General features: G+C 29.6%; 58 protein-coding genes, 1 tRNA gene, 1 other RNA gene and 1 other annotated feature (2 of these 61 only partly in view). Of the genes, 47 read left to right on the top strand and 13 right to left on the bottom strand.

The genetic code is table 11. From position 1 onward, the window contains the following. The 4 genes from AB8B23_RS01690 to AB8B23_RS01705 all read left to right on the top strand — a co-directional run. Nucleotides 1–413, top strand: partial view of a DUF4153 domain-containing protein gene (locus AB8B23_RS01690; RefSeq protein ID WP_369713141.1) — the end only. Its footprint begins 1,450 nt before the window's first position; 413 of the gene's 1,863 nt are visible here — the last part of the coding sequence; its start codon lies off the left edge, out of view; the stop codon is at nt 411–413. A 104-nt stretch (nt 414–517) separates the two neighbouring features. Beyond that, nucleotides 518–1,315, top strand: coding sequence for a hypothetical protein (locus tag AB8B23_RS01695; RefSeq protein WP_369713142.1), 798 nt, complete (start codon nt 518–520; stop codon nt 1,313–1,315). A 23-nt stretch (nt 1,316–1,338) separates the two neighbouring features. After that, nucleotides 1,339–1,569: a hypothetical protein gene (locus AB8B23_RS01700; protein WP_369713143.1), complete on the top strand. Its 231-nt coding sequence runs from the start codon at nt 1,339–1,341 to the stop codon at nt 1,567–1,569. Then, nucleotides 1,545–1,748: a hypothetical protein gene (locus tag AB8B23_RS01705; protein WP_369713144.1), complete on the top strand. Its 204-nt coding sequence runs from the start codon at nt 1,545–1,547 to the stop codon at nt 1,746–1,748. The genes AB8B23_RS01700 and AB8B23_RS01705 overlap by 25 nt, the downstream gene beginning before the upstream one ends. A 37-nt stretch (nt 1,749–1,785) precedes the next feature. On the opposite strand, the gene AB8B23_RS01710 is transcribed toward AB8B23_RS01705, so the two are convergent. From AB8B23_RS01710 to AB8B23_RS01735, 6 genes are all read right to left on the bottom strand, one after another. Beyond that, nucleotides 1,786–2,886 (bottom strand): metal ABC transporter permease, encoded by a 1,101-nt coding sequence (locus tag AB8B23_RS01710; protein WP_369713145.1) that lies wholly within the window; start codon nt 2,884–2,886, stop codon nt 1,786–1,788. 3 nt (nt 2,887–2,889) lie between these two features. Next, nucleotides 2,890–3,846, bottom strand: a complete 957-nt coding sequence (locus tag AB8B23_RS01715; protein WP_369713147.1) for a metal ABC transporter permease — start codon at nt 3,844–3,846, stop codon at nt 2,890–2,892. A 3-nt stretch (nt 3,847–3,849) separates the two neighbouring features. After that, nucleotides 3,850–4,608, bottom strand: coding sequence for a metal ABC transporter ATP-binding protein (locus tag AB8B23_RS01720; RefSeq protein ID WP_369713148.1), 759 nt, complete (start codon nt 4,606–4,608; stop codon nt 3,850–3,852). Between the two features lie 309 nt (nt 4,609–4,917). Beyond that, nucleotides 4,918–5,853, bottom strand: a complete 936-nt coding sequence (locus AB8B23_RS01725; protein ID WP_369713149.1) for a metal ABC transporter solute-binding protein, Zn/Mn family — start codon at nt 5,851–5,853, stop codon at nt 4,918–4,920. Beyond that, nucleotides 5,846–6,520, bottom strand: a complete 675-nt coding sequence (locus AB8B23_RS01730; protein WP_369713150.1) for an iron dependent repressor, metal binding and dimerization domain protein — start codon at nt 6,518–6,520, stop codon at nt 5,846–5,848. Before AB8B23_RS01730 ends, AB8B23_RS01725 begins: the two co-directional genes overlap by 8 nt. A 437-nt stretch (nt 6,521–6,957) precedes the next feature. After that, entirely contained in the window at nt 6,958–7,530 is a 573-nt protein-coding gene (locus tag AB8B23_RS01735; protein ID WP_369713151.1) for a biotin transporter BioY, read from the bottom strand. Between the two features lie 535 nt (nt 7,531–8,065). Here AB8B23_RS01735 and AB8B23_RS01740 point away from each other — a divergent pair. The 3 genes from AB8B23_RS01740 (at nt 8,066) to AB8B23_RS01750 (ending at nt 11,197) form a co-directional block, all read left to right on the top strand. Continuing rightward, nucleotides 8,066–10,258: an anaerobic ribonucleoside triphosphate reductase gene (locus AB8B23_RS01740; protein ID WP_369713152.1), complete on the top strand. Its 2,193-nt coding sequence runs from the start codon at nt 8,066–8,068 to the stop codon at nt 10,256–10,258. Nucleotides 10,259–10,281: 23 nt separating this feature from the next. Continuing rightward, entirely contained in the window at nt 10,282–10,815 is a 534-nt protein-coding gene (gene nrdG, locus AB8B23_RS01745) for an anaerobic ribonucleoside-triphosphate reductase activating protein (protein ID WP_021745321.1), read from the top strand. Between the two features lie 142 nt (nt 10,816–10,957). Further along, complete coding sequence (locus tag AB8B23_RS01750; protein ID WP_006806019.1) at nt 10,958–11,197, top strand: type B 50S ribosomal protein L31; 240 nt, start codon at nt 10,958–10,960, stop codon at nt 11,195–11,197. 108 nt (nt 11,198–11,305) lie between these two features. Here AB8B23_RS01750 and AB8B23_RS01755 read toward each other — a convergent pair whose 3' ends face one another. Further along, the gene (locus tag AB8B23_RS01755) at nt 11,306–12,829 is read right to left on the bottom strand and encodes a coproporphyrinogen III oxidase (RefSeq protein WP_369713153.1); all 1,524 of its coding nucleotides are present in this window, start codon (nt 12,827–12,829) and stop codon (nt 11,306–11,308) included. Continuing rightward, complete coding sequence (locus AB8B23_RS01760; RefSeq protein WP_369713154.1) at nt 12,830–13,654, bottom strand: undecaprenyl-diphosphate phosphatase; 825 nt, start codon at nt 13,652–13,654, stop codon at nt 12,830–12,832. 152 nt (nt 13,655–13,806) lie between these two features. On the opposite strand from AB8B23_RS01760, the gene sfsA reads away from it, so the two are divergent. The 5 genes from sfsA (at nt 13,807) to pflA (ending at nt 20,463) form a co-directional block, all read left to right on the top strand. Beyond that, complete coding sequence (gene sfsA / locus AB8B23_RS01765; protein ID WP_369713155.1) at nt 13,807–14,547, top strand: DNA/RNA nuclease SfsA; 741 nt, start codon at nt 13,807–13,809, stop codon at nt 14,545–14,547. 775 nt (nt 14,548–15,322) lie between these two features. Then, the gene (locus AB8B23_RS01770; RefSeq protein ID WP_021745325.1) at nt 15,323–16,756 is read left to right on the top strand and encodes a hypothetical protein; all 1,434 of its coding nucleotides are present in this window, start codon (nt 15,323–15,325) and stop codon (nt 16,754–16,756) included. 212 nt (nt 16,757–16,968) lie between these two features. Then, nucleotides 16,969–19,200: a formate C-acetyltransferase gene (gene pflB / locus AB8B23_RS01775; protein ID WP_369713156.1), complete on the top strand. Its 2,232-nt coding sequence runs from the start codon at nt 16,969–16,971 to the stop codon at nt 19,198–19,200. 275 nt (nt 19,201–19,475) lie between these two features. After that, a complete protein-coding gene (locus AB8B23_RS01780) occupies nt 19,476–19,601 on the top strand; it encodes a hypothetical protein (RefSeq protein ID WP_369713157.1) in 126 nt (41 codons plus the stop codon). 127 nt (nt 19,602–19,728) lie between these two features. After that, nucleotides 19,729–20,463, top strand: coding sequence for a pyruvate formate-lyase-activating protein (gene pflA, locus AB8B23_RS01785; protein WP_039901658.1), 735 nt, complete (start codon nt 19,729–19,731; stop codon nt 20,461–20,463). 143 nt (nt 20,464–20,606) lie between these two features. On the opposite strand, the gene AB8B23_RS01790 is transcribed toward pflA, so the two are convergent. From AB8B23_RS01790 to AB8B23_RS01805, 4 genes are all read right to left on the bottom strand, one after another. Beyond that, on the bottom strand, nt 20,607–21,398 hold the full coding sequence (locus AB8B23_RS01790; protein ID WP_021745328.1) for a DUF1045 domain-containing protein: 792 nt from the start codon (nt 21,396–21,398) through the stop codon (nt 20,607–20,609). A 112-nt stretch (nt 21,399–21,510) separates the two neighbouring features. After that, nucleotides 21,511–21,819, bottom strand: a complete 309-nt coding sequence (locus AB8B23_RS01795; RefSeq protein ID WP_369713158.1) for a thioredoxin family protein — start codon at nt 21,817–21,819, stop codon at nt 21,511–21,513. A gap of 16 nt (nt 21,820–21,835) precedes the next feature. Further along, nucleotides 21,836–22,489: a 2'-5' RNA ligase family protein gene (locus AB8B23_RS01800; RefSeq protein ID WP_369713159.1), complete on the bottom strand. Its 654-nt coding sequence runs from the start codon at nt 22,487–22,489 to the stop codon at nt 21,836–21,838. A 122-nt stretch (nt 22,490–22,611) separates the two neighbouring features. Continuing rightward, entirely contained in the window at nt 22,612–23,319 is a 708-nt protein-coding gene (locus AB8B23_RS01805) for a type 1 glutamine amidotransferase (RefSeq protein ID WP_369713161.1), read from the bottom strand. Between the two features lie 177 nt (nt 23,320–23,496). Between AB8B23_RS01805 and AB8B23_RS01810 the strand changes: the two genes are divergently transcribed. The 11 genes from AB8B23_RS01810 to AB8B23_RS01860 all read left to right on the top strand — a co-directional run bounded on the left by AB8B23_RS01810 (nt 23,497) and on the right by AB8B23_RS01860 (nt 34,842). Continuing rightward, the gene (locus AB8B23_RS01810) at nt 23,497–24,987 is read left to right on the top strand and encodes a nucleotidyltransferase family protein (RefSeq protein WP_369713162.1); all 1,491 of its coding nucleotides are present in this window, start codon (nt 23,497–23,499) and stop codon (nt 24,985–24,987) included. 161 nt (nt 24,988–25,148) lie between these two features. After that, nucleotides 25,149–26,102, top strand: coding sequence for an alpha/beta hydrolase (locus AB8B23_RS01815; protein ID WP_314113417.1), 954 nt, complete (start codon nt 25,149–25,151; stop codon nt 26,100–26,102). 381 nt (nt 26,103–26,483) lie between these two features. Next, nucleotides 26,484–27,812 carry an MFS transporter gene (locus AB8B23_RS01820; protein ID WP_369713163.1) on the top strand — a complete coding sequence of 443 codons (1,329 nt, stop codon included), beginning with the start codon at nt 26,484–26,486 and terminating at the stop codon, nt 27,810–27,812. 45 nt (nt 27,813–27,857) lie between these two features. Then, nucleotides 27,858–28,676, top strand: coding sequence for a transketolase (locus tag AB8B23_RS01825; RefSeq protein WP_369713164.1), 819 nt, complete (start codon nt 27,858–27,860; stop codon nt 28,674–28,676). 193 nt (nt 28,677–28,869) lie between these two features. Beyond that, nucleotides 28,870–29,796 carry a transketolase family protein gene (locus AB8B23_RS01830; RefSeq protein ID WP_369713165.1) on the top strand — a complete coding sequence of 309 codons (927 nt, stop codon included), beginning with the start codon at nt 28,870–28,872 and terminating at the stop codon, nt 29,794–29,796. A gap of 41 nt (nt 29,797–29,837) precedes the next feature. Continuing rightward, an RNA gene (gene rnpB, locus AB8B23_RS01835) (RNase P RNA component class A) lies at nt 29,838–30,186 on the top strand. Between the two features lie 379 nt (nt 30,187–30,565). Then, a complete protein-coding gene (locus tag AB8B23_RS01840; protein WP_369713166.1) occupies nt 30,566–31,252 on the top strand; it encodes a DUF2628 domain-containing protein in 687 nt (228 codons plus the stop codon). 187 nt (nt 31,253–31,439) lie between these two features. Beyond that, entirely contained in the window at nt 31,440–32,123 is a 684-nt protein-coding gene (locus tag AB8B23_RS01845) for a response regulator transcription factor (protein ID WP_369713167.1), read from the top strand. Beyond that, the gene (locus AB8B23_RS01850; protein WP_369713168.1) at nt 32,110–33,474 is read left to right on the top strand and encodes a sensor histidine kinase; all 1,365 of its coding nucleotides are present in this window, start codon (nt 32,110–32,112) and stop codon (nt 33,472–33,474) included. The genes AB8B23_RS01845 and AB8B23_RS01850 overlap by 14 nt, the downstream gene beginning before the upstream one ends. Beyond that, complete coding sequence (locus AB8B23_RS01855; protein ID WP_369713169.1) at nt 33,471–34,082, top strand: PepSY domain-containing protein; 612 nt, start codon at nt 33,471–33,473, stop codon at nt 34,080–34,082. Before AB8B23_RS01850 ends, AB8B23_RS01855 begins: the two co-directional genes overlap by 4 nt. 244 nt (nt 34,083–34,326) lie before the next feature. Further along, nucleotides 34,327–34,842: a hypothetical protein gene (locus tag AB8B23_RS01860; RefSeq protein WP_039901620.1), complete on the top strand. Its 516-nt coding sequence runs from the start codon at nt 34,327–34,329 to the stop codon at nt 34,840–34,842. Between the two features lie 110 nt (nt 34,843–34,952). Here AB8B23_RS01860 and AB8B23_RS01865 read toward each other — a convergent pair whose 3' ends face one another. After that, nucleotides 34,953–35,249, bottom strand: a complete 297-nt coding sequence (locus AB8B23_RS01865) for a hypothetical protein (RefSeq protein WP_369713170.1) — start codon at nt 35,247–35,249, stop codon at nt 34,953–34,955. A 313-nt stretch (nt 35,250–35,562) separates the two neighbouring features. Between AB8B23_RS01865 and AB8B23_RS01870 the strand changes: the two genes are divergently transcribed. From AB8B23_RS01870 to rpoC, 24 genes are all read left to right on the top strand, one after another. Then, on the top strand, nt 35,563–35,976 hold the full coding sequence (locus AB8B23_RS01870; RefSeq protein WP_369713171.1) for a flagellar biosynthesis protein FliQ: 414 nt from the start codon (nt 35,563–35,565) through the stop codon (nt 35,974–35,976). Next, nucleotides 35,963–36,793, top strand: coding sequence for an amino acid decarboxylase (locus AB8B23_RS01875; RefSeq protein ID WP_369713172.1), 831 nt, complete (start codon nt 35,963–35,965; stop codon nt 36,791–36,793). Before AB8B23_RS01870 ends, AB8B23_RS01875 begins: the two co-directional genes overlap by 14 nt. Nucleotides 36,794–36,890: 97 nt before the next feature. Continuing rightward, nucleotides 36,891–37,667 (top strand): DUF6683 family protein, encoded by a 777-nt coding sequence (locus AB8B23_RS01880; protein WP_369713173.1) that lies wholly within the window; start codon nt 36,891–36,893, stop codon nt 37,665–37,667. Nucleotides 37,668–37,768: 101 nt separating this feature from the next. Beyond that, nucleotides 37,769–38,539, top strand: a complete 771-nt coding sequence (locus tag AB8B23_RS01885) for a DUF6683 family protein (RefSeq protein WP_369713174.1) — start codon at nt 37,769–37,771, stop codon at nt 38,537–38,539. Nucleotides 38,540–38,647: 108 nt separating this feature from the next. After that, nucleotides 38,648–39,427 (top strand): DUF6683 family protein, encoded by a 780-nt coding sequence (locus AB8B23_RS01890; RefSeq protein ID WP_369713175.1) that lies wholly within the window; start codon nt 38,648–38,650, stop codon nt 39,425–39,427. A gap of 21 nt (nt 39,428–39,448) precedes the next feature. Continuing rightward, the gene (locus tag AB8B23_RS01895) at nt 39,449–40,261 is read left to right on the top strand and encodes a TraX family protein (protein WP_369713176.1); all 813 of its coding nucleotides are present in this window, start codon (nt 39,449–39,451) and stop codon (nt 40,259–40,261) included. Beyond that, nucleotides 40,251–41,081, top strand: coding sequence for a hypothetical protein (locus AB8B23_RS01900; protein WP_369713177.1), 831 nt, complete (start codon nt 40,251–40,253; stop codon nt 41,079–41,081). Before AB8B23_RS01895 ends, AB8B23_RS01900 begins: the two co-directional genes overlap by 11 nt. A gap of 33 nt (nt 41,082–41,114) precedes the next feature. After that, a complete protein-coding gene (locus AB8B23_RS01905; RefSeq protein ID WP_026746950.1) occupies nt 41,115–41,777 on the top strand; it encodes a DUF6683 family protein in 663 nt (220 codons plus the stop codon). Between the two features lie 16 nt (nt 41,778–41,793). Further along, nucleotides 41,794–42,561, top strand: coding sequence for a hypothetical protein (locus AB8B23_RS01910; RefSeq protein WP_369713178.1), 768 nt, complete (start codon nt 41,794–41,796; stop codon nt 42,559–42,561). Nucleotides 42,562–42,698: 137 nt separating this feature from the next. Continuing rightward, nucleotides 42,699–43,478, top strand: coding sequence for a hypothetical protein (locus AB8B23_RS01915; RefSeq protein WP_369713179.1), 780 nt, complete (start codon nt 42,699–42,701; stop codon nt 43,476–43,478). 59 nt (nt 43,479–43,537) lie between these two features. Next, a complete protein-coding gene (locus AB8B23_RS01920; RefSeq protein WP_369713180.1) occupies nt 43,538–44,623 on the top strand; it encodes a lipocalin family protein in 1,086 nt (361 codons plus the stop codon). A 69-nt stretch (nt 44,624–44,692) separates the two neighbouring features. Then, complete coding sequence (locus AB8B23_RS01925; protein ID WP_369713181.1) at nt 44,693–45,811, top strand: hypothetical protein; 1,119 nt, start codon at nt 44,693–44,695, stop codon at nt 45,809–45,811. Nucleotides 45,812–45,872: 61 nt separating this feature from the next. After that, a complete protein-coding gene (locus AB8B23_RS01930) occupies nt 45,873–46,163 on the top strand; it encodes a ubiquinol-cytochrome C reductase (protein WP_369713182.1) in 291 nt (96 codons plus the stop codon). 395 nt (nt 46,164–46,558) lie between these two features. Continuing rightward, on the top strand, nt 46,559–48,823 hold the full coding sequence (glgP, locus tag AB8B23_RS01935; protein ID WP_369713183.1) for a glycogen/starch/alpha-glucan family phosphorylase: 2,265 nt from the start codon (nt 46,559–46,561) through the stop codon (nt 48,821–48,823). Nucleotides 48,824–49,663: 840 nt separating this feature from the next. After that, on the top strand, nt 49,664–49,813 hold the full coding sequence (gene rpmG, locus AB8B23_RS01940) for a 50S ribosomal protein L33 (protein WP_021745196.1): 150 nt from the start codon (nt 49,664–49,666) through the stop codon (nt 49,811–49,813). A 16-nt stretch (nt 49,814–49,829) separates the two neighbouring features. Beyond that, nucleotides 49,830–49,905 (top strand) — tRNA-Trp (locus AB8B23_RS01945). Nucleotides 49,906–50,037: 132 nt separating this feature from the next. Further along, nucleotides 50,038–50,253 (top strand): preprotein translocase subunit SecE, encoded by a 216-nt coding sequence (secE, locus tag AB8B23_RS01950; protein ID WP_147004879.1) that lies wholly within the window; start codon nt 50,038–50,040, stop codon nt 50,251–50,253. A gap of 1 nt (nt 50,254) precedes the next feature. After that, the gene (gene nusG, locus AB8B23_RS01955; RefSeq protein ID WP_369713184.1) at nt 50,255–50,881 is read left to right on the top strand and encodes a transcription termination/antitermination protein NusG; all 627 of its coding nucleotides are present in this window, start codon (nt 50,255–50,257) and stop codon (nt 50,879–50,881) included. Nucleotides 50,882–50,998: 117 nt separating this feature from the next. Then, the gene (gene rplK, locus AB8B23_RS01960; RefSeq protein ID WP_021745199.1) at nt 50,999–51,424 is read left to right on the top strand and encodes a 50S ribosomal protein L11; all 426 of its coding nucleotides are present in this window, start codon (nt 50,999–51,001) and stop codon (nt 51,422–51,424) included. Between the two features lie 116 nt (nt 51,425–51,540). Further along, nucleotides 51,541–52,248, top strand: coding sequence for a 50S ribosomal protein L1 (gene rplA / locus AB8B23_RS01965; protein WP_021745200.1), 708 nt, complete (start codon nt 51,541–51,543; stop codon nt 52,246–52,248). Between the two features lie 121 nt (nt 52,249–52,369). Beyond that, nucleotides 52,370–52,530, top strand: a sequence feature (ribosomal protein L10 leader region). Between the two features lie 12 nt (nt 52,531–52,542). After that, the gene (rplJ, locus tag AB8B23_RS01970; RefSeq protein WP_021745201.1) at nt 52,543–53,049 is read left to right on the top strand and encodes a 50S ribosomal protein L10; all 507 of its coding nucleotides are present in this window, start codon (nt 52,543–52,545) and stop codon (nt 53,047–53,049) included. Nucleotides 53,050–53,112: 63 nt separating this feature from the next. After that, entirely contained in the window at nt 53,113–53,484 is a 372-nt protein-coding gene (gene rplL, locus AB8B23_RS01975; RefSeq protein WP_021745202.1) for a 50S ribosomal protein L7/L12, read from the top strand. A 477-nt stretch (nt 53,485–53,961) separates the two neighbouring features. Further along, nucleotides 53,962–57,408 carry a DNA-directed RNA polymerase subunit beta gene (gene rpoB / locus AB8B23_RS01980; RefSeq protein ID WP_369713185.1) on the top strand — a complete coding sequence of 1,149 codons (3,447 nt, stop codon included), beginning with the start codon at nt 53,962–53,964 and terminating at the stop codon, nt 57,406–57,408. A 112-nt stretch (nt 57,409–57,520) separates the two neighbouring features. Beyond that, nucleotides 57,521–57,671: the beginning of a DNA-directed RNA polymerase subunit beta' gene (gene rpoC, locus AB8B23_RS01985; RefSeq protein WP_369713186.1), read on the top strand. It continues 3,923 nt past the right edge of the window; the window shows 151 of its 4,074 coding nt (coding positions 1–151); its start codon is at nt 57,521–57,523; its stop codon lies beyond the right edge, outside the window.

Consider the following 57,671-nt stretch of genomic DNA (forward strand, 5'->3'; position numbering starts at 1 on the left):
AGACAAATGAAAATACTTCAGCTATTTTGGAAACAAATGGCTATGATAATGTCATTCATTACCGAAAAGATTGGGGAGAACCATCTACTCAGACAAATGAATCTGATAAATACAAAGTTGTCATTCTAAATAAAATAATAACAATAAGTGCTAAAAATGGTACAGAACTTGCGAAATTTAATTATGAAGACATAATAAAGCAAGTCTCAGCAAAATTAAAAACTTTGAAATTCGAAAATCTAGGAAGTCAAGATGAAGAATACAAAGTTCCTCAAAAAGACTTTGAATACATCGGAACAGCAGGAAATATAAATTACAAAATTTCATTACAAAGTATTTATGAAGAAATAAAGGATGGGAAAATGACGGATATGAATTATGAATTTGATTTCATGTTTTCTGAGAAAAAATAATTACTAAAGAATGAGAAATAAAAAATCTGAATCTTTCTTAAAATAAAGACGGAGTTGATTTAAAAGTTATAAGTTTGATTTCAGTTTTTTGTGAAAGGAGAAAAATGACAATAAGAAAAAAATATATATTAATAAATTTTTCTGTTACGATATTTGTATTACTAATTATATTCGTTTTGTGGTTACGAATGCAACACTCAATTTTTAATTATATATTGATTATTTCGTTAATCTTGGTGTTTGAATTTCTGAAAATAGATAAAAGAATGTATATGTACTTTTATCAAAAATATATGAATATATTAAATGAAGAACTTGATCCTGAAAAATTTATAGAAATTACGCAAAATGAATACGACAGAAATAAAAATAAGCGATATAGAAATTATATGAAACTGAATCTTTGTGCGGGATATTCTTCATTGGGAAAAGTAAAGGAAGCGTATCAAAATTTAAAGGATATAGATTTATCCAAAAAATCATTATTCAGGGAACAGGATAAAATCCTGTATTACTATAACGAAGCGCTGTTATTGCATGGACTCGAAAGAAAAGAAGAGGCAATAGTGATTTACAAAGAAAAAGTTTTAAAAATGATGGAGAAATTTAAAACTAAAAAAGGAATTGATGAAACAAATGCTATGATTGAATTTTTAAATGGAATTTTATTTTATGAAAATGATAGCACAAAAATGATAGAAATTTTATCAGAAACATTAAAAAAGCTAAGTGTTAAACGTCAGGTTTTGGTAATTAAGCATTTATTGGCAAACTATAAGTCAAAAGCAAGAGAGATAGAAGAAGCAAGAAAATTATACGAAGAAGTTATTGAAAACGGGAATAAGTTATACATTGTAGAAGAGGCAAAAGAAAAGTTAAAAAATTTGATAGAAACAAACTGATGAAAAGGCAGGGTAAAATTGTAATGGATAAGAAAATTAGCAAATATGAGATTGCAAATTGTATCAATGTATTAGGAAATTTTTGTGGAAAGAGAGATATTGATGAATTAACAGCTTTTGAACTGATAAAAAAATATGAGGTTGAAAAAGCGAATATCATGGTACTTTTTGGCGGTTCTATTTTGGCAAATGCTATGAAAAATTATGCTTTGAAAATGATATATTTGGAATGTGGGACATTGACAGATATATAACTTTGCTAATGGGTGAAATTCCGAAGCTCACGGATGATGAAAATGGATATGGGCCTAATGGAACAAGCTATATAGCTCACATTGATATTCTGGAAGATATTAAAAATGCTTTTTTGAGTTTAAAGCAAATTTATGGTGATAAAGTTAGAAAGGCTAATCCTTTGTATGCTTCTAAATAAAAAAATCAGCCTTAATATAAAGACTGATAATTAATTATTATTTATTATTTAACTGTAAATATTTTTCTCCTTTTTCAGAAAGTTTATAAACTGTACCATCAACATAAATATATTTTTCCTTTTTAGCTTTTTCAATAACTTTATTCAAGAAGACTTTATTCCAACGTAAGTGATTATCAATAGTGTCAATTCCGCATTCATCTTTTTCCTGTTTTGTGTTAGTATGATTGGATAGATGAATTAGAAGTATTCTTACAGAAAAAGTCATTTTTTGGCTTTTTTTACGTCTTATTGTGAAAATTAGCCCTTTTTTAGGCGAGAAAATCAAGGTTATTAGAAAAATGATACCTATCATTACTGCAATGCTTCCAGCGATTGAAATATCAAAGAATCGTGCAAAATGGAATCCTATAATACTTGCAATTGCTCCTAGAAGAATACTTAACCCAATCATTACTTTTAGCTTGTCAGTCAATAAATATGCTGTAATTGGAGGTCCTATCATAAATGCAACTACCAGTATTGAACCTACTGCCTCAAATGAGGATACTGCTGTCATTGACACAAGCGACATCAGCATATAGTGAATTAATATCGGCTTCATTCCAAGCGTTATTGCAAGAGCCTTATCAAATACCGAAATTTTTAATTCCTTGAAAAAAATAATAACAAAAGATAAATTTATTAAAAATATTACAAAAGTCGTAACCAATCCTTTAGCAACACTAAAACCAAATATTTCTACCCTATTAAATGGAGCAAATGCCAGTTCTCCCAACAATACCGAATCAACATCCAAATGCACATTTCCAGCATATTTTGAAATTAAAATTACAGCGATACTGAATAACAGCGGAAAAACTACCCCAATTGCTGAATCCTCCTTAACAAGTCTTGTCGAATTAAGAAGTTCCACAAGGTAAACTGTTAAAACGCCAACTATTCCCGCACCAACAATTAACAAAGGGGAGTTCAAATCATGAACTGCAAAAAATGCCACTACAATTCCAAGTAAGATAGTGTGCGTAATCGCATCTGAAACCATTGCCATACTTTTTAAAACCAGAAATGTTCCTAAAATAGAGCAGGCACTTGCCACCATTATTGCGATAAGCTGTATTTCCAGCGAAAAACCCATAATTTATTTCCCCCTTTCCAAGTTATTTATTTTTAAATTATTTAATTCAGTTTTTTTACTTTCAAGTTTTTCTCTAAATTCTTTTTTTCTTTTCTGATTTCTTATAATTTTAAATACAATCCCTCTTTTGTTTGAGAAAAGAATGCTAATAACTACGATTATACTTATAATTATAACGATAACAGGTCCAGTTGGCAAATTACTTTCACTTATACTTATCAAAGTTCCAAGCAGACCTGATATTCCTCCAAAAAATGCTGCCAAAATTACCATAATTGAAAGTTTGTCTGTCCATTGCCGTGCTGCAACTGCTGGAGAAATAAGCATTGCACTTATTAATATTACTCCTGCCGCCTGAATACCTATTATTACAGTAGTTACAATCAATATGGAAATTAATATTTCGATTTTCTTGCTTGGAAATCCTAATGTTTTAGCAAAATCAGAGTCAAATGAAACAATTTTAAATTCCTTCCAGAAAAGAATAATTATAATTAGAAGAACAATCCCTGTAATGAGAATAATATTTACATCTCTTTTAATAAATGTCGATGCTTGCCCAAAAATAAATTTATTTAATCCCGATTTATTTGCACCTGGCAATTTATTCAGATAAGAAAGCAAAACTAACCCTAATCCAAAAAATACCGATAAAATCAATGCCAAAGCACTATCAAATTTTATTTTTGTATAATTTTGAATCAGTTGAATCAAACCAATACATACAATTCCTGTTATTAAAGCACCTAGTAGCAAAACTTCTGTATTTTTCACGTTTGTAAATAAAAAGGCCAAACAAACTCCAGGAAGTGAAGCATGGGAAACTGCATCTCCCAATAAACTTTGCTTTCGTAAAACGGCAAAACATCCAAGTATTCCAGAAACTATTCCAAGTAACGAACATCCAAGTGCAACTGTTCTAAAGGTATGGTCAGTTATAAGAAGATTTAACATATTCATTTATTAACCCTCCTTTACACTATTTTGAACTGTTTTTTTACTTTTATATGTTTTTTCAATGTTTTCTGGAGTAAAAATTTCTTCTACAGGTCCGGAAGCTACAACAGAAACATTTATAAATGTTACATAGTCAAAATAATCCTTTACTGTCTGTAAATCGTGGTGAACAACAATCACTGTCTTTTTTTCATCACGTAATTTTTTTAAAATATTTATAATAGATTTTTCGGTTTTGCTATCAACTCCTTGAAATGGTTCATCCATAAAGTATATTTCTGCATCCTGTACCAATGCCCGTGCTAGAAATACCCTTTGCTGCTGTCCACCAGATAACTGGCTTATCTGTCTATCTGAAAACTCATCCATTTCGACTTTATGAATAGCTTCCTTAGTCTTTTCCTTATCAATTTTTCTAACTTTCTTTAACCATCCAACTTTCCCATAACGCCCCATTTCTACAACATCAAACACAGTAGTAGGAAAATCCCAGTCAACACTACCTCTTTGAGGCACATACGCTATTTTATCACGCACTTTGCTGTATTTTTCGTTATAAAACCTAACCTCTCCAGTAATAGGCTTTATCAAATCAAGCATAGCCTTAATCAATGTAGATTTTCCCGCTCCATTTGGGCCAACAATAGCCATAAGAATTCCTTTTTTTATTCCCAGTTCAATATCCCATAAAACAGGTTTATCCTCGTAGGCTATTGTCAAATCTTCAACTTTTATAATAATATCATCAGAAACATTTTGATTCATTTTTTCTCCTAAATTCTATTTATATTAATTTTTTTAACGCAGAGGTATCAGACGCCATACCTCTGCACTCCCGCTTACGCAAAACTTTCTTATAAAGAAAAAAGAAAACTCGCTTTTGAATATAGGTTATTTTTATATCAAATAAATTAATTTTATTTAAAATATTTTTCAAAAGCTCAAACAGTTCTTTTTTCTTTAACGAAATTTTGCTTAATATTTATTTTTATTAAATTAATTATTGTAATTAAATCAAAAATATCTTGATTTTTGAAAATAAAAATTATGGTCTGAGAAAAGCGAGTTTAATTTTTATTTTAAAGCATTTACGATGGTATCGGCGTTTGCTTTAACTGTTTTAATATAAGTTTCAGAGTTGTGTGCTTCGTCTCCTAATGAGTCTGAATACAATTCTCCACCTATTTTAACTTCTTTTCCTCTAGCTTTTACAGCTTCCTGCAGAGCTTCTATACTTTTTTTCGGAACAGAAGATTCTACAAATATTGCTTTTATATTTCTTTGAACAATGAAATTAGCTAAGTCGCTTATGTTTTTTGTACCAGTTTCAGAATCTGTAGAAACCCCTTGTATTGCTTTTACTTCTAGTCCAAATTGTTCTCCAAAGTAGTTAAATGCATCGTGAGCTGTTACAAGGACTCTGCTTTTTTCAGGAATTTCCTTGATTCTTGTTTTTACATAAGTTGTAAGTTCATTTAGTTCAGCTTTATATTTTTTTAGGTTTTCTTTGTAGTAGTCGCTATTTTTAGGGTCAAATTTACTTAATTCAGCTTCTACAGCTTCAGCTTCCTTTTCCCATAATTCTGTATTGAACCATACATGCGGGTCAGGAGTATTTTGGTCAACTAGATGAATTTTACTTTTATCCAGTTTGTCCCCAACATTTAATATATTTTTATTTTGAGAAGTTAATTTTTCAAAAATTTCTGTCATTTTACCTTCCAGATGTAATCCACCATACACTATAATATCTGCATTTCCAAGTTTTTCAATATCTCCTGCACTAGCACTGTATAAATGTGGATCTACTCCTTCTCCCATGAGACCAGTAACTTCGACTTTATCTCCACCGATTGTTCTTACAAGGTCAGAAAGCATTGTCGTTGTTGTTGTAACTTTTATTTTTTTTCTTGATGAAGCGCCATCTTTTCCACAGGATACAAGTAGCATCATTACCACACATATTGCAATTAATAAATTTAATTTTTTAAGAATATTGTTTTTACTCATAGTCAATCTCCTCCAAGTCTTTATTTTTTTTATAAACTTCAATCATTGCTGCTGCATTAAAAGCCACTATTTTTTTATTATTTTCTTCGCTTTTCAAATATATTGGACCATCAAAAGGGTCTTTTTTTTCGACTATATACTGTTCTTTTAAATTTATGTTCAAATCCCGCAGATAGTCATATAAGTCGATATTATCCTCTACACTTAATATAACAATTTCATCATCTTCTTCAACCTCCGACAATCTTATGACATTTGCTTCATCAAAATTTTCCAGGTCATAAAAAATTGGACTTCCATGCGGACATTCTTTCGGATAAAATAAAAATTTTTCCAATTTTTGTAGAAGTCTATTGCTTGTTACATGTTCGAGAATTTCAGCCTCTTTATGAACTTCTTCCTTATCGTATCCCAGTTTTTCAAATAGAAAAACTTCCCAAACTCTATGTTTACGAATAATATCTAATGCAAAATTATTTCCTTTTTCAGTAAGCTTCACTTTCTTTTTTTCAATGATTAAATAGCCTTCATTTACTAGCTTTTTTATCATTTCGCTAACTGATGCTGGAGATATATTTAAATATTCTGCAAGGTTTTTGTTGGAGTATTCTTTTTTCTTTTTCAAAGTGTATATCCCTTTTAAATAATCTTCAATACTTTTACTCATTTCAACTCCTTTCTTTATATTTAGTTTAACCTAATGATAAAATTAGGTAAACCTAATGATATTATATTACCACCATATAATTAAATTGTCAATACCAATTAATAAAACTTTTAAAGAATTAGTAAGATTGATTTAAAAATCATAATTGTTTTACTCAAAAAATTTTTAAAATTTGGTAAATAAAAAAGTACACTTTGTAATACAGATTTAACTGATGTTAAAGTGCACTTAATGAAAGATAGAGAAGACATAGCTGACCAAGCAAATAGAATTACTCAGTTTCATATATAACTTCCTAAATCAATTTCAAATTTAATTTTTTCTCCATTTTTATTGTACAACATTTTTTTAGAATTATAGCGTGATTTTAGTTACATAAAAAAAATCCCCATCTAGATTTTTCATAAAAATGGGAATTTATAATATTTAAAATTTTATTATTTATCATTTTTAGGAACGAATTTCCATAATGTTGGAACTAAAGAGGCAACTACCAACATTTTTAGAGTATCTCCTATTAAGAAAGGATAAACCCCTAATTTAAATACGTCTTTGTTAGGTACAAATAACGATAATTGCAATACTCCTAATGTATAAATAATTACATTGGCAATTATTAATGCTAAAATTGTTTTTGCATAAGATTTTGTAAATCCTTTATCAGCCAAATACCCTAGAAATATTGCAGCAACAATATATCCAAAAATATATCCGCCACTTGGTGAAAATAGTACGCCTGTCTTAAAGTTAGCAAAAACAGGGATTCCAGCTGTACCAGCCACTACATATGAAAGAATAGTTGCTGTTGCTAATTTTCTACCGTATAACAGTCCCATTAATGTAACTGCAAATGATCCAAGAGTAATTGGTACAGGCTTTAATGGAATTAAGATTTGTGCCAGTATAGATAAAAATACAGTTCCACCAAATACTAAAAGAACATTTTTTAAAATTTCTTTTTCTTTTGTTTCGATTTTAATGATATTGTTAATTAAAGCATTTTGTTTCATAAGTAAAACCTCCATTTTTTATTTATATATAGTATTATAACACTTGTAATATAAAAAGTCAATGAAAGCTTTTTTTTATTTTTTGAAATAAATAAATTTTAAATTGAAGAGAGAATAAATAATCTATGTAATATATGATTAAGGAAAATAAATAAATTTTTTTTATCTAAAACGAGAGGGATGAAAAGGAAAAATTTATAAAAAAAGCTAGTTTATGGAATTATATATTTTTTTTATGAAACTTGAAAAACACAAAATATTGTGTTATCATTGTATTACAAAAACTATATATAGTGTTTTATCTTTTAAATAAGAGTTATTACAATTCATGGGGAAGGTTAATTGGAATTTAGAAAAATAAGAAAAAAATTTTAAAATTGAATCTAAAAAATTAAATTCAGAAAATTTAAGTTTTTAAATAAATTTTGAAAAATATCACAATTAATATTGCAATCTATGTGAAAAAATCAAACCTTTTGTTCAATTCTAAAATATTTTACTTTAATTTTGTTAGAAAAAATAGGGAGGAATGGAAATGCAAGCACAATTAACAGAGAATTTAAAAAATATAATAGCAGGAATAGTGAATGTCGAATCTAATGATACGAATAATGAAAATGCCAATATGTCAGCAATGACACCAGCTGGACAAATGATGAAATTTGCAAGTGAAGTTTCTAAAATTTACGCTTTGGAAAATTTGATTTCACCACGATTCAAAGACGCTCATGAAAAAGGCCTTATCCATATTCATGATTTAGACTTTTATTCCAGCAAGACCACAACTTGCCTGCAGTATGACCTTGAAGATATGTTTGAAAAAGGATTTTATACAAAACATGGATACATTCGTGAAGCACAGAGCATTTCTACTTATGCTACGCTTGCAACCATTATTTTTCAGACAAATCAGAATGAGCAGCATGGCGGACAGGCTATTCCAGCATTTGATTTTTATATGGCAAAAGGAGTATTAAAATCATTTAGAAAGCACTTAAAAAAAAGAATTTTAAGTTTTATAAAAATAAAAAATGAAATTGAAATTACAAAGGAGCAGAAAGAAAATACGTATAATTTTCTAAAAGCAAATGTTTCTTCAATAAACTGCTCTGAAAATGAAATAAAATTAATGGAAAATTTTTTTGAAATAAAAAAAGATGATTTAATTAAACTTTTGACAGAAGCTTATGAAGACACTGAAAATGAAACTTATCAAGCAATGGAAGGATTTTTGCACAATCTGAACACGATGCACTCACGTGGTGGAAATCAAGTTGTTTTTTCTTCAATAAATTATGGAACAGATACTTCAGAAGAAGGAAGAATGGTTATCCGTGAACTTCTAAAAGCGACATCAAACGGACTTGGTAAACATGAAACACCAATTTTCCCAATACAAATTTTTAAAGTGAAAGAAGGTCTTAATTATTCTGAAAATGACTACAATCTAGCTAGAAGCGATTTTGATGGAATTTTAGAAACTGTGAAAAAACAAAAAATTTCTTATGAAAATAATTCAGAAAATAAAAAAAATATTTTTGAAACACCAAATTTTGATTTACTACTGCTATCCTGCGAAACTTCAAGCAGAAGACTATTTCCAAATTTTGTTTTTTTAGATTCAGAATTTAATAAACACGAAAAATGGAAAATGGATGATCCGAAAAAATATAAATACGAAATTGCTACAATGGGCTGCCGTACACGAGTATTTGAGAATATTAATGGGGAAAAAGGCAGTCTTGGACGTGGAAATCTATCATTTACAAGCATTAATTTCCCTAGAATTGCAATATTGACAAGAAAAAAAGTAGAAAAAGAAATTTTAGAAATGGAAAAAGCTGGTAAATTTTTAAATGAAAAAGAAAAAAATAATAAAAAAATCAAACTTCTAACAGAAGAATTTCAGAAAAAAGTCCTAGAAACAACATATCTAGCTGGAGAACAGCTTTATGAGCGTTACAATTTCCAAAAAACTGCTCTTGCAAAGCAATTTCCATTTATGAGAAGCAATAATTTGTGGAAAGGGCTTGGAGTAAAGGATGGAAATGAAGAAGTAGGAGAAGCCATAAATTCAGGTTCACTTTCGATAGGATTTGTTGGTGGAGCAAACGCAATGTACGCCTTATTTGATGTAGAACACGGAACAAGCGAAGTTGCCTATAAAGTGCTTTATGACACAATTGAGAAAATGGGCGTAATCGCAGATGAATTTAGAGATAAATACCATTTAAACTATTCGATTCTGGCAACTCCAGCTGAAAGTCTGGCAGGAAGATTTTTGCGTATCGATAGAAATGAGTTTGGAATAATTAAAAATGTTACAGACAGAGATTATTACGTAAATTCATTCCATATTGACGTAAAAAAAGAAATCAGTCTTTTTGACAAAATTAGAAAAGAAGCACCGTTTCATAAACTAACAAGAGGAGGGCATATCACTTATGTTGAACTGGATGGAGAAGCTCGTAAGAATATAGGTGTTATGCTAAAAATTGTAAAAGTAATGAAAGATACAGGAATTGGCTATGGTTCAATAAATCACCCTGTTGACAGATGTAGAGATTGTGGAACAGAAGCGATAATTTATGATAAATGTCCAATTTGCGGAAGTCACAATATTTCTAGAATTAGAAGAATAACAGGTTACTTGACAGGAGACTTGGACAGCTGGAACAGTGCAAAACAGGCTGAAGAACAGGATAGGGTAAAACACGGCGTAAAATAAGGCAATAAGTGAGGTAATTTAAAGTGAACGAAGAACAAGAAATAAAAGAAAAAAATTCAGAAAATTTAAAAAATGATTTTACATTAAGGCTTTTAATGACTTACAAGGAAACCATTGTTGATGGTATCGGTCTTCGTTATTCACTTTATTTTGCAGGTTGCTCACACGCCTGTCCTGGCTGCCACAACGAATATTCATGGAACCCCAATCATGGAAATGTACTCACATATGAAAAATTAGAAGAAATTGCTAAGGAAATAAATGAGAATACCTTGCTTGATGGAATCACAATAAGTGGTGGCGATCCTCTTTTTAATCCCACAGATATGTTAAAGGTACTAAAATTTCTAAAGGTAAAGACAGGGAAAAATATATGGCTTTACACGGGCTATACAATCGAACAGTTACGTGAGGATGAATTACGAAAAAAATGCCTTAAATATGTAGATGTACTAGTTGATGGACGATTTGTAAAAGAACTTTATGATCCAAATATAAAATTTAGGGGGAGTAGTAATCAGAGGATTATTAAAAAAGAAGATTTTTTTATAAAATGAAAAATATTTATGGAATAAAAAAGCGGCTATTAAAAATTCCAATCCAAGACACTTGAAAATTAAAGAAAAATATGATATTATTATATGAAATATTGAAAATAATTATAGTTTATAGTTATAAATAGAAAGGAGCATAAATATCATGAAGAAAGATTTACATCCATCATACGGATTCGTAGTGTTTGAAGATACAAGTAACGGAGAAAAATTCTTAGGAAAATCCACAAAAACTTCTAAAGAAACAACAACTTTCGAAGGACAAGAATATCCAGTAATAAAAGTTGCAACAAGTTCAACTTCTCACCCATTCTACACTGGAAAATCTAAATTTGTTGATGAAACTGGAAGAGTTGATAAATTTAAGAAAAAATACAACTTATAATTTAAAAATATTAGAAACAGGGAGCAGTTCATTCTCTGTTTTTTATTTTTTCAATTTTATTTTGAAGAAAAAAGGAGAAAAACTTTCGTAGCTATCTCCTTATTAAAATTATTTATTAAACAATGTCTTAATTTCAGATTTTTTCTGTTCCAGCCGATCTTCCAGCTCATTCATCCACACCAGCGGATCTTTAGGATTTACAAGCCTTTTTATATTATCTCGATTTTTTTCTTCATCAAACCAGATAAGTTTTGTAATTGCTCCCGCTCCAATTCCAATAATTGTCTTATTTTCCTCAATCATTTCTATATTGTAAATCGACTCGCCTCCATTTAGTGAATATCCTAGATTTTCTCCCCATTGAAAGCTATTTTTCTGGCGATACATATAATATGGAAAAAGGCCCTTATTTTGAGTTACATTTTCAATTTTCTTATAAATTTTTTCATAATCCAGTATGTCTTCATGAGCATAATTTTCTTTGTTAAGACGGCTGGCATTTTTTATTGCCAAATTGTGAATTGTCAGATTTTCCATATCGTATTTGGAAATTTCGTCCATTGTGTACAAAATATCTTCTGTAGTTTCACGTGGCAAGCCTAAAATCAAGTCCATATTTATTTCTAATCCAAGATTTTTAGCAAGTTTATAGACATTATCAAACTGTTCCCTGTCGTGATAACGATTTACAAGTTTTAAAGTTTTTTCATTAAAAGACTGCGGATTTATACTAATTTTATTTATTCCATAGCTTTTGATAATAGCTAATTTTTCCTGATCCAGCGTATCAATCCTTCCAGCTTCAAATGTAAATTCCTTTAAATAATCTAAATTATAGTTTTCTTTTACTGTTTTTAGTAATTTGTCAATTTCTTCTGCTGTCAAGATTGAAGGTGTTCCTCCACCGATATAAATTGTGTTGATTTTTAAATCAAGTTCCTGCGTTAATTGTCCGATTTCACGGATTTCGTGGTAAATTGACTCTATGTATTCATCATATCGCTCTGCATATTTTCCACGTAGCAGATAGGCTGGGAATGAACAATATGAACATTTTGTAGGACAAAAGGCGATTCCGATATAAATTCCAATTGTTTCTTTGTCCAGATATGGCTCTTGACGTTTTACAATGTCTAGCAGAAGATTTCTTTTTTCATTGCTTACAAGATATATTTTTTCCAATATTTCGTTAATTTCATTATAAGATAACCCCATCTTTAAAAAACGCCCTACAATCTTTGTAGGACGTACTCCTATTAAAATACCCCATTTATATTCATTTTTTTTATCAAAAAGTCTCATCAAGGAACTTTTTGCCATAACTTCTGCCTGATCAAAATATTCTTCATTGACTTTCTTATGTGAAAATGTTACTTCTTTTAAAATTTTCCCATTTTTATTATCAATTAATACTGTATTTACAGTAATTATTTCTGTGTTATCACTTTCTGAATCTTTTAGTTTTCCACAATCATTGTCAAAGTTTTCCACATCTTGATTTTTTCTAAAATTAACACTAATTTCCACATCATTTTCACTATTTTCCGAAAGAACATCATAATGCTCAGGTAAAAGCACACGTATAAATTCCTCAAGTTTATTCTGATTAATCTCAATATTCGCTCTTATCATCTATTTTATAGCTCCCATAAAGTATAATAACAGCACAACTATCCCAAGAACAATCCGATAATATCCAAATATCTTGAAATCATGCTTTTTAATGTAATTCATAAATACTTTTATCACAGCATACGCAAATACAAACGACAGCACAAAACCTAATGCAATTAAAAACCATTCATATCCGCTTAAAGCTGTACCAAGTTTCACTAGTTTTAAAAGTGTCGCCCCAAGCATTGTCGGAATTGCCAGAAAAAATGAAAATTCCGTTGCTAAAACTCTATTTAATCCAAGCAAAACTCCACCAATAATTGTAGCAGCCGATCTCGAAGTTCCAGGAATCATCGCAAGACATTGAAACAGCCCTACTCCAATTGCAGTTTTTACTGACATCTGAGTAATTGAAGCAATTCCGCCTTCCTTTTTCTCTCTTGACTCAAGCCAAATAAGTATAACTCCATAAATAACAAGCATTATTGCCACAACTACCGAATTAAACAGTACTTTGTCAATAATATCATCAAAAAGAAGTCCTAGCACAACTGCAGGAAGCACTGCAATTACTATTTTTATCCACATTTGAATAATATCTGCTCTTTGACTCTTGCTAAGCCCTTTTGCAAATGGAAAAATTCTTTTCCAATAATACACAACTACGGATAAAATGGCCCCTAACTGTATAATTATCTTGAATGCGTTGGCAAACTCCTCATTTTGTGAAAGCTGCAAAAACTGATCTACAATAATCATATGCCCTGTACTGCTGACAGGTATAAATTCTGTAAGCCCTTCCACAAGGCTTAAAATAAATACTTTAATAATATCTGCAAACATAATATTTTCCTTTCTTTTTATTAAACCTATTTTTTAAATTATCATTTATTATATCACATATTTTTTACTTTATTAATAGTCATAAAATTTTCTTGTTTATTTATTTTAAATATGATATTCTAAAATCATAACTACTTAAAGAGGAAAGACAAATGAAAAAAAATAAAATTCTTTATACAATAAATTACGATAAAATCGTAAATTTCAAAGAAAGGGTTACTCGATTTACAGTCAGATTTGAATTTAAAAGCAACTGTAAAAATGAAGATTATTCTGGGGAAGAATTTGCACATTTGCATGATACGGGCAGACTGACGGAATTATTGATTGATGGGGCTGAATTGCTTATAAAAAAGGCTAATAATGAGAATCGAAAAACTAGATGGGATGTAATCGCAGTAAAGGTTCATGGAGAAATTATACTTATTAATACAGCTTTTCATCGCTACATTACAGAATCTATATTTAACAATGCACAAATTTCCCCATTTGGAAAGCCTTTGTATATAAAGCCTGAAATTAAGCATAATAATAGTAAACTCGATTTTTACCTGGAAACTGAAAAAGATAAAATTTATGTTGAGGTAAAAGGCTGTACTTTGGTAAATGGAAAAACTGCTCAATTTCCTGGCTCTCCTTCCGCGCGTGCCTTAAAACATCTGAAGGAACTGATAGAACTTAAAAAAGAGGGATTTAGAACAGCTGTTTTTATTTTAATTTTTAGAAAATCAGAAATTTTTGCACCTGAACATATTATTGACAGGGACTTTTCAGAAACTTTTTATGAAGCGATAAAAAATGGAGTGAAAATTTATCCAATGCTTTTGGAATATAAAGAAGATGGAAAGGTGTATTTTGTGAAAAATATAGAGATAGCTGAAAAGATGTTTTAGAGATATTCTTGATACTAATAAATTAAATAGTAACAGGAGTTAAGAAAAGTTATTTTGGATTTAAGTATGCATGGAATGATATAAATTTAAATCCAAGATTTAAGGTAATTTTTTAGAAATAGAATTTTAAGTTTTGTAAATAAAGATATTTTTAGAAGGGAGAGAACAGAAAACGTTTTCTCCCTTTATTTTATAGTAAAACCCATTCAAAACAGAACTATCTTATCAAATAAAACAGAAGTAACTGCTTCCTCAAGCATATTAAAATTATGAGCTATGTTTTTTAATTTCTTCTTAAGCTTTATCTATCCATACAATGTGTTGGAACTTATGTTGAATTGAAATAACATTTTTATTTTTCAGTTTTCATAATAAAAATTTAAAATTCTTTTTCTATAAAATCTTTTTTATATGCCGTAATATTATTATACCGTATTTTTAGGTCGTTTTTGTATGAGTTTTACTATATTTTCACATTGAAACACTTCTTAAAGACATTTTCTTCAAAAAAATCGATATTACTTTAGTTAAAAAAATCTAGTTTTACCTATAAAAATCATAATAAGTCAAGACATTTTATATTATATACAATTTTTGATTTAATTTTAAATTAATTTTCTATAATTGTTAGAAACTCAGTATTTATGGGATATTTTTGTTAATTCAGAAAATCAGAAATGTAATCTAAAAAAATAAACTCATAATTGTTATTATGAAAACGCTTGTAATAATCACTATTACAGGGCAAATAATAATTATGGGGTGAAAATGGGTAGTGAAAATTGATTTTAATGAAAGTGATTTATTACGTGAAATATTGAATTTTAAAATTATTGACAGAAGATATATTGAAGAGAAATATAGCTTTAAAAACTTGGACTACACGCTTGATAACTTAAATAATTTTTTGCTAGAGAATGATAACAGCATAATACATAAGGATAAAAATCACTTCTTCTATTTTGGAAAATATAATGAAGACATATTTAAGATAGAAGATAGAGAAATAAATACAAAAATGACATTCAGAAGAGAACTTATAACACTAATTTTACTCTTTGGAAATGAAAAACTGAATATTTACAAGTTCAACAAAAACATAAGAAGAATTCAAGAAAACAACAGGAATATACAAAATGATCTAAGACAGGTGCTGAAGATATTTGGGATAAATTATTCTGAATATGAAAAATCAAGAAGTATAGAAAGATTGTTTGAAGAAAGAGGATACGATTTTAAAAGGTTAAAGGAAAACTATTTAAAAGAAATACTTTCCAGAAGAATTGAAAAGAATCATTTAGGAAAAAGTACATATCAGGAAAATCTTTATTTTAAAATTATTGAAGAAATATTAGAAGTAAAAAATATAAGATATATAAAAAAGATAATTTTTTCATACATTGAAAAATTTACAGGTATAGTTTCAGTAAATGAAAAATATGTAATGCTCACTTATTTTCTTTTGAACATACAGAATAGAGAAATAAAAAGTAGATACAATGTAAAGAGAAGTATTGAAAATGAAGAATTTTTCATAATGATGGATAAAATTTTTAAAAAGGAGAAAATAAAAGAAAATTCCAAATTTGTAACAATGTTTTATAAAAAACTGCACAAAAATAGAAAAAATGTGGATGACCTGATAAATACAATAAATGCTCAACTATTGCTTGAAAAGAATACAAAACCTACAGGATTAGAAAAACTCAAGTTGGAAAAATTTAAACAGGAAGGCAGAGTAAAAGTTTACGATATTGCTGAAACATCTGTAAATTTTGAAGATGAAAATCTTTTTGGAAAACAGATTGTAAAAAGATATGTTCATGTGGATAAAGTTCCAAAAATTCCAACATTGATACTATTTGACTTGGAAGAGAATGAAATTATGAAGGTATTTGGAAAAATCAGAAAAATATTTAATTTTGTGAAAATAGTGAAAGTGGAGCATCTAAAGAATTTTAAAAAGTTTCTTCCAAAAGGAAGCAGACGCTATGAACAAATTTTACTGATTTCTAGTTCAAAATTTATAAATGTAATAAAAAATTTTTCAGATACTCCAATATATCATTTTGAAGTGGAAAAAGAAAGAGGAGCCTTGAAGAGCAGAGCAAATTTTTTAGTACAGATGATATACATGAGGACAGCAATGATAAAGTATCTGGAATTTAAGCAGGAACGTAAAATTTTTTCTAAAAAAATAAGAAAATAAGCATAAATTATAAATAATATTAGAAAATTATAATTTTCAAGATTGCTTTTAAAGCAATTTTTTTTAATAGAAATTTTCATAAAAAAATTTTAAAAAAATATTTGCTTTTAAAAATTTTTTGGGGTATAATTACCGTAGAGTGAAGATAATATTATAATAATTACAAAATTATGGTAAATATAATATAAATTGAAAGGATGTGTTTTTAAATAATGGACGCATGGAGAGGATTTAAAGAAGGAAATTGGAAAGACAACATCGATGTTACAGAATTTATCAGATTAAATTATACTGAGTATTTAGGAGATGACAGCTTTTTAGAAGGGCCAACAGAAGCTACTACTGAATTGTGGAAAAGCCTTTCAGAAAAATTCAAGGTAGAAAGAGAAAAAGGTATTTATGACGCTGAAACTAAAATACCTTCACAAATTGACGCTTATGGAGCAGGGTATATTAATAAAGATTTGGAAAAGATAGTAGGATTACAAACTGATGCACCTTTAAAAAGAGCGATTTTTCCAAATGGTGGATTGAGAATGGTAAAAAACAGTTTGGAAGCATTTGGATATGAACTAGATCCTCAAACTGAAGAAATTTTTACTAAATATAGAAAAACTCATAATGATGGAGTTTTCTCAGCATATACTGATCAAATCAGAAAAGCAAGAAAAACAGGAATTATAACTGGACTTCCAGATGCTTACGGACGTGGAAGAATTATTGGAGATTATAGAAGAGTTGCACTTTACGGAGTAGACAGATTAATTGCTGACAGACAAAATCAATTGAAAAATATGGATCCAGCTGAAATGACAGAAGATGTAATAAGACTTAGAGAAGAAGTTTTTGAACAAATTAAAGCATTGCATGCTTTAAAGAGAATGGCTGAATCTTATGGCTTTGACATTTCTGGACCAGCTACTAACGGTAAAGAAGCAGTACAATGGCTATATTTTGCATACTTAGCCGCTACAAAAGATCAAAATGGAGCTGCAATGAGTATTGGAAGAACTTCTACATTCTTAGACATTTTCTTGGAAAGAGATTTGCAAGAAGGTACTTTGACTGAAAAAGAAGCTCAGGAAATAATGGATCACTTTGTTATGAAATTAAGAATAATCAGATTCTTAAGAACACCAGAATATGATGCATTATTCTCAGGAGATCCAGTTTGGGTAACTGAATCAATCGGTGGTATTGGAGAAGATGGAAGATCATTAGTTACTAAAAACTCATTCAGAATTTTACATACATTGTACAACATGGGAACTTCGCCTGAACCAAACCTAACAGTTCTATGGAGCGAACAATTACCTGAAACTTGGAAAAAATTCTGTGCAAAAGTATCAATTGATACATCATCAGTACAATATGAAAATGATGACATTATGAGACCACAATTTGGTAATGACTATGGAATTGCATGTTGTGTATCTCCAATGACTATCGGACACCAAATGCAATTCTTTGGAGCAAGAGTAAACTTGCCAAAAGCATTATTATATGCAATTAATGGTGGAAAAGATGAAAAATTAAAAATACAAGTAACTCCAGAAGGGCAATTTGAGCCAATTAAGAGCGAATATCTTGAATTTGATGAAGTATGGGAAAAACTGGATAAAGTATTAGACTGGTTAGCTTCAACTTATGTTAAATCATTAAACATTATTCACTATATGCATGATAAATATTCTTATGAAGCATTAGAAATGGCATTGCATGATGTTCATATTAGAAGAACAGAAGCATTTGGAATTGCAGGATTATCAATTATTGCAGATTCATTGGCAGCTATTAAATACGGTAAAGTAAAAGTTGTAAGAGATGAAGAAGGGGATGCAGTTGACTATATCAATGAAAAAGACTATGTTCCATTTGGAAATAATGACGATGCTACAGATCAGTTTGCAGTAGACATTACAAGAAGATTTATGAATAAATTAAGAACTCATAAAATGTATAGAGATGCCACTCCTACACAATCTGTATTGACAATTACTTCAAATGTTGTATATGGTAAGAAAACAGGAAATACTCCTGATGGAAGAAGAGCTGGAGCACCATTTGGGCCAGGAGCAAATCCTATGCATGGAAGAGATACAAGAGGAGCTGTTGCTTCACTTGCCTCAGTAGCTAAAATTCCGTTTGAAGATGCAAACGATGGAATTTCTTACACATTTGCAATTACACCAGAAACATTAGGTAAAAATTCAAATGAAAAACAAACTAACCTAGTTGGATTAATGGATGGATACTTCAATCAAACAGGACATCACTTGAATGTAAACGTATTCGGAAGAGAATTGTTAGAAGATGCAATGGAACATCCTGAAAATTATCCTCAATTAACAATCAGAGTTTCTGGATATGCAGTAAACTTTGTTAAATTGACTAAAGAACAACAATTAGATGTAATTAACAGAACAATATCAAATAAAATGTAATTTAAAATTGATAAAAAGTCTGAAAATTAACCGATAATTTTCAACTAATATGAGAAATGTCGCATAGTTTCATAAAATATGAGTTATGCGGCATTCTTTTCTATTATATGATAATTTAAACTAAACTCTGTTTAATACCAAAACCCATTTAAATAACGAATTTATTATACATTTTTCTAATAAAGGATATAAATTTAGTATTTTCAAATAATTTTAGATATAATTTTCGTTTTTTAAATAGAATCTGGCTCGAAAATCTGTCGGAGCATTTTTCTGTGCTGGCAAAACTGTTTGAGCATAGCGAGTTTTTTGTCAGTGCAGAAAAATGTCGTAGACTAGCCATAGGTTATAGGATTTGCGGCAATGAGCAATCCTACGAACATAAGAAAAAAGTTGAATAGTTATGAATTAGCTATTGGAGAACCCTGTTATAAAAATTTATTCTCATTTTTAAACGAGGTTTAGTATAAAATAAAGTTTAAGTTATCGAATAATTTATTGAATAAAAAAGAAAGAGAGAAAACTAATATGAAAGTAAAAGGGTACATACATTCATTCGAATCATTTGGGACTAAGGATGGGCCTGGAATTAGATTTGTGCTGTTCTTGCAAGGATGCCCTCTTAGATGTCTGTACTGTCATAATGTGGATACTTGGGAAATTAAGGACAATAAGATGATTATGACGGCTCAGGAAGTTATGAATGAAATTTTAAAAGTAAAGGGATTTATAAAAACTGGTGGGGTTACTGTATCTGGCGGTGAGCCTTTGATGCAGCCTGAATTTTTGATGGAGCTGTTTAAGCTTTGTCGTGAAAATGGGATTCAAACGGCACTTGATACATCCGGGTATATTTTCTCTGATAAGGCAAAACAGGTGCTTGAGCTTGTTGATATGGTTCTGCTTGATATTAAGCACATAAATCCTGAAAAATATAAAATATTGACTTCAGTGGAGCTTGATAATACATTAAAATTTGCAAAATATTTGAATGAGATTAATAAGCCGACTTGGTTAAGATATGTGTTAGTTCCTGGATATTCTGATGATGAAAATGATTTGCATGAGTGGGCAAAGTTTACTTCCCAGTTAAAAAATGTGGAAAGAGTGGATGTTTTGCCATTTCACCAAATGGGGCAGTATAAGTGGGAAAAAGTTGGGAAAGAATATAAATTAAAGGATACGCCAACACCAACGAGAGAATTAGTTGAAAAAGCTGAAGAAATTTTTAGATCTTATGGGTTGAAATTATTGGATAAATAAAATAAAGGGAATTAGTTCTAGTTTTTGGTTAAAATTTAGAAATGACTCCCTTTTGATTTATTTCAATTATATTTTCATGCGACTCTTTTATTAGGCAACTTACATTAAATTTTATTTAAAAAAGGAGTTTGAGCATATTTCAATTAGCTAATTAAACTTTGTGAATAAATTATCTCTTTTATCTGTCCTAAGTTATTTGCCTTGCCAATTCCTATACTAATTGCTTTAGTTTTGAAGGGGGTAAAATTGTAATTTAAGATAAATGAATTTATTTTGGATGAATTTTCCTGAGTGAGCAAGGTTATATGCGGATCAAAGTTCATAAATACATCTGGAGAGCCATATAAATTGAACAATTTTTCTTTTTCAGGAAAGTACCTTACCCACTCAGGAGTTTCTATGTCTTTCTTACGGTACTTAGTTAGGTTGACTGTAATTTCATCTGCAAGCTGCTGAATATTTTGATTATTTTTGGCATAAACTGCAAGCGTTTTTCTTTCTGTTTTTTCTAACTTGTAAAATTCCATATCAAAAGATTTTGTCTGGTTTGCAATTTTTTCGACAGTTTCCTTGATTTTATATAGAGAATTTTTTTCATATTTTGTAAGATATAATGTCACATGTATAACATATCCTTGTGTATAAAGGTTTTCAATTTGATTTTCCTCTAATTTCTTTGAAATATTTTTAATATTTTTAGTTGCACTATTATCCATAATTATGAAAACGTTATAATTTTCATTTGTACTGGAATCGGAACTAAAAAAATTAAATAAAATCGCTCCTCCAATAATAATGAAGAATATTTCTGCATCACTAAAACTTTGATCTGAAGCAGAAACGTTAGAATTGTCATTAGAAGTACTGTAATCTGCATTGGAAAAAATATTAAAACAAAATAGTATAAAAGCTAAAAAAAATATTTTTTTTATCATAATAAAGCCTCCTAGAATTTCTATTTTAGATTACTTTTATTTATTATCATTATACCTTAAAAAAATCTAAAAACAATGTTTAATAAATATTTTAGTTAGCTTTGATTATTTTTTATATAATCTGTTCAATTCTATAATTTAATTCGCCAAAATCAATAATTTTAGCTTGTCTGTGTATCTCTCTGCCTTCATAAAATAGAATAACTACTGGGACTGAAAATAGACTTAATTGCCCAACAGCTTCAGGAATTTCAGATGCTTTGATATAATAAGCGGGGAAATTTTGTTCATTAACAATTTTCTCAACTTTTGGCATATCAACCTGACAAACGCTGCAATTATTCATTGAAACGTATAATAAAAAATATTCTTCTTCTTTTATTTTATTAAGTATTTGTTCATAATTTTCAAGTTTTTTCATAGAATTTTTTCCTTTTTTATTTTTTAAATTTTACCGAATAAATTATATTTTTTGCTTGCCCCAAATCGTCAACTTGAGCGATTCCTATACCAATGACTTTAGATTTGAAAGGTTTAAAATCATATTTTGAAGTAAATGCATCTATTTTTGCTGAATCCTCTGGAGTAAGTAAAGTTATGTGCGGATCAAAACTTGTAAATACGTTTGGAGAGCCGTACAAATTAAAGGATTTTACTTTTTCAGGAATAGATTTTGCCCAGTCGGGAACTTTTGCGTCCTTTGCACGATATTTGTTTAAGCTAACTGTTATTTCGTCTGCAAGCTGTTGTATAGCTTCATTGTTTTGAGCATCAAGCATAAACCAGTTTCCGCCAGTTTTTCTTAATCTGTAAAACTCTATATCAAAAGACTTTGTCTGATTTGCAATCTTATTGACAGTATCTTTTATTGTTTTTAGTGCTTCAGGATTATATTCTGTAAGATAAAGTGTCAGATGAACTGCATATCCTTTGGAATAAAGGCTTTCGATTCCTGCATCTTTAAGCCCTTTTGAAATGTTCTCCACATTTTTAGTTGCATTGTTATCCATAATTACAAAAACATTATAATTTACATTGGAAAAAACGTTGATACAAAACATTAAAAAAATCGAAAAAAATAATTTTTTCATAATAAAACCTCCTAAATTTTTTGTTTCAAATTACTTTTACTACAATTATACCTTAAAATATTTTAAAAACAAGATTTAAACAATATTTTAGTCTAAATTTGACTGATTTCAATACGTTTATTTTATTTTTTTGTAAGTTTATATAAAAATTCATAAAGAAGATTATTCATTTCATCGTAGCTATTGCTACGTATAGTTTGAGGAGATTGAACAAAAGGTAAAGTTTGGCTATCCTGCTCAAGAGTTTTATCTGAATCTATTAACAATTCAGTTAGAGCTTTTGTAAATTCGAGATGACATTGAAAGCCATAATGTTTTTCACTATATTTTATAATCTGTCGTGGACACCCTTTACTTGCTGCCAAGACTTTTGCAGTATCTGTTAATCCTGGCATATCGCTATGCCAATGCCCTACAGTAGCTTGTTTTTCAAAATGTTTTATGTTGTCATCTTCCAGTCCATCTTTTGTTAGTTCAATTGGAAAATTTCCTATTTCACGGAAAGGGCTTTTTTCTGTTTTGCCACCAAATGCTTCTCCTAGCAATTGAGCACCAAGACATACTCCGACTACAAATTTATCTGCCTTTACAGCTTTTCTGATTAATTCAATTTCAGCTTTTGCATCAAAATATGGAAATTCGTTGTTATCTCCAATAGGACTCTGCGGTCCGCCCATCACAATTAAAAAATCAAATGAATCTGCATTTTCAGGTAACTTTTCATATTGATATACTTTTGTTGTGGAAATATCGTGTCCAGAAAGTGCTGCCCAAGCAAGATAAGCTCCTGGCGCTTCAAATGCTTCGTGTAATATAAAGTGTATTTTCATTGGTGTTCTCCTTTAGTTTTTGAGTTTATTATATAATTTTCCATAAGATATTTCAATAGAGTAATTTTAAAGTGTAAATTTAAAGAAATTTTATAATAAAATTGAAAAAACTTATAAAAATCATCTTGATATATGGTATAATACTTGTAATGTGAGAAAAGTTTTTAGGAGAGAAAATTGTTAAAAATAGGAATTGTAGCTGAATATAATCCATTTCACAACGGACATTTGTATCAAATCAGGAAAATTAAAGAGATATTTGGTGAAGATGTCTTGATTGTGGTAGTGATAAGTGGAGATTTTGTTCAACGGGGAGAAATTTCGTTTTTGGATAAGTGGGAGAAAACACAGGTTAGCTTAGGATGCGGAGTTGATTTGGTTGTGGAGTTGCCACTTTATTATTCGATTCAGAATGCTGAGATTTTTTCAAGAATGGCAACAAAAATTTTGGATTATTTGGGAATAGATATTCAGGTTTTTGGAGCGGAAGAGGAAAATATTGAGATTTTGCAAAAGGTGCTTGAACTGCAGAAAAGGCAGGATTATAAGGACAAGCTTATGGAATATATGAAAAAAGGCAACAGTTACAGCACTTCTCAAAGACTGGCATTAAAGGAATATAATTTAGATGGAATTGTGAAGTCAAATAATATTTTGGCTCTGGAATATATGCGTGAGATAGAAAATAGCAATCTTAAAATAAAACCGTATATTATAAAAAGAGAAATTTCAGAATATAATGAAGAGAACGTTTCTGAGGATAGGGAAGAGTTTGCTAGTGCTTCGTTTTTGAGAAATGAGCTGGAAAAGATTTTGGATAAATTTTCTGAAGAAAAATTTGATTTTGAAAAAATAAAAAATTCTATTATTGAAAAAAAATGTAGTTTTTTAAAAAATAGAGGAGTAGAAAATTCAAAAGAAATTGAAAAAAAAAATTATAATTTTGAGAAAAAGCAAAATATTAGGGAAAAAATAGATTTAGAAAGTTTGAAAAATGTAAAAACAGAAGAAAGAATCTTTTGGAAACTAGAAGAGATTCAGAAATTTTTACCAGAAAAATCATTTGACATTATTTTTAAAAATTTGGAATGGAAGATAAATAACAGATTTAGTGGAGATAAAATAAAGGAAGAAATCTTTAAAATTGTGAAATATAAGATTTTGACAGAAAAAAAAGAAAAAATAATGGAAATATATGATATAACTGAAGAAATTTATGCTAGAATATACGGAACAATGTTGAATTCGCAAAAATATATAGAATTTTTGAAAAATACAAAATCTAGAAATTTATCGAATAAACGTGTAGAACGGATTATTTTGAATATTTTACTAAATATAAAAGCTGATATGATGGATTTTGAAATAAATTATGTAAGAATTTTAGGTTTTAATAAAAAGGGTCAGGAATATTTGAAAAAGATTCGTGAAAATAATAAAATTGAAAACTTTGATACGGAAAATGATTTTCAGAAAAAAGATGTCTTTGTAAATTGGAAGGATATTGAAAAATTTAGAAATTTTGATAAAAATAATCAAAATTTAGAAAATTTTGAGATTCAAGAAAACTTTTTGGAAAAAATACAAGTTGAAAAGAATGGATTTCTGATAAAGGAATTAATTTTAGGCAAAAAAGAGAAGTTAAATCCGATTGTTTGTTTAGATTGAATTGTTTTAACAAATAAAATATAAAAAATTATAAAAGTGAATAACCATAATTTTTGTATAACGAAGATTTAATACAGTTTGTTAGAAAGAAAACTGAAATTAAAAAAATTGTATTAATGAATTTTATAAATAAATAAAAAGAATAGGAGAGGATTATAGGAATGGGATTGTTAATAACAATTAATGTGCTGTTTATGATATTTTTCTTTGTGATAGCATATATGTCGATACGGTATTTTATTAATCAGATTGAAAAATATCCGAGAGTTACATTTGAAGAGGTGTATAACAGTAAAAAATTGAGACAGAAGTATAATATTGAGGATAATAAGGCAAATCCTTATGATTATGGGTATAATTTTAAGGAAATTGAGTATAAGTCAGGGAAAATACAGCTTTATGGATGGCTTATTGAGAATAAGGAAGCTACAAAAACGATGATTATTTCGCATGGTCGTGGTGTAAATAGGCTCGCTTCGTTACAATATTTGGAAATGTTTAAAAATATTGGACTTGACAAGGAGTATAATTTTTTTATTCCAGATTTGAGAAACTCTGGAAAGTCTGATGTGGCTAAAACTAAGATGGGGTACTGCTTTGGACAGGATATTTTTCATACAATGGAAATGCTGAATGAAAGATTTGGAAAGAACAATTTTACACTTTACGGGTTTTCACAAGGAGGAATGGGTTCTGCGATTGCTTCTAAAATGTACGTGAAGGCACTTAGAAAAAAAGGGATTGTGATTGATAAGCTGATTTTGGACAGTTCGATTTCGAATATAAGAAAGAGAATTAAGGAAGATGCAAAAAAACGTCGTGTTCCAAAATTTATTGTAAGTGTTATTGTAAGAATTTTTAATTTAAGAGTTGGAAGCCATCTTGATAAGCTTAGATTATCGTATTTGCTAAAAAGAATACCTACTTTGATAATTCAGTCTAAAAATGACAAGGCTACAACTTATGGAATGCTTATGGAAGAATATAACGAACTTGCACAGAATGAAAATATCAAGCTAAAAGTTTTTGAAAAAGGTTCACACACAAGAATTTATGCTGATCCTGAATGTAAAGATGAATATGTTGAGGCAGTAAAAGAGTTTTTAACAAATTAAAGTTATAAAAAAAATGTTTCTAAATAATTAAAATGTATTTTATAAATCGACGGAGCTTTTATTTGTTCAACTACGATTGTCTGACGACTGGAAGGAGGAGTTTCGGAGTTGGATAAATAAAATTCGAAGTCTAGTCATAGGTATTGCGTAGCAATCTTGCAACAATTTTAATTATCAGGATAAACTTTTACTGCAAGATAAGGATTTGCGGTAATGAGCAATCCTGCGAAAAATAAACAAAATAATTTAATATTGGAAATTAGAAATTATGTTAAATATAAGAAGTTCTAATTTAGCATATAATTCAAAATTTATTAAATAATTGATATTTAAATGGAGAATAATATAAACAATATAAAAAACAGAAAGGTAGAAAATTTAATGAGTTCAAGATTAACGAAAAAAAGTTACATAATTTACGGGCTTGGGGTTTCATATTTTATGATTGACCAGATTTATAATCAATGGCTGTCGTATTACTATTTACCGCCCGAAACGGAGAAAAATTTAGTTCCGCTGTTAAAGCCGCAATATTTAGTTCTAGCGTTTATTTTTGCGAGGATTATTGATGCAATATCAGATCCTGTTGTAGGATTTTTATCTGATAATTCAAAATCACGGTTTGGAAAAAGATCAATATTTATGCTAGTTGGAGGATTACCGCTTGGGATTCTTACGGTTATGTATTTTTATCCAATTAAAAGTTCGCAGATGACAACACTTATTTATTTATCGGTCGTTGGAGGACTGTATTTTACGGCATATACTTTAGTCGCAGCACCGTATAACGCTCTAATTCCAGATTTGGCTTCAAATAAGGAAGAAAGGCTTAACCTTTCTACAATGCAGTCAACTTTTAGGCTCATATTTACTGGGGTTGCGATGGTTCTGCCGGGTATTTTGATTTCAAAATTGGGGGTAGTAAATGGAGTGCTGAATACAGAAGTTGGAATACGTAAAACAGTAATTTTGATTACAATATTGTCAGTTTTAGGGATTTATGCGTGTATATTTTTCCTAAAGGAAAAGCAGCTTACACAAAATCGTCCTAAGACTGAATCGCTTGGGTTTATGAAATCAATTTCACATTTGAAGGATAAGGAAATTATTTTGTATTTTTTAGGATACTTCTTTTTCTTTTGCGGATTTAACATACTTCGTGGAGATTTGACATATTATTTGAGCGCTGTAATGCAAAAGGATATTAAATATTTGACTGTGATATCAGTTGTGCTATTTGGAATGGCGGGGCTATTTTTTCCAATTACAAACAAGTTTGGGAAAAAGTATTCGTATAAGAAAATATTGATTGTGGATATGCTGCTTTTAATAATCGGTACTTTTGGTCTATTGTTTATTAATAAAAATAATTCAATTTTTGCATATTTACTTTTTGTAATTTGTGGAACAGGATTAAGTGGTGCAGCGTTTATTTTCCCACAGGCAATGCTTAGTGAAATTTCTGCAAAACTGTCAGAAACTAAAAAAGTAAGTTTGGAAGGCTTTATGTTTGGAATACAGGGAATGTTTCTAAAATTGGCATTTCTAGTGCAGCAAGTTGTTCAGTCAACTTTACTTGTTGTTGGAAATCAGAATGTTCAGAATGGCGTGAAAGGTGCAACTGAAGTTGGAGTTAAAGTGACACTTGTCGTAGCATTAGCGCTGTTTGGCGTTTCGCTGTTTTTCTATAATCTGAAAAAAGAGGATTAATTTTAGTTAATTATTGATATTTATAAATAAAAAATGGAGGTTTTTATGAAAATTGAAGATTTGCAAAAAAAGGCAAAAACATTGAGAAAAGATATTATTGAAATGATTTACAGGGCAAAATCAGGACATCCAGGAGGTTCACTTTCGATTGCTGATATTTTAGCTGTGCTTTACTGGAAAGAAATGAACATTGACCCAAAAAATCCAAAAATGGAAAACAGGGATAGATTGGTTCTTAGTAAAGGGCATGCTGCTCCTGCACTGTATGCGGCTTTGATAGAAAAAGGATTTTTAGGGGATGAAGGGAAAAATCTTATTCCAACACTTAGAAAATGGCATTCTCCGCTTCAAGGGCATCCTGACATGAAAAAACTGGCTGGAGTTGAAATGTCAACAGGTTCTTTGGGACAAGGACTGTCTGCAGCAAACGGAATGGCTTTGAGTGCAAAAATTTACAATAATGATTATAGAGTTTACGCAATTCTAGGAGATGGAGAATTGCAGGAAGGTCAAGTTTGGGAAGCGGCTATGACAGCAGCACATTACAAGCTTGACAATTTAGTTGCGATAGTTGACTATAATAACTTGCAAATTGATGGAAAAGTTTCGGATGTAATGGATGTCGCTCCAGTTGGGGAAAAGTTCAAGGCTTTCAAATGGAATGTAATCGAGATTGACGGACACAATTATGAAGAAATCATAAATGCTCTTGACACAGCAAGAACAGTAAAAGGACAGCCAACAGTAATAGTTGCAAACACTGTAAAAGGAAAAGGTGTTTCATTCATGGAAAATAACGCTGGATTCCACGGGGCTGCTCCAAATGATGAAGAATACAAGAAGGCAATGGAAGAATTGAGCTAAGATTGAAATTACTAGGCTTGCTCGGAAACTATACGTATTTAAGATTTGATAAAATAAAGGTTCTGAAGCAAGGGATCTTGACCCCTTGTGTAAATAAAAGAACTCATGTTATCGAGCAGGTCTACTGTGTAAACAGGAATTATAAACTTTTAGAAAAGACCAAATATCAATATAAAAATAGGAGAATATGAGAATGGAAAAAAAATCAACTAGAGTGGCTTATGGAGAAGCGTTAGTCAAATTGGGAAAAGTAAATAAAGATGTGGTAGTGCTGGAAGCAGACTTGTCAAAATCAACAATGACTGCGTATTTTAAAAAAGAGTTTCCAGAAAGACATATAAATGTGGGGATTGCAGAGGCTGATATGATTGGAACGGCGGCAGGAATCGCAACGACTGGGAAAATACCGTTTGCCTCAACTTTTGCACATTTTGCCGCGGGACGTGCTTTTGATCAGATTAGAAACTCGGTGGCATATCCACAATTGAATGTTAAAATTTGTCCAACTCACGCAGGGGTTTCGTTGGGAGAAGATGGAGGTTCACACCAGTCAGTTGAGGATGTGGCTTTAATGCGTGCAATTCCAGGAATGGTAGTGCTATCGCCAGCAGATGCAGTAGAAACGGAAAAAATGGTCTTTGCGGCGGCTGAATACAAGGGGCCTGTGTACGTAAGGATTGGAAGACTGAATATTCCAGTATTATTTGATGAAAATTATAAATTTGAAATAGGGAAAGCTGCAACTTTGAGGGAAGGAAACGATGTGGCAATTTTAGCGACTGGCCTTATGGTTTCAGAAGCTCTTGAGGCGGCGAAATTACTGGAAGAAAAAGAGGTAAAAACAAGAGTGATTAATGTTTCTACGATAAAACCGTTAGATACAGAAACAGTTTTGAAAGCAGCGAAAGAATGTAAATTTATTGTAACAAGTGAAGAACATTCGGTAATTGGAGGACTTGGAAGTGCAGTTTCAGAATACTTGTCAGAAGTTCATCCTGCAAAAGTTGTAAAACATGGAATACAGGATGTTTTTGGGCAAAGTGCAGATGGAGAAACTATGCTTACAAATTACGGGCTTAGAGCGAAGGATATTGCAGAAATTGTTTTGAAAAATCTATAAATCAAATTGACAAAAATAGATAAAAAATGATACTATAAATTCAGGTTTTGGAGTTAATCGCTTGAAAATTTATTTTTAAGAGGAAAGTCTGGACTTTGCAGGGCAAGGGAGGCAGCTAACGGCTGCTGGAAGAAATTCTAAGGAAAGTGCCACAGAAAAGAAACCGCCTGTCTTTTTCAGGTAAGGGTGAAAAGGTAGTGTAAGAGACTACCAGTAATTTAAGAGATTAAATTAGCTAGGTAAACCCCTCCTAAAGCAAGAGCAAGCAGAAAGTTATTAAGAGGCGGCCCGTCTTGACTTGATTGGTAGCTCGCTAAAATCCATAAGCAATTATTGATTTAGATAAATGATTAACAAATACAGAATCCGGCTTATACCAAGGCCTACTTAGACTCAGAAATTTTTCTGAGTTTTTCTTTTTTATAAAATATATGCTATTCTTTATTTAAATAGTAAATACTTAATAATTTTTGAATTACATAATCTATTAGCAAAGAATTAAAATTTCTTATTTTTAACATAATCTGTATTTTCTAATAAGATTTATTATTAAATTATTTTATTTAACGACAGTTTTTACTATATTTTTTACAGGACTGCTCATTGTTGCAAATCCTTATCTCACAATAAATGTATATTTTGATAATTAAAATTGTAGTAATTTACTACAAATTTAAAAAATACGAAAACTCTCATTTTACTTTAATGTTTAGATAATATCATATTTTTGAAAATAAAATATATAAAAAATAAAAGGAGATGATTACTCATGAAACAGATGAATGGGAAAAGAGCAATTTTAGAAAATGGAATTTTAAGAAAAGAAGTGAAATTTGGATTTTCAAAAGCGGCATTTTTTCTAGGATTTATATATCCTTTAATTAAAGGAGATTATATGATTGCTGGAATTGCTTTCATTATAATTGGTACGGCTGGGCTGATATTTTTCCCATTGATGTTTATTTTATCGGCTATATTTGGTCTTAAATATAATGAAATGCATGTCAAAAAACTTATTAAACAGGGATGGTATCCGTTTACAGAAGAAGATGCACAGGTTTTGAGAATGAATGGAATTTTATTTAATGATACAAATAATTCTTTTAGAAGTAATGGAGAAAGAGTGATGAAAGAAGCTGAACATTGTGAAACACAACAATCAGGAAAAACTGAAGCTATCGAATTTAAGGAAACTAAGAATAATGGTGATTTTCGTGATATGAATAACAATAGTATTGACAATGTAAATACTAACACTTCTTATAATAATCCTGAAATAAATTATAAAAACCGCACAACTCAGAAATTTGTGGCAAGATTAATCGGTGGCGGACTTGTTTCGCTTGTTTTAGGAGTTTTCACGGCAAATATTGTTTTAATTCTTTTAGGAGCTGGACTGACAGGCGGAGGAGCATTTTTAGCTGCAAAAAATAAGGATAAAATAAAATGGAAATAAGAAAATATTTTATAAAAAGAATTTTTTTTCTTTCTCTATTTTTGTCGGTATTTATGAGGTATAATAGAAGTGAATTGTTCGTAGAAAGTAATCAAAAGTGTGAAAAAATAACGAAAATAGAACAATTACAATTATTTTGTGAAAAGAATCAATGTACACTAATGGAAACGGAAGAGAGTGAAAGATAATGAGATTACTAGTTGTAGAAGATGAAAAGAAATTAAATGACCTTATTACAAAAAAGCTGGAAAAGGAATATTATGGCGTTGACAGCTGTTTTGATGGAGAAGAAGCAGTCAGATACGTGGAAGGAACTGAATATGATGCAATAATTCTAGATATTATGCTTCCAAAACTTGATGGATTTGAAGTGATTAAAAGAATAAGGGCAAAGAAAAATAAAGTTCCGATATTACTTTTAACAGCAAGAGACAATATAGATGATAAAGTTAAAGGACTAGATTACGGTGCAGATGACTATCTTGTGAAACCTTTTATCTTTGAAGAACTTATGGCTCGTATTCGTGTACTTTTAAGACGTAATTCTGGAAATGTCGACAATGTAATTACAATAGCCAATCTTAAAGTCGATCTTGATGCCAAGACAGTTTTTAGAGATGATTTATTAATAAAACTGTCAGGTAGAGAATATTCAATTTTGGAATATCTGATACGAAATAAAGGAAAAATTTTATCAAGAGAAAGAATAGAAGACCATATATGGAATTATGACTATGAAGGTGGAACTAACGTAATAGATGTATATATCAGATATTTGAGAAAAAAGATTGATGACAGCTATACTCCAAAACTTATTCACACAGTTCGTGGACTTGGTTATGTATTGAGGGTTGATAATGAGAATGAATAAATTTTCTATAAAATCTAAAATAGCTTTCTGGTACATTGGTCTTATGATAAGCCTTATAATCATATTTCTTACAACAATAATCTATATCAGTGAAAACCTTATACGGGCAAACGCTTACAAAAATTTAAAAAGTTCCGTAATTTCAGCATTCGATGAAATTGAAGTTTATGATGGTGAACTTACGATTGACAATGATTTTATTATTTTTAATAATAATGTTCATTTGTCGGTTTATGATGATGAAACAGGATTTATTTATGGGGATATTCCATTGGATTTTGAATATGATGAAACTTTTTCCGATAAAAATGATGTAAGAATTATAAAACATAAAAATAAAAAATGGTATATTTTTGACAGCAAAAAGAATTTTTCAGGCTATGGTATTATTCATATTCGTGGAATTGCTCCTGCAACAGAAGTGGAAAATATTATTGAAACAATTGTTTTAATTTCTCTGATTGTATTACCATTTTTCTTGTTATTTTCAGCAATAAGCGGATACTTTATAACAAAGAAGGCATTTAAGCCAATAGAAAAAATAAGGGAAGCAGCAGAAAAAATAAATGAGGGAAACGATTTGACACAAAGAATTAATATTGGAGAAGGAAATGATGAAATTTACACTTTAGCAAATACATTTGATACAATGTTTGACAGACTACAAAACTCCTTTGAAAGAGAAGCACAGTTTACATCTGATGTTTCACACGAATTACGTACACCAGTAGCAATTATTATTTCTGAATGTGAATATGGACTTGAAAATCTAAATTCAATAGAAAATGCAAAAAATACAATTTCTTCTGTGCTTGATGAAACTAAAAAGATGTCAAAATTAATCTCACAGCTTTTAACTTTATCAAGAATGGACAGAGGAAATCAGAAACTTAATTTTGATAAAATAAATATAAGTGAAATGACACATCTTATTGCTGACAGCCAGCAACATAGTGCAGACAGTAAAAATATAAAAATTCATTCTGAAATAGAGGACAATATTTTTATTATTGGCGATGAGACGATGATTATGAGAGTCTTTGTAAATTTAATTTCAAATGCAATAAACTATGGTCGTGAAAACGGTAATATATGGATAAAATTAACACAGGATAAAAATTTTGCAATCTGTAAAATTATTGATGATGGAATTGGTATTGAAAAAGAAAATATACCTAAAATATGGGGACGATTTTATCAGGTGGAAAGTTCCAGAACAACAGAAAATCTAGGACTTGGTTTATCAATGGTAAAATGGATTATAGAGGCACACAAAGGAGAAATTGCTATAGAAAGTGAAATTGGAAAAGGAAGCTCGTTTATATTTAGGCTGAAAAAGGAGGAAAAATGAAAAATAATTTTTTAAAAATATTACTTATTGCATTTTTTATTATAGTAACAGGATCTTTTGCAAATGGAAATTCAGCTAAAAAGGCTAAAACTGTAAGGGTTTTTAATGTCGATGTAAAAATTTCGATTGAACAGGCAAAACAACTTGCATTGAATCACTCAAAAGTGGCAAAAAATATGGCAAAAATGACTAAAATTCGTTTGGATAAAGAAAATAGAAAATTCATTTATGAAATAGAATTTTATACAGAACGGAAAAAATACAAATATAACATTGACGCAAATACAGGAAAAGTTCTGAGTTACAGCCAAAAAGACCGAGTATCGGCTTCAACGACAATAAGAGATGATGGTAAAATCATTAATACAAATGGCAATAATACAGAAATAAGAAAAACACCAAAATATATTGGAATGGAAAAAGCAAAAGAAATAGCAGTTGCACGGATTACTGGTGCGAAAAAAATCAATGTTACAAATATTCAACTGGATAATGAAAAAGGAAAAATGATTTATGAAGGAAGAATAGTATATAAAAATACAGAATACAAATTCGATATTGATGCTATAACAGGTGAAGTAATAAACTGGGAAGTAAATGAGAATTAGTAAAGTAAAATATCCTCTAAAGTTTAATAATAGACTAAAGAGGATATTTTTTTGAGATTTCATTTGTGAAAATTTCTTTTCTATTATATAATATACTCAAACCTATTTTAAATTAAACTGCTAAAATTTATAAATTTAAGGTTTGAGTAAAATAGTCATAACTTTTGAGTTTGGTTTTAAATAAGTTTTACTATACATTTGAATAACTTTTCATTCTATCTTGTATTATATGAAAGGAAATAAAATGAAAAAAATAATTATTATACTAGCACTTATATTTTCTAGTTTAAGTTTTTCTAAACAGGCTGAAAGAATTATGTGCTATATTCCTAAAGAATTAAAAACAAACAGTAAAGCAAGATTAATTTATGAAGATACAGAAAAATATAAAGATGAGGAAATACCGCCTGAAGTTGCAAATCCTGAAATCGTTAAAGCATTAAAGGAAAGAAGGCTTGTCGTATTTCAAATGAGGTGTAAATATGATGGTGATATGTACCGTTATATAACAGCTTCAGACTATGCAGTTGAATATCTTACAAAACAGACGATAAATAAAGAAGAAGGAGACTATTATTTACTGGAACTTCCGACAAATAAAGCGCTCGCTTTTCAGGATATGTTATTTATTGGAGATTTTATAGATAACTCAATCAGCACAAATGATGAACTTTTTCAAATTCTCTATCTGATAAATGTTCAGTTTCTGGAAATAAGACAGCAGGAACTGGAAGAGGAAGGGTTGAAAGTAGTTTACTAAATTTTCTCAATTTTTTCATTTTTGCAGGGATTATTCATTTTTTATATCCCTGCATCTAATCTGATTTATAGCTATTTAACAAAAAATCACAATCAAATTAATGACTGTGATTATATTTTCAAATTTTTTACATTTTCTATGTATTTAAATCCTATTTGTTTTAAGATTCTCATATCTGTTTTATATAATCTTAAATTTCTATCTTCATAAAATCTAAAAACAATATCTTCAAATCTTGTATTTTCTATGTATTTATTTTCAAAAAAGAAAGGAAGCGAGGCTTCTTTCAACTTGTAATAATTTATAAAAACCAGTTTCTCTAATGCTTTTTCCTCATTTTCGACAATCATTCCACGCTTTTTAAAAAGTTCTAACTGTTCCGTAATTTCTAGATACTCCTTACTCATAGTTGCTCCTATAATAAATAAAAGCCCTACACCAACTATAAAAAGTTTGTAGGGGGTTTGATATGTTTAATTCTATCCTATTTTTATATAATTGTCAATAAAATATTAAAAAAATCGAAATCATATTACAAATTTTATTATAAAAAAAAATAAAATGACCGACAATACGTATTTACTGTTTTCACTCGTATTCCTTGCAATATAATTTTATCTCTTTGAAAAAAAGTAAAAATTCTCATTTTATTTTAATCTATATTACATATCATAAAATTGAAAAATGACTAATTAATTAGTATTTGAATAAGGAGGAAAAATGAAAAAAATATTTTTTGGAAGCCTGTATTTTATTCATCTGCTCTGTTTTAATATTCTGGTACTATTTTTTCTGGCTGTATTAGAAGTATCAGTTTTAAGTAATTTGAAAATGATTGGAGGTATATACTCGTACAATCTTATATTAATTTTGCTTAATATATTTTTATCATATTTTTATGCAAAAGCAGGAATAGGAAAAAAGGCTTTGATAATTTTAACAATAATTGGTGTAATATTAAAAATACTAATATTTTTAATATCGTATAAATATTTAGTTTCATCAGCAGGAGATGAAGAATTTTTACCAACTTATTATGCTTATTTTGCCATAGGTTTATTGGATGTAATATTTCTTGTGGGGTTTGGTGTAAATTTATTGATAGGAAGGAGAAAACAGCATGATAAAAATTAAAAAATTGACAGGATTTATGATTTTTCTACTTTTTGGAATAATATTTATTTCCTGTGGAAAACCTTCAAAAAAAGACATAATAGACAAGGGATATATATTAGAAGTAGGTGTATCCAATGAGATTGACAGGGAATTTGCCGAAAAAATAGAGCATTCTCCCACTTATACTATTTTCAAAGCGACTGAATATAAGGACAATGATATTATGGTGCAGAATCTCAAAAATGGAACAGTTAAAGCGATCCTTTCGCCTATGCTGTCGTTAGGAAATTCTGATTACGGCTATTATCCTGTCTATGTGGATAACAAAAATTATGAAACTGTATATCTCATATACAGAAAGGATACTCCCGATTTTTTGAAAAACAGCTTTGAAAAAGGGGATAGCTTTATGTTAAATAATATGGAAAAATATTCTAAAGAAAAATATAAAGAAAGATTTTCATTTTTTAGTAATATTGAAGATTTTGAGAAAAAAATAATGGCTAATGAATGGGCTCTTGTAAATATTGCAGGGCTTGAACTTAAAAACAGTAAAATTTCAATAAAACTTGATAAAGGAAATGTTTTTATAACAGGAAAAAATGGGAAAAAATATTTGGGAAAATATTCCCTGAAAAATCACAGGATTTCTTTTGAAATAGATAATTTGAACATTCTGCTGAAAAAAGAAAGTGAACTGAGCGACAGTGATAAAGATTTTTTATATGATTTAAGCAATGCCGATGTAATAACGCTTATGGATAATGAGCAAACTCTTTATATTGGAGTTCCTGAGAGTAATCTTATATTTAAAAAAGTATCAAAAAATAAATAGAAAATAAAAAACTCTAATGTTCTTTTAATCTAAAAAATATACAGTATAATTAAATAATAGAAATCATAAAAAAATAAAATTTTTAGGAGGAATAATTATGAAAATAAATTTGAGAAAACTATTTGTTATAGCAGTTATTGGGACAGGTTTATTTATATCACAGCCTGCACAGGCATTTTATTATGATATGTCAGACAGTTTTAACTATACAAACAATGTGATAAATAGTACAAGAAATTATTTACTTGGTAGTGAAGTAATAAACCACATTAAAAAAGGAGATTATTCTTCAAAGAAAAAATCAAATTCTAAAAAAACAACTACAAAAACAACGGGAAGTTCAGCAACTTCAACTACAGCCCCAAAAACAACAAAAGCAAATATTACTTTTAAATCGGACGGAAATACAAGAGGACTTGATTATTTTGTTAATAACTATCCGTCAAAACAGAGAGGGGAAGCAAGAACATATCTGAAAAAAATTCAGGATTCTTTCCCGCAGGTAGCACGTTCAGTAGGAATACCTACAAATGACCTGTCTTCAGGACTGGCAGCTGCAATAGCAGGAGCATATATGGCATATAACAATGTAAGTCTGAATGATGATTATATGAAACCTATGCAAAATCAGTTAAAAACAGTACTTCAAGGTGTAGATGACTTTGATAAAATGAGTGACAGTGATAAAAAATATATATATGACCAAATGGTAATAATAGGAATGACTTTAACCATAAATCAGTACCAAAATCAGCAAAACCCAAATGCAAAAGTTACCGCTCAGTTAAGAAATGCAGGTAAACAGGTGCTTGAGGGACTTCTCGGAGTAAGTGCAAGTGAAGTAAGAATAACATCATCAGGGCTTTCTTTTTAAAATAAATAATTACAAAAATAGGAAGTCTTATTATAGTATATAGTGATAATAAAAAACAAAAAAAATATGAAAATATATAATTCAATTCGGGAGAAATAATTATGAAAATAAATTTGAAAAAACTATTTGTTACGGCAGTTATTGGAGTGGGAGTATTTATAGCACAGCCGGCACAGGCATTTGCAGGATATGATTTTGATTATATTGGATTTCAAATAGAACAAGATACCCTAAAAAGAACATTTGATTATTACAATCAAGTTACTGGTACCAACGATATTCTTGAAAAGAGTTCAAACTCTAAGAGTACAGGAAGTAGTAAAAGTAAATCGTCTTCATCCCAAACATCGTCTAAACCAAAACCGGCAAAAAAAGCCAAAATAACTTTTAAATCGGATGGAAGTACAAGAGGACTTGATTATCTTGTCAATAACTATCCGTCAAAACAGAGAGCGGAAGCAAAAATTTATCTAAAAAAAATGTATGATTCATTCCCTCAAGTAGCACGTTCTGTAGGAATACCTACAAATGACCTGTCTTCAGGAATGGTTGCTATATTAGCGGGAGCATATATGGCCTATAACAATGTTAGCTTAAATGACAGTTATATGAAACCTATGGCAAAACAGTTTAAGGAAGCATTGGAAAGTGTATCGGAATTTGATAAAATGAGCGATAGTGATAAAAAATATGTTTATGATCAAATGGTAATAATAGGGATGACTTTGGCAGTAAATCAGTCTCAAAATCAACAAAATCCAAATGCAAAAGTTACCGCTCAATTAAGAAGAGCGGGAAAAGAAGTACTTGAGGGAGTTCTTAAAGTAAATGCAAGCAAAGTGAGAATAACGGCATCAGGGCTTTCTTATTAAAATAAATAATTACAAAAATAAGAAATTTTATCATATATATAGTGATAATATAAAAAAATAGAAAACAAAAAATATGAAAATATATAATTCAATTTAAGAGGAGAAATTATGAAAGTTAAGCAAATAAAAAAAATATTTTTAACAATAATAGCAGCATTAAGTTTTGGAATTTCAAATCAGGCTTACGGTTTTTTTATTGATTATAATGCACAATGGATGGCTAATCAAGGACTCAAAAATGCAAGAGAACAGGAAAAAAGGAATAGAGAAAGATATGAGGAAATGTATGGAGAAGACGAATATAATAATTTAATGTCAAAAAAAACATCGTCGAATAAAAAAAATACATCTTCATCGACAAGTGCTAAGACAGCTACTTCTACAAAAAAAGCTAAAATAACATTTAAACCTGATGGAAATACAAAAGGATTAGATGATTTAGTTCTTCAATATCCTTCAAATAAAAGAGCCCAAGTGAAACCTATATTGAAAAAATTACAGGATTCATTCCCGCAAGTAGCACGTTCTGTAGGAATACCTACAAATGATTTATCAACAGGAATGGCAGCTGTTGTAGCAGGGGCATATATGGCTTATAACAATGTCAGTTTGAATGACAGTTATATGAAACCTATGGCAAATCAGTTTAAAGAAGCCATGCAAAGTGTTTCTGAATTTGATAAAATGAGTGACAGCCAAAAAAAATATATTTATGACCAAATGGTAATAATAGGGATGACTTTGACTGTAAGTCAGTACGAAAATCAGCAAAATCCAAATGCAAAAACTACGGCTCAATTAAGACAGGCTGGTAAAAAGGTGCTTGAGGGACTTCTTGGAGTAAGTGCAAGCAAAGTGAGAATAACGGCATCAGGGCTTTCTTATTAAAATAATAGAATAGGAGTGAAAATGGATAAAAAAGATATATTTTCTAAAGGGATAAATTCTTTTACACTGCATATTCTGGCAATGGCATTTATGGTGGCAGATCATCTGTGGAATATATTTTTTCCTAATCAGATATGGTTAAATATGCTTGGAAGACTTGCCTTTCCTATTTTTGCCTTTATGCTTACGGAAGGATTTTTCAGGACTAAAAACAGAAAAAAATATTTAATACGTATTTTTATTTTTGCAGCTATTTCGGAAATTCCGTTCAATCTTTTTGCAAGTCTGGCATTAAGAGGAGAAGTAATGGTATTTTATCCATATAACAATGTATTATGGACTTTCGGAATTGCCTTATGTGGAATGAATTTACTGGAAAAGACGGAAAAATCAGAAAATCTGAATAAAATAATAAAATTTTTTGCAAAAGCCGTCATAAGCATTTTAACTGTCGCAATTGCACATTTTGCAAGAAGTGATTATTTAGGATATGGAATTGCAATTATTCTGATATTTTATTTTTTCAGGGGGAAAAATTACAGGAATATAATATTTCAGGCTGTATTAATGGTGTTTCTAAACGTATTTATTATGCCTGGACTTGAATTTCCGTTTAACTTTTTTGGAAATGAAATATTTATAAAAACACAGATATTTGCGATATTTTCACTGCCGATAATATGGCTTTACAACGGAAAGCAGGGTATTCATAACAGATTTACAAAATATATGTTTTATTTCTTTTATCCATTACACCTTTTACTAATAGTGGCGATTTATGTTTCTTTTATGATATATCTGATTTCTTTGATAGGTAAGAATTATGGAAATTAAGTCAAGCCAATATTTACAAAGCAAAAGTTTAAGAAGAACTGTTAAGAAAATAAAAAACATAAAAAATTCTGTATCCATTGGGGAAGTGATAAAATTGAAAAAAATTTTAATGATAGCTATGATAGTTTTTGCTGTTTTTAGCTGTAATAAGAAACAGGAACAAAATAAAACAAAAAAAGGTAATAATATTGATACAAGCCAGAGCGATAAAAATAAAACTGAAGAAAATAAAAAGAATTCAGAAAAAGACAGCTCTGAAATAGAAAAGCAGAAAGAAGTTTCATCAGAAGAAGTTATAAAAAAAGCGGAAGAGGAATTTTTAAAGGACAGCAAAAATCTTGAGAAATACCATAATTATGTAACTGTGGCATTTTATCAAAACCGTGAATTTAAAAGAACAAAGGAAATTACAGAAATATTTTTAAAAAATGCTCCTGATTATTCCTATGGTTACAGAGTGATGGCAGATATTCTCTTTTATGAAAAAAAATATAAGGAAAGTGCTGAATATTATGAAAAAGCAATAGGTATTTTAAAACATGGTAAACAGAGTTATGCTGAATATAAGGATATTAAAATATTAAATAATGTACTTTCAGAGATAATTGAAAAAAATTTGATACAGGCTTACAGATTGTCAGGAAATAATGAAAAAGCAGTAGAAACTTTTATAATTAACCAAAAATTTCTAAAAGAAAACTATAATCCCCTTTTGTATAACATAGCTTTAGAAAATGCCAAAAAGGATAATGAAATGTTAAAATCTGCTAATAGTAAAAAATATGAGGAAAACAAGAAGAAATTATCTGATTTAAATTAACAGTAAAATAAAAAAATTACAGGAGGAACAGTTATGAAAGCAAAATTTATGAAAAAAATATTTCTTTTAAGTATTTTAGCACTGGGACTTGGAATTTCAGGACAAGCTCATGCTGATTATAGCGATATGTTTAAAAATGAAATAATGCAGGAACTTTTAAATACAACTTCATCTTCACAAGGTAAATCTTACGGAAAATCATCACTTACTTTCACACAGGACGGAAGTACCGATGGACTGGAAACATTGGTTGCAACTTATCCAAAAAGCCAGCAAAAGGAAATAAGGGCATCATTAAAACAGCTGTACGATTCTTTCCCACAGGTAGCCCATTCTGTAGGAATACCTACAAATGATTTGTCTTCGGGAGTAGCGGCTGTAATAGCAGGAGCATACATGGCATATAACAATGTCAGTCTTAATGACGATTATGTGAAACCTATGGCAAATCAGTTCAAGGCTCATCTTGAAAACAGCGGATTTTTTGACGGAATGAGCAACAGGGAGAAAAAAAGTATGTACGACCAGATGGTTATGGTTGGAATGACTTTGGCTGTGGGACAGTCCTTAAATCAGAGCAATCCTAATTCACAAACTACAGCTCAATTAAGGGAGGCAGGAAAACAAATACTTGAAGCTATTTTAAAAGTGGATGCTGATAGAGTCCGTATAACAGCCCAAGGAATATCTTATTAATACGGAGGAGTCTAAAATGAATTCAATTATTGCATTAGTATATCTTTCAGTTGCTGTTATATTAATCGTTTTTGGTGTGAAACAAATAAAAAACAGAAAAAATCTTCGCAAAATTAATCAAAAACAGGAAGATGAGGTTAAAGAGAAAATAAAACTTGGAATTTTAGCAGCTGATACAGTTTACCGTGAAAGAACAGAAACAGGAAGAGTATTTTATGAAGTGCCGGAGGATTTGAAAAAAGCAGTTGTTCTAAATCTTATTTGCTTTGCCATAATGCTAATATTAATATTTCTGGGAATAAAAATTGGAATATTGCTTTTAATAGTCTGTGCTGTAATAAGTATGATACACGGATATAAATATTATTATTTAAAAGAAAAAACAAAAAATACACTTGAAATAATAAATGAAGACTTTTATTTAAATGGAAAATTATTGGATATAAAGGGCTATAACTGGGGTACTGAATTATTTCCCCTGTTTGGCTCTCGAATAATCAGACTTAAATCCCATATTTATCTTCTTGATGGCAAAAAGGAAATCTGTTTTGTACCTGAAAGACAGTTAAAAAGATCTCAAGTAGATATAATAATAGAAGATGACAGAATTTCTAAAATTATAGATGATATTATTGATGTAATCCAGAAAAGACAGATCCCAAAAGTAAAATTCAAACTTTTTAAAATGAAAAAAATGCAGAGCATACTTCTTTTTTTACTTTTTATATCAATTGTGATACTTGTTTTTTTGTATAAAAGCAAAGCATATATGTATTTATTTTAGTAAAATAATGGTAGCATATATGGTGTATAACAATATTATCTTTGTAAAAACAGGTACTGAAAACAATTTTAAAAGTGGGTGCTGACAGAATTCATATAACATTGCAAGGAATATCTTATTAATTCAGGGAGTTTAAAATGCTATATAGTTTAGTTTTTGCATTAATATATTTTGCAGTTTTGAGTATAATAATTATTTTTGATATGAAAAATAGAAAAATCAAAAAAAATTTACGTAAGATTATTCAAAAGCATAAAGATGAAGCTAAAGAGAAAATAAAACTTGGAATTTTAGCAGCTGATACAGTTTACCGTGAAAGAACAGAAACAGGAAGAGTATTTTATGAAGTGCCTGAAAATCTGAAAAAAGCAGTTCTTCTAAATATTATCTGCTTTACCATAACAGAAATATTAATGTTTTCTGGAATAAAAATTGGAATACTGCTTTTACTTAGCTGTGCTGTAATAAGTATAACATACGGGAACAAATATTATTATCCAAAAGAAAAAACAAAAGATACGCTTGAGATAATAAATGAAGATTTTTATTTAAATGGAAAATTACTGGATATTAAAGGCTATAACTGGGGTACTGAGTTATTTCCTCTATTTGGCACTCGAATAATCAGATCTAAATCTCACATCTATCTTCTTGATGGAAAAAAGGAAATCTGTTTTGTGCCTGAGAAAAACTTAAAAGGAGGATCTTCGCAAACAGATATAATGATAGAAAATAGCAGAATCTCAGAAATTGTGGACAACATGATAGACATAATTCAGAAAAAGCAGATTCCAAAAGTAAAATTTAGGCTTTTTAAAATGAAGATAATGCAGAGTATGCTTCTTTTTATACCTTTTATGCCGATTATAACATTTGTTTTGCTATATGGAAGCAAAGCACATATACATTTATTTTAATAGGATGAGAAAATAGCTGATGGAATTTTGAATAGTTAAATACAGACAGAGGTGAAAAAATGAAAAATAAAAAAATAAATCTAGCTATGATGGCAGGAATGATTTTAATGAGTATGGGATGTGAAGCAAAGGGGAAAGCTTCCCAAAGCAGTATTTCAGGAAAATATAATGTGGAAACGCTGACTACGAAAGGACAGACTGTAAAGGTGGCAGGGCAGAAATGCTTTGAAGATTCATATTTTGAAATAAAAGGAAATATTGCCTATATAAGCCTTAACAATGTAGTTAACGGGAACTGTATAACAAAGGCAGGAACCTATGATATGCAAAGTAAGGGCAACGGGAGATATATTCTTGTAGGAAATGGCAAGGAATCAGATGAAATTATTGTAAAAAATGGAAAAGTGCAGTATAATCAGGATACAGGAATTTCAATGATTTTTGTAAAATCTCAGGGAACAGTTGCAACAGCCAAAAATACTCAAAATAAAGGACAGGCATCGAAAGAAGTTTTATCAGGAGGCAATGTACAGGCTACAAAAGTTGGAAGAGGAATATATGCGGGAGTTGATCACAGCGGATTTGATCAAGTAATTTATTTGAGAGATGATGGTACGTATACAGAAGAATTGGGCAAATCTGACTGGAAAACAAGAGTAGATGGAACATATATAATAAATGGAAATAAGCTGATTACAACAGACAAAAAAGGAGTAAAAGACGAATATGAATATACATCAGCAGATAAAAAAACTATATTAGCACCTGGAAGCTTTTATATGTTTAAGACTCAAATACCTAAAAATAAGATTCCTGATGGTGTGTATAATTTCTATGTAGGCTCTGTATCAGGAAGTGCTGGAATAGGAGTTAGTGGAGCAGGAGGAAGTGGATATATAAAATTTGAAGGAAACAGATTTACAGAATCTTCAAGTTCATTTTCTTCAATGTCAACTTCTTCTGCTACAGGAGGCTCAAGCAGTTCAAGTAAAGCTTCAGGAACATATACTATAAATAATGGTGATTTGACATTAAAATATAATAACGGTGTAGTAAAGAAACATAGTTTCTTTTATATACCACCAACTTCGAGTGGAAAGGGTGCAATGGTTATTCTTGATGGGGATATTTATTATAATGATTAAAAAATCAGCAAATATAATATTTTACAGTGCAATCAGAAAAACTTATTATTAGAAAAATCAGGAGGAATCATGAAAAGATTTATATCATTTATTTTACTGGCAATTATATTTATAACAAGCTGCGGAATTAGCCAAAGTGCTGAAGAGAATGATGATAAAAAGGCTGTAATAGCGGCTTTTGAAGATTATATCAATGCGACAAAAAATGAAGACACAAAAAAAGTTAATGAATATCATTTAATATGGTTTAATATCTGGCGTACTTCACAGGAAAGTTATAAATATCTTACTTATAAAATAAATAAAATTGAACTAACAAATCAGAAAAATGGAAGCGGAAGGGACATAAAGCTGGCTTATGTAAATGTGTCACTAAAATATCCCGATTTAAACTATACAATGTCTAAATTTTATAAAAACAAAGACTTTAATTCGTTAGTTAAAGGAAAAAGCAGGCTGACACAAATGGAAATAATAGAAAAAGAAGTGTCTTCCTTTTTAAAAAGTGAATTAAAGAAAAATGATATAAAATATATCGAAAAGGAAATGACTGTAAAATTTGAGTACTTCTATCCGCTTAAAAAATGGGAAATTCCTTATGATGAGAATATAGAGTTTATAAATATTCTTTCACTTGACAGCTATAAAATAAAAGGAATGGATAAAACCATAGGAGAAATTGTAAGAACGCCGGAAAATGATGATGATAGAAAACTTTTAATCAGTGAAAAAGAGGAAAAAATAAGAAATAAAACAGCAAAAATTGATGATTATAAACTGCTTCTGATACTTTACTCGCCGGTAAAAAATCCTGATAACATTAACTTTAAAAGAATATCGCAAAAATTAATAGAAAATTTCCCTGATTATCCGGAAGGATACCGTATTATGACAGATTTCCTTTATCATAATTATCCTGATAACTATTCAGAAATACTGAATTATGCACAAAAAGGAATTGAAGCATATAAAAATGTCGATACAAAAAAATATCCGGAATTTATTTATGAAAATAGCATAAATCATCCATTAAACGAACTGTATACAATTATGATAGATGTTTATTTGAAAAAAGGTGAAAAGGAAAAAGCACTGGATGTGTTCAATAAAAACAAAAAAATTATAAAATATTGGATGCCTCCTGCGAATTACGCACAGCTTGTAAAAAGGCTGGGTGTACAATGGTAGAATTTATAAATTTTCACAAATAACTAAAAATTACAACAACAATAATAGGAGTTGATTTATTATGAAAAAAATTATTTTTGTATTTTTAATATTAGCAAGTGCCTACAGTTTTGCAGCACAAAAAACTTTAAGAACGGTAGAAAAATGTCGTGTAACTTCAAGAGGTATGACAAAAGATGGCAAAAGATTCGCAAACTGTGTCAGCCTTCAGTCAGGAAAAACATTTAATTTTACAGGACTTGTTGACCAGACTTATTACAAATTTTCAAAAGGAACAATATTTAAAGTATATTTTTATGGAAGCGGAAATAGAAATTTAACTTTGGAAACTTTTGACTATATTGGTAATTAATTTACTAAAAATAATATTTTTTAAATATTTTAAATAAAAAAATTTAAAATATCATATAAGAAGTAAAATAACAAAACATAATTGAGAAATTTTTGAAAAAATATTATTACTGTACCTCCAATCTTGAAAATTAAATTGGAGGTATATTTTTTATTTTCTTCAAGTCTTTTCGTATCCCAATCTTTCGACATTTACGTAAACGTCTTGACAAATTAAAAAATAAAGTATATAATATCTCCGACATAGTAAAACAACTTTAAAATTGGATATAACTTATAATTAAATTGCTTAAATTACAAGTTTATTTATTATAACAATAATCCAATTTTGAAGTGGTTAAACCATTAAATTTATTATAAAAAACAAAATTTATTTGAAAGGAAATAATCAAAACAGTGAGTTATAATTTTACAGATTTTTTACAGAAAAAAAATGAAAAAAATTTAAATGAAATGACAAATCAAGAAATTTATTACAAATTACTGGAATATGTTAAAGAAAGAGCAGATGAAAAAACACCTAATAAATCTAAAAAGAAAATATACTACATTTCTGCAGAGTTCTTAATTGGAAAATTGTTGTCAAATAATTTGATTAATTTGGGGATTTATAAGGAAGTAAGGGAAGAATTGAAGGCTGCAGGAAAAAACTTGAGCCACATTGAAGAAGTAGAAACTGAACCTTCATTAGGAAACGGTGGACTTGGAAGACTTGCTTCATGCTTTGTTGATTCAATGTCAACTTTAGGAATCAATGGAGAAGGAGTCGGACTTAACTATCACTGCGGACTGTTTAAGCAGGTTTTCAAAAACAATGAGCAAAAAGCTGAGGCAAACTACTGGATAGAAGACCAAAGTTGGCTAAGAGATACAAATATTGGATATGAAGTTAAATTCAAAAACTTCAGTTTACATTCAAAATTAAAAAGAATTGATATTTTAGGATATGAAAAAGATACAAAAAATTATTTGAATTTGTTTGATATTGAAAGCATTGACTACAATTTGATAGAAAATGGAATATCATTCGATGAAGAAAATATTGAAAAAAATCTAACATTATTCCTATATCCTGACGACAGTACAAAAAAAGGAGAATTGTTACGTATTTATCAACAATATTTCATGGTATCAAATGCAGCAAGATTGATTATTGCTGAAGCAACTGAAAAAGGAAGCAATATTCACGATTTAGCAGATTATGCATTTGTTCAAATTAACGATACACACCCAAGTATGGTAATTCCTGAATTAATCCGTATTATGACGGAAGAGCATAATATTTCTTTTGAAGAAGCAACAGAAATTGTAACAAAAATGACAGGATATACAAATCACACAATTTTGGCAGAAGCATTAGAAAAATGGCCTCTAGACTACTTAGAAGAAGTTGTGCCGAACATTGTTGAAATTATAAAAAAATTGGATAAAGTTATAAAAGTTAAATATTCAGATGAAAAAGTACAAATTATCGATGAGCAAAACAGAGTTCACATGGCAAATATGGATATTCATTTCTCTTCAAGTGTAAATGGAGTTGCTTATCTGCATACTGAAATCTTGAAAAATAGTGAACTTAAAGAATTTTATGAAATTTATCCAAACAAATTTAATAATAAAACAAATGGTATTACATTCAGAAGATGGCTTGAAAGCTGTAACGAAGACTTGGCAGACTACTTGAAAGAATTAATTGGTACAGGATACTTAACAGATGCTGAAAATCTAAAAGAACTTTTAAAATATGTTGATGATAAAAATGTTTATGAAAAATTATCACAAATTAAACACGAAAATAAAATTAAATTGAAAAAATATTTACAACATACACAAGGAATCGTTATTGACGAAAACAGTATCATTGATACTCAAATTAAGAGATTCCACGAATATAAACGTCAACAAATGAACGCTTTGTATGTAATTAAAAAATATTTAGACATTAAAAATGGAAAATTACCAGAAAGAAAGATAACAGTATTATTCGGTGGAAAAGCTGCACCAGCCTACATCATTGCTCAAGACATAATCCACTTAATACTTTGTCTATCAGAAATAATAAACAACGACCCAGAAGTAAACAAATACTTAAATGTTTACCTAGTTGAAAACTATAATGTAGGATTAGCTGAAAAAATTATTCCAGCAACAGATATTTCTGAACAAATCTCGCTTGCTTCAAAAGAAGCCAGTGGAACTGGAAATATGAAATTTATGCTAAATGGAGCATTGACTCTTGGAACAATGGATGGAGCGAATGTGGAAATTCATGATCTTGTAGGCGATGAAAATATCTATATTTTTGGAAAAAATAGTGATGATATAATTAAATTATACGAAACATCAGGATATGTTTCAAAAGATTACTACAAGCAAGATGGAATAAAAGAAGTAGTTGATTTCATAACGTCAGATAAATTATTAAAAGTAGGAAATAAAGAAAGATTAGAAAGACTTCAAAATGAATTAATAAACAAAGACTGGTTTATGACATTAATCGACTTTGAAGATTACTACAACACAAAAGAAAGAATGTTTAAAGACTATGAAAACAAAGACTTGTGGTACAAAAAAGTAATAAACAACATAGCAAAAGCAGGATTCTTCTCATCAGACAGAACAATCGAACAATATGAAAATGAAATCTGGAAAACTAAATAAATTTTATAAGACGGGGATTTAATGTCCTCGTTTTAAATTTACAAAAATCTATATTACAAAGTAAACTACAATCAAAAAAAAATGAAAAAATAAATAACAAAATTGAAATTGTAATATTATAAACATTTGTTACAATAAAACAAAAAATTGTAAGGAAGTTGATATTTATGAAAAAAATATTTTTAATTGTAATACTTGCAATAATTACAGTAAGCTAGTCCAAAAGAATGGGCAGCAGCAGCATATAATAAAAGAAGAGCCGAAAGAGGTGTGTGATGCTATAAAGATGAAAGTGGATATGTTTACTGCGAAGACAAATATGGAAATCGCCATTAGTATAAAATTTTAGAGAAATGAATTGTTGTGTTTGAAGCAAAATTTTTGGAATTTTCTTTCTTTTTTTATTTCATAGGATTGCTTATTGCTGCAAATCCTTATATTGGAGTAAAAAATTATCCTAATAATTAAAATTATGGTAAGATTTTAATTTTTAAGTAAAAGACAACTTAATTTGAGTTTTTCTATTATATTTAAGTTGATAATAACCTTATGAAATTAGAATAATTTTTGTTGAAAGCAAGCTTTGTATTTTACTGTAAAATTGAAATTTGAGAGCGTGAGTACAGAGGTATAGCGTTTGATACCTCTGTGTTAAAATAAATTAAATATAGTAAATAAAATAAAAAACAATTATTACTCAAAAATAATTTTAGAATAGAAAATAGAAAAGTTTAAAAAAAGTAAAGAAAATGGTATTGACAAAAAAAGAGGAATATGATATTATAAATGAGCTAGTTTATTCTGGTAATACCAATATTTTATTGGGAGGGATAGAAAACAATGAGAGTACAAGTTATTTTAGAATGCACTGAAACTAAGTTGAGACACTATGTTACAACTAAAAATAAAAAAACTCATCCTGAAAGATTAGAGTTAAGAAAATATAATCCAGTGCTTAAAAGACATTCTCTTTATAGAGAAGTTAAATAATCTCATAAAAATAGATAGGTCAGTAGTTCAATTGGTAGAGCGTCGGTCTCCAAAACCGAAAGTTGCGGGTTCGATTCCTGCCTGGCCTGCCATTTTATTTTATGGGAATTTTTTTTTGAAAGTATCAATTTGATTAATATCATAAAGATTAATCAAGTGTTAAATGATTATACAGTCAGTGTTTAGGTTTTGTTTAAATTCCTAAATAATTCTAGGAGAAAATCATGAGTAAATTTAATTTAAAAGAAGTTTTGGGAAATTTACGTGAAGAATATAAAAAGATATATTGGCCTGATAAAATAGAAGTTTATCATGTAACTATAATTGTGATTCTTATGACAGCATTTATAGCGATATATACACTACTTTTTGATACGGCGTTTAATTTTGTGCTGGCAAAGATAAGTGATATTTTGAAAAATCTTATAGGAGGCGCGTAAAGTGACTGAAACAAAGGAAAAAAATGAAGATGAAATTGTATACGAAAAAAAATGGTATATAATTCATACGTATTCTGGCTATGAAAAAAAAGTGGCGACAGATCTTGAAAAAAGAATAGAGTCGCTTGACTTGACAGATAGAGTTTTTAGAATTTTAGTTCCTGAAGAAGAGGTGCTAGAAGAAAAGCGTGGTAAACAAGTAAAAGTTTCAAGAAAACTTTTCCCAAGTTACGTAATGATAGAAATGCTTTCTGTTAGAGAAGAAAATGAGCTAGGATTAGGATATCGTGTTGACAGTGATGCTTGGTATGTTATAAGAAATACTAATGGAGTTACTGGATTTGTAGGAGTTGGAAGTGATCCGATACCGTTGTCTGATGAAGAAGCTTCAGATTTGCTTGCTAAAGTTGGTATTGATGTCGAAGGTGAAGAAAGAATACCAAGATTTGACATTAATTTTGAAGTTGGTGAAGTTGTTAACGTTAAAAGCGGTTCTTTTGATGGACAACAAGGAGAAATTTCTGAAATTGACTACGAACATGGTAAAGTAAAGGTTATGCTTGAAGTTTTAGGACGTTTAACTCCAGTAGAAGTAGAGCATACTGAAATAGAAAAAATAGACTATTAAAAGTCAAAAATAAAATTGAAAAACAAAAGTATTATTAAAGAATAATAATTAGCGAAATTTTAATTTGAAAGAAAAAGTGGGAGATTTAGCAAATTCAATTACCACAAAGGAGGAAAAATGGCTAAAGAAGTAATCGGAAAGATTAAATTACAATTAGAAGCAGGGAAAGCAAATCCTGCACCACCAGTAGGACCTGCATTAGGACAACATGGGGTAAATATTGCAGAATTTTGTAAAGCATTTAATGCTCAAACACAAGATAAAATGGGATTTGTAATTCCAGTAGAAATAACTGTTTATGCAGATAGAAGTTTTACTTTTGTTTTAAAAACTCCACCTGCATCAGATTTATTAAAAAAAGCAGCTAAAGTTCAAAAAGGTGCTGGAAACTCTTTAAAAGAAGTTGCTGGAACTATAACAAAAGCTCAATTACAAGAAATTGCAGAAACTAAAATGCCAGACTTAAATGCTGGATCAGTTGAAGCAGCTATGAATATTATTGCAGGAACTGCGAGAAGTATGGGTATCAAAATTTCTGAATAATAAAAAGGAAATTTTAATAACAGATATAATTCTATAATTAAAAAAATAAATTAAATGATTAGTAAAACAAGTGGGAGATTTAGTAAATTCAATTACCACAGAGGAGGAAATAATAAATGGCAAAAAGAGGAAAAAGATATAATAACATTTCTCAAAAAGTAGATAAAATGAAAGTTTACACACCAGAAGAAGCATTGGAATTAGTTTTTGAAACTAAAAGTGCTAAATTTGTGGAAACAGTAGAATTAGCAATAAGATTAGGAGTAGATCCAAGACACGCTGATCAGCAAGTAAGAGGTACAGTTTCATTGCCCAATGGTACAGGTAAAACTGTAAGAATTCTAGCTATTACAAGTGGAGAAAATATTGATAAAGCATTAGCTGCAGGAGCAGATTTTGCTGGAGATGATGAATATATTAATAAAATTCAAGGTGGATGGCTAGATTTTGACTTAGTAATTGCTACGCCTGATATGATGCCTAAATTAGGTAGATTAGGAAGAATCTTAGGAACTAAAGGATTAATGCCTAATCCTAAATCAGGAACAGTTACAACAAATGTTGAACAAACAGTTCAAGAATTTAAAAAAGGAAAAGTTGCGTTTAAAGTTGATAAATTAGGATCAATTCACTTACCAATTGGGAAAGTTGACTTTACAAAAGAAGCTATCGTAGAAAACTTCAAAGTTGCTTTAGATCAAATTATTAAATTAAAACCAGCTGCTTCAAAAGGACAATATTTAAGAACAGTTGCAATCTCATTAACTATGGGACCTGGAATTAAAATTGATCCATTATTGGCTGGAGCATTTGTAGCTGAATAGTAAAAAAATAATATTACCGAGTAGATTTTTTCTATTCGGTAATTTAGAAATAATTTTTTAAAAGATACTTGCATTTTTTTAAAAGTTATTGTATAATAATACATATTGATTTGTAACACATAAATCATATAAATAATAACCAAAGACAGTAGGTAGAATGAAAGTTCTTTAAACCCTACCGAGGTAAATATTATTACAAATAGATATTAGAATAATAGATATTTTTATAGTATGATACCTCTGGGCTTATTGTTTTTGTTTCAGAGGCTTTTTATTATAAGGAGGTGAAACAAATTGCCAGCACAAGCAAAATTAGAAGCAGTAAAAAGTTTAGTTGAAAAATTAAAAGAAGCTAAAGCGGTAGTATTTGTTGATTATAAAGGAATTAGTGTTAATGAAGATACTGAACTTCGTAAAACTGCAAGAGAAGCAGGAGTAGAATATTTCGTTGCTAAAAACAGATTGTTTAAAATAGCATTGAAAGAAGCAGGATTTGATACAAATGTTGATGATTTATTAGAAGGAACTACATCGTTTGCATTAGGATATGAAGATGGAGTTGCGCCATCTAAATTAATTTTTGATTTTGGGAAAAAATTAAAAGATAAATTGTCAATTAAAGGTGGATTGCTAGAGTCTGAAAGAGTTGACGTGTCAACTGTTGAAGCATTGGCTAAATTACCATCAAGAGACGAATTACTTGGTCAAATTGCTTATGGATTGTTGTCGCCAGTTAGAATGTTGGCTGTTGCATTAACAAATGTTGCAGAACAAAAAGAAACTGGAGCATCAGCAGAGTAATTTTAAACATAAAATAATTTTAAAAATATAAAAATAAATAAAAAATTAGGAGGAAATAAAATAATGGCATTTAATAAAGAACAATTTATAGAAGATTTAAAAGCTATGTCTGTATTAGAATTAAAAGAAGTAGTTGAAGCTATTGAAGAAACATTTGGAGTATCAGCTCAACCAGTAGCAGTTGCAGGAGGTGCAGCAGCAGGAGGTGCAGCAGCTGAAGAAAAAACTGAATTTGATGTAATCTTAGTATCTGCAGGAGGAGCTAAATTAGCAGTAATTAAAGAAGTAAGAGGAATTACTGGATTAGGACTTAAAGAAGCTAAAGAATTAGTTGAAGCTGGTGGAAAAGCAATTAAAGAAGGAGTTGCTAAAGAAGAAGCTGAAGCAATAAAAGCTCAATTAGAAGGTGCAGGAGCAACTGTAGAATTAAAATAGTAAAAAGAAAATCAATAGTGAAGACACTCTTAAGGATTATAGAGAGTGTCTTTTTCCACTACAAAACTTTAAAATTGAATAATTAATTATTCTTTTTTGTATTAATTTTTATAAATAAGTCAAACAAATTCATAATTATAATACGATAAAGCTACTTCTAAAAGAATATCGAAAAGGATTACTTTTAGATAAATTCAGTTGTTTTTTAATAATCAAATCTGAAAAGTGGTTTTGGTATAATTAACTTTAAGGCTAAATATAGAGGTTTACATGTTTAAAACAGGAGTATTTTTAGTCTATTTTTTAGTTTTTTATAGTATAACGATATGAGTTTTTATAAAGGTTGCTTAGTTTAAGTGACGTGAAATAACAAATCGAAATTATGAGAACATTTTTAGATGAAGTTTGAATTTTTAAATTTAATTTTTGATTTGAATTTAAGAAGAATGTGTTCTTTTATAGGGAGGAATTTTTTAAATGAACAAACTTATTGAAAGATATAGTTTCGGAAAAATAGTAGACAGAGGGGAAATGCCACACTTTTTAGAATTTCAATTAAATTCTTATGAAGATTTTTTACAGACTAAAGTGCCACCTCAAAAAAGAGAAAATAAAGGATTTGAAGCAATCTTTAATGAAATTTTTCCAATTGAATCCAGCAATGGGTTACTAAAATTAGAATACTTATGGTATGAAATTCACGATAATGATGAACCTTTAAATGATGAATTGGAATGTAAAAAAAGAGGTAAAACATATTCTGGACAATTAAAAGTTAGATTAAAATTAACTAACAAGAGAACAGGAGAAATTCAGGAAACATTAGTTCATTTCGGAGATATACCACTTATGACTGATAAAGCGACATTTATTATAAATGGTGCTGAAAGAGTCGTTATTTCTCAATTACACAGATCACCAGGAATTACTTTTAACAAGGAATTAAATATTCAGACAGGAAAAGATGTGTTTATTGGGAAAATTATCCCTTATAAAGGAACATGGCTTGAATTTGAAACTGATAAAAATGACATCTTAAATGTAAAAATTGATAGAAGAAAGAAAGTATTATTACCAGTATTTTTAAAAGCGGTTGATTTTTTCCAAAATAATACGGAAATTATGAATCATTTCTTTGAAGAAAAAGAAGTAGAGTTGTCAGAACTTTATTCAAAATATAGAGATACTGAGCTGGAAGAAGTTTTGCGTTCAAGATTAGAAGGAAGTTTTGTAAGGGAAGATATTTTAGATGAAGAAACAGGAGAGTTTGTTGCAGAAGCAGAAGAAATTGTTGATATGCCTGTAATTCAGAAAATAATAGATGCAAAAGTGCCTGTAATTAATATTTGGGAAGTAAAGCCTGAGGATAGAATTATTGCAAATGCTTTAGTACATGACAGCACAAAAAATAATGATGAAGCCGTTATTGAAGTGTTTAGAAAATTGCGTCCAGGAGACTTAGTAACTGTAGACAGTGCCAGATCGCTTGTTAAACAGATGTTCTTTAATCCTCAAAGATACGATTTGGCAGATGTTGGAAGATACAAGGTTAACAAAAGATTAAAACTGGATGTTCCAGCTGATGTAATCGTATTGACAAAAGAGGATGTTTTGCAGACTATTGAGTATGTAAAAAATCTTGTAAGCGGAGAAGGCTTCACGGATGATATTGACAACTTGTCAAATAGACGTGTAAGAGGTGTTGGAGAGCTGCTTTCTATCCAAATAAAAGGTGGAATGCTTAAAATGTCTAAAATGGTTAGAGAAAAAATGACAATCCAAGATATTACGACATTGACTCCGCAAAGTTTATTAAATACAAAGCCGTTAAATGCCTTAATTCTTGAGTTTTTTGGAAGTGGGCAGTTGTCACAATTTATGGATCAGTCTAATCCATTGTCAGAATTGACTCATAAGAGAAGAATTTCAGCATTAGGACCAGGGGGACTTTCGAGAGATAGAGCAGGGTTTGAGGTGCGTGACGTTCATAACTCGCATTACGGAAGAATTTGTCCAATAGAAACTCCAGAGGGACCAAATATTGGACTTATTGCTTCACTTTCAACTTATGGGAAAGTTAATAAATACGGATTTATAGAAACTCCGTTTGTAAAAATAAATGATGGGAAAGCGGATTTTAATGATATTAGATATTTAGCGGCTGATGAAGAGGAAGGTCTATTTATCGCACAGGCTGATACTCCTATTGATAAAGATGGAAATTTCTTGACTGATGAAGTTGTTTGCCGTTATGGAGATGAAATTGTGCATATTGATAAATCAAAAGTTGATATTTTGGACGTGTCACCTAAACAGCTAGTATCTGTTTCAGCGGGATTAATTCCATTCTTGGAACATGATGATGCCAACCGTGCATTGATGGGTTCAAATATGCAACGTCAAGCAGTACCATTATTAAAAACGCAGGCTCCTTATGTAGGAACTGGGCTTGAAAGAAAAGTTGCTGTGGATTCAGGAGCAGTAATTACTTCAAAAGCAGCAGGAACTGTAACTTTTGTGGATGCAAGAAAAATTATTGTAACTGATAAAGAAGGAAAAGAACATTACCATAGATTATTAAACTTTGAAAAATCTAACCAATCAATGTGCTTACACCAAAAACCAATTATTGATTTGGGAGATAAAGTTAAAAAAGGTGATATTATTGCAGATGGACCATCTACTGCGGGTGGAGATTTGGCATTAGGTAAAAATATCTTGCTGGCATTTATGCCTTGGGAAGGATATAACTTTGAGGATGGAATCCTTATTTCTGAAAGACTTAGAAAAGATGACGTATTTACATCAATTCATATTGAAGAATTTGATATTGAAGCAAGAACTACAAAATTAGGAGATGAAGAAATTACAAGAGAAATTCCTAATGTTTCTGAAGAAGCTTTGAGAAATCTTGATGAAAATGGAATTGTAAGAATAGGAGCTCATGTAACTCCTGATGATATCCTTGTTGGAAAAGTAACTCCAAAAGGGGAAACTGAACCACCAGCAGAAGAAAAATTATTACGTGCAATCTTTGGGGAAAAAGCAAAAGATGTAAGAGATACTTCATTAAGACTTCCACACGGAGTAAAAGGAACTGTTGTAGACGTACTTGAATTGTCTAAGGAAAATGGAGATGATTTGAAAGCTGGAGTAAATAAACTAATCAGAATTTATATTGCGGAAAAAAGAAAAATAATGGTTGGGGATAAAATGTCTGGACGTCATGGAAACAAAGGGGTTATTTCAAGAGTATTACCAGTTGAAGATATGCCACATTTAGAAAATGGAACACCGATAGATGTTTGTCTTAACCCACTTGGGGTGCCATCACGTATGAATATCGGACAGGTTTTGGAAGTGCATTTGGGACTTGCAATTGGAGATATTGACAAATATATTGCAACACCAGTATTTGATGGAGCAAGTGAAGAAGATGTTAAAAATTACTTGGAAGAAGCTGGATACAGCAGAACTGGTAAAGTAAAACTGATTGATGGAAGAACTGGACAGCCATTTGACAACCCAGTAACAGTTGGACGTATGTATATGCTAAAACTTCACCACTTGGTAGAGGACAAAATGCATGCCAGAGCAATTGGACCATATTCACTTGTTACTCAGCAGCCACTTGGAGGAAAAGCCCAATTTGGTGGACAAAGACTTGGGGAAATGGAAGTTTGGGCATTGGAAGCCTATGGTGCGTCAAATATCCTTCAAGAAATGCTTACAGTTAAATCAGACGACATTAGCGGAAGAACAAAAACTTATGAAGCTATCGTAAAAGGACAGGCAATGCCAGAAGCAGATGCTCCAGAATCATTTAGAGTATTAATTAAGGAATTCCAGTCACTTGGATTAGATGTCGCTCTTTATGATAAAGATGGGGAACAAATTGAATTAGATAAAAATATAGATGCTTAGTAAAAAAATGGGTAAAAACAGAATTTTAAATTAAAAGTTAAAATATAAAAAAGTTTTCCCACTTTACTTTTCAAAAAAAGTGGAATTAAAGAATAGAGGAGGCTCTTAACGAATGAGTATAAGAGATTTTGACAGTATTCAAATAAAATTGGCATCGCCAGAAAAGATTTTGGAATGGTCGTATGGTGAAATTACAAAAGCCGAAACAATAAATTATAGAACTTTAAAACCTGAAATGGACGGATTATTCTGTGAGAGAATAT

It is taken from the genome of Leptotrichia sp. HSP-342 (assembly GCF_041199995.1).
GTDB classification, from domain to species: domain Bacteria; phylum Fusobacteriota; class Fusobacteriia; order Fusobacteriales; family Leptotrichiaceae; genus Leptotrichia; species Leptotrichia mesophila.

Excerpts from the sequence above, each read along its gene's own strand:
- AB8B23_RS01875 (WP_369713172.1), top strand. The coding sequence starts at position 35,963 with ATGATAAAAATTAAAAAATTGACAGGATTTATGATTTTTCTACTTTTT.
- AB8B23_RS01815 (WP_314113417.1), top strand. The coding sequence starts at position 25,149 with ATGGGATTGTTAATAACAATTAATGTGCTGTTTATGATATTTTTCTTT.
- AB8B23_RS01905 (WP_026746950.1), top strand. The coding sequence starts at position 41,115 with ATGAAAGCAAAATTTATGAAAAAAATATTTCTTTTAAGTATTTTAGCA.
- AB8B23_RS01910 (WP_369713178.1), top strand. The coding sequence starts at position 41,794 with ATGAATTCAATTATTGCATTAGTATATCTTTCAGTTGCTGTTATATTA.
- pflB (WP_369713156.1), top strand. The coding sequence starts at position 16,969 with ATGGACGCATGGAGAGGATTTAAAGAAGGAAATTGGAAAGACAACATC.
- secE (WP_147004879.1), top strand. The coding sequence starts at position 50,038 with ATGAGTAAATTTAATTTAAAAGAAGTTTTGGGAAATTTACGTGAAGAA.
- AB8B23_RS01850 (WP_369713168.1), top strand. The coding sequence starts at position 32,110 with ATGAGAATGAATAAATTTTCTATAAAATCTAAAATAGCTTTCTGGTAC.
- AB8B23_RS01895 (WP_369713176.1), top strand. The coding sequence starts at position 39,449 with ATGGATAAAAAAGATATATTTTCTAAAGGGATAAATTCTTTTACACTG.
- AB8B23_RS01930 (WP_369713182.1), top strand. The coding sequence starts at position 45,873 with ATGAAAAAAATTATTTTTGTATTTTTAATATTAGCAAGTGCCTACAGT.
- sfsA (WP_369713155.1), top strand. The coding sequence starts at position 13,807 with ATGAAAAAAAATAAAATTCTTTATACAATAAATTACGATAAAATCGTA.
- AB8B23_RS01820 (WP_369713163.1), top strand. The coding sequence starts at position 26,484 with ATGAGTTCAAGATTAACGAAAAAAAGTTACATAATTTACGGGCTTGGG.
- AB8B23_RS01885 (WP_369713174.1), top strand. The coding sequence starts at position 37,769 with ATGAAAATAAATTTGAAAAAACTATTTGTTACGGCAGTTATTGGAGTG.
- AB8B23_RS01740 (WP_369713152.1), top strand. The coding sequence starts at position 8,066 with ATGCAAGCACAATTAACAGAGAATTTAAAAAATATAATAGCAGGAATA.
- AB8B23_RS01925 (WP_369713181.1), top strand. The coding sequence starts at position 44,693 with ATGAAAAGATTTATATCATTTATTTTACTGGCAATTATATTTATAACA.
- pflA (WP_039901658.1), top strand. The coding sequence starts at position 19,729 with ATGAAAGTAAAAGGGTACATACATTCATTCGAATCATTTGGGACTAAG.
- AB8B23_RS01805 (WP_369713161.1), bottom strand. The coding sequence starts at position 23,319 with ATGAAAATACACTTTATATTACACGAAGCATTTGAAGCGCCAGGAGCT.
- AB8B23_RS01720 (WP_369713148.1), bottom strand. The coding sequence starts at position 4,608 with ATGAATCAAAATGTTTCTGATGATATTATTATAAAAGTTGAAGATTTG.
- AB8B23_RS01890 (WP_369713175.1), top strand. The coding sequence starts at position 38,648 with ATGAAAGTTAAGCAAATAAAAAAAATATTTTTAACAATAATAGCAGCA.
- rpoB (WP_369713185.1), top strand. The coding sequence starts at position 53,962 with ATGAACAAACTTATTGAAAGATATAGTTTCGGAAAAATAGTAGACAGA.
- rplL (WP_021745202.1), top strand. The coding sequence starts at position 53,113 with ATGGCATTTAATAAAGAACAATTTATAGAAGATTTAAAAGCTATGTCT.
- AB8B23_RS01880 (WP_369713173.1), top strand. The coding sequence starts at position 36,891 with ATGAAAATAAATTTGAGAAAACTATTTGTTATAGCAGTTATTGGGACA.
- AB8B23_RS01750 (WP_006806019.1), top strand. The coding sequence starts at position 10,958 with ATGAAGAAAGATTTACATCCATCATACGGATTCGTAGTGTTTGAAGAT.
- AB8B23_RS01695 (WP_369713142.1), top strand. The coding sequence starts at position 518 with ATGACAATAAGAAAAAAATATATATTAATAAATTTTTCTGTTACGATA.
- AB8B23_RS01860 (WP_039901620.1), top strand. The coding sequence starts at position 34,327 with ATGAAAAAAATAATTATTATACTAGCACTTATATTTTCTAGTTTAAGT.
- AB8B23_RS01825 (WP_369713164.1), top strand. The coding sequence starts at position 27,858 with ATGAAAATTGAAGATTTGCAAAAAAAGGCAAAAACATTGAGAAAAGAT.
- AB8B23_RS01735 (WP_369713151.1), bottom strand. The coding sequence starts at position 7,530 with ATGAAACAAAATGCTTTAATTAACAATATCATTAAAATCGAAACAAAA.
- AB8B23_RS01710 (WP_369713145.1), bottom strand. The coding sequence starts at position 2,886 with ATGGGTTTTTCGCTGGAAATACAGCTTATCGCAATAATGGTGGCAAGT.
- rpmG (WP_021745196.1), top strand. The coding sequence starts at position 49,664 with ATGAGAGTACAAGTTATTTTAGAATGCACTGAAACTAAGTTGAGACAC.
- AB8B23_RS01760 (WP_369713154.1), bottom strand. The coding sequence starts at position 13,654 with ATGTTTGCAGATATTATTAAAGTATTTATTTTAAGCCTTGTGGAAGGG.
- AB8B23_RS01920 (WP_369713180.1), top strand. The coding sequence starts at position 43,538 with ATGAAAAATAAAAAAATAAATCTAGCTATGATGGCAGGAATGATTTTA.
- AB8B23_RS01830 (WP_369713165.1), top strand. The coding sequence starts at position 28,870 with ATGGAAAAAAAATCAACTAGAGTGGCTTATGGAGAAGCGTTAGTCAAA.
- AB8B23_RS01705 (WP_369713144.1), top strand. The coding sequence starts at position 1,545 with ATGTGGGACATTGACAGATATATAACTTTGCTAATGGGTGAAATTCCG.
- AB8B23_RS01725 (WP_369713149.1), bottom strand. The coding sequence starts at position 5,853 with ATGAGTAAAAACAATATTCTTAAAAAATTAAATTTATTAATTGCAATA.
- AB8B23_RS01800 (WP_369713159.1), bottom strand. The coding sequence starts at position 22,489 with ATGAAAAAATTATTTTTTTCGATTTTTTTAATGTTTTGTATCAACGTT.
- AB8B23_RS01865 (WP_369713170.1), bottom strand. The coding sequence starts at position 35,249 with ATGAGTAAGGAGTATCTAGAAATTACGGAACAGTTAGAACTTTTTAAA.
- AB8B23_RS01855 (WP_369713169.1), top strand. The coding sequence starts at position 33,471 with ATGAAAAATAATTTTTTAAAAATATTACTTATTGCATTTTTTATTATA.
- AB8B23_RS01755 (WP_369713153.1), bottom strand. The coding sequence starts at position 12,829 with ATGATAAGAGCGAATATTGAGATTAATCAGAATAAACTTGAGGAATTT.
- rplK (WP_021745199.1), top strand. The coding sequence starts at position 50,999 with ATGGCTAAAGAAGTAATCGGAAAGATTAAATTACAATTAGAAGCAGGG.
- AB8B23_RS01715 (WP_369713147.1), bottom strand. The coding sequence starts at position 3,846 with ATGAATATGTTAAATCTTCTTATAACTGACCATACCTTTAGAACAGTT.
- AB8B23_RS01845 (WP_369713167.1), top strand. The coding sequence starts at position 31,440 with ATGAGATTACTAGTTGTAGAAGATGAAAAGAAATTAAATGACCTTATT.
- AB8B23_RS01790 (WP_021745328.1), bottom strand. The coding sequence starts at position 21,398 with ATGATAAAAAAAATATTTTTTTTAGCTTTTATACTATTTTGTTTTAAT.
- AB8B23_RS01795 (WP_369713158.1), bottom strand. The coding sequence starts at position 21,819 with ATGAAAAAACTTGAAAATTATGAACAAATACTTAATAAAATAAAAGAA.
- AB8B23_RS01900 (WP_369713177.1), top strand. The coding sequence starts at position 40,251 with ATGGAAATTAAGTCAAGCCAATATTTACAAAGCAAAAGTTTAAGAAGA.
- AB8B23_RS01700 (WP_369713143.1), top strand. The coding sequence starts at position 1,339 with ATGGATAAGAAAATTAGCAAATATGAGATTGCAAATTGTATCAATGTA.
- AB8B23_RS01730 (WP_369713150.1), bottom strand. The coding sequence starts at position 6,520 with ATGAGTAAAAGTATTGAAGATTATTTAAAAGGGATATACACTTTGAAA.
- AB8B23_RS01870 (WP_369713171.1), top strand. The coding sequence starts at position 35,563 with ATGAAAAAAATATTTTTTGGAAGCCTGTATTTTATTCATCTGCTCTGT.
- AB8B23_RS01915 (WP_369713179.1), top strand. The coding sequence starts at position 42,699 with ATGCTATATAGTTTAGTTTTTGCATTAATATATTTTGCAGTTTTGAGT.
- rplA (WP_021745200.1), top strand. The coding sequence starts at position 51,541 with ATGGCAAAAAGAGGAAAAAGATATAATAACATTTCTCAAAAAGTAGAT.
- AB8B23_RS01840 (WP_369713166.1), top strand. The coding sequence starts at position 30,566 with ATGAAACAGATGAATGGGAAAAGAGCAATTTTAGAAAATGGAATTTTA.